The sequence below is a fragment of the Cytobacillus mangrovibacter genome (assembly GCF_042865275.1).
Classification (GTDB): domain Bacteria; phylum Bacillota; class Bacilli; order Bacillales; family Cytobacillaceae; genus Cytobacillus; species Cytobacillus mangrovibacter.
In genome coordinates, this window is the sequence record NZ_JBIACJ010000003.1 from 342,049 (window position 1) to 399,719 (window position 57,671).

Annotated in this window: 53 protein-coding genes and 1 pseudogene (2 of these 54 only partly in view); 38 read left to right on the forward strand and 16 right to left on the reverse strand. The window is 37.9% G+C overall.

The features are described 5' to 3' along the window. The 6 genes from ACFYKT_RS08090 to addA all read left to right on the forward strand — a co-directional run. Window positions 1-648 carry the 3' portion of a S9 family peptidase gene (locus tag ACFYKT_RS08090; RefSeq protein ID WP_389218015.1) on the forward strand. It extends 1,341 nt beyond the left edge of the window, so the window shows 648 of its 1,989 coding nt (coding positions 1,342-1,989); the start codon falls outside the window, past its left edge; its stop codon occupies window positions 646-648. A 281-nt stretch (window positions 649-929) separates the two neighbouring features. Beyond that, the gene (locus ACFYKT_RS08095; RefSeq protein WP_389218018.1) at window positions 930-1,865 is read left to right on the forward strand and encodes an LCP family protein; all 936 of its coding nucleotides are present in this window, start codon (window positions 930-932) and stop codon (window positions 1,863-1,865) included. A 119-nt stretch (window positions 1,866-1,984) separates the two neighbouring features. Next, complete coding sequence (locus ACFYKT_RS08100) at window positions 1,985-2,605, forward strand: TVP38/TMEM64 family protein (protein WP_389218021.1); 621 nt, start codon at window positions 1,985-1,987, stop codon at window positions 2,603-2,605. Between the two features lie 21 nt (window positions 2,606-2,626). After that, the gene (lepB, locus tag ACFYKT_RS08105; protein WP_389218024.1) at window positions 2,627-3,181 is read left to right on the forward strand and encodes a signal peptidase I; all 555 of its coding nucleotides are present in this window, start codon (window positions 2,627-2,629) and stop codon (window positions 3,179-3,181) included. 174 nt (window positions 3,182-3,355) lie between these two features. After that, window positions 3,356-6,847, forward strand: a complete 3,492-nt coding sequence (gene addB, locus ACFYKT_RS08110) for a helicase-exonuclease AddAB subunit AddB (protein ID WP_389218027.1) — start codon at window positions 3,356-3,358, stop codon at window positions 6,845-6,847. Beyond that, on the forward strand, window positions 6,844-10,596 hold the full coding sequence (gene addA, locus ACFYKT_RS08115; protein ID WP_389218030.1) for a helicase-exonuclease AddAB subunit AddA: 3,753 nt from the start codon (window positions 6,844-6,846) through the stop codon (window positions 10,594-10,596). Before addB ends, addA begins: the two co-directional genes overlap by 4 nt. A 57-nt stretch (window positions 10,597-10,653) precedes the next feature. On the opposite strand, the gene ACFYKT_RS08120 is transcribed toward addA, so the two are convergent. The 6 genes from ACFYKT_RS08120 to ACFYKT_RS08145 form a co-directional block, all read right to left on the reverse strand. Beyond that, entirely contained in the window at window positions 10,654-10,872 is a 219-nt protein-coding gene (locus ACFYKT_RS08120) for a spore germination protein (protein WP_389218033.1), read from the reverse strand. A 31-nt stretch (window positions 10,873-10,903) separates the two neighbouring features. Continuing rightward, complete coding sequence (locus tag ACFYKT_RS08125; RefSeq protein WP_389218036.1) at window positions 10,904-11,296, reverse strand: spore germination protein GerPE; 393 nt, start codon at window positions 11,294-11,296, stop codon at window positions 10,904-10,906. Between the two features lie 6 nt (window positions 11,297-11,302). Continuing rightward, entirely contained in the window at window positions 11,303-11,479 is a 177-nt protein-coding gene (locus ACFYKT_RS08130; protein WP_389218038.1) for a spore gernimation protein GerPD, read from the reverse strand. Beyond that, complete coding sequence (gene gerPC / locus ACFYKT_RS08135; RefSeq protein WP_389218041.1) at window positions 11,476-12,093, reverse strand: spore germination protein GerPC; 618 nt, start codon at window positions 12,091-12,093, stop codon at window positions 11,476-11,478. The genes ACFYKT_RS08130 and gerPC overlap by 4 nt, the downstream gene beginning before the upstream one ends. Window positions 12,094-12,208: 115 nt before the next feature. Continuing rightward, window positions 12,209-12,433 carry a spore germination protein GerPB gene (locus ACFYKT_RS08140; protein WP_389218044.1) on the reverse strand — a complete coding sequence of 75 codons (225 nt, stop codon included), beginning with the start codon at window positions 12,431-12,433 and terminating at the stop codon, window positions 12,209-12,211. A gap of 17 nt (window positions 12,434-12,450) precedes the next feature. Next, window positions 12,451-12,672 carry a spore germination protein gene (locus ACFYKT_RS08145; protein WP_389218046.1) on the reverse strand — a complete coding sequence of 74 codons (222 nt, stop codon included), beginning with the start codon at window positions 12,670-12,672 and terminating at the stop codon, window positions 12,451-12,453. Between the two features lie 234 nt (window positions 12,673-12,906). On the opposite strand from ACFYKT_RS08145, the gene ACFYKT_RS08150 reads away from it, so the two are divergent. From ACFYKT_RS08150 to ACFYKT_RS08160, 3 genes are all read left to right on the forward strand, one after another. After that, a complete protein-coding gene (locus ACFYKT_RS08150; protein WP_389218049.1) occupies window positions 12,907-13,824 on the forward strand; it encodes a fumarylacetoacetate hydrolase family protein in 918 nt (305 codons plus the stop codon). Between the two features lie 121 nt (window positions 13,825-13,945). Continuing rightward, window positions 13,946-14,293: a DUF1516 family protein gene (locus ACFYKT_RS08155; protein WP_389218052.1), complete on the forward strand. Its 348-nt coding sequence runs from the start codon at window positions 13,946-13,948 to the stop codon at window positions 14,291-14,293. A 152-nt stretch (window positions 14,294-14,445) separates the two neighbouring features. After that, window positions 14,446-17,367: a bifunctional diguanylate cyclase/phosphodiesterase gene (locus tag ACFYKT_RS08160; RefSeq protein ID WP_389218055.1), complete on the forward strand. Its 2,922-nt coding sequence runs from the start codon at window positions 14,446-14,448 to the stop codon at window positions 17,365-17,367. Window positions 17,368-17,644: 277 nt separating this feature from the next. Here the strand turns inward: ACFYKT_RS08160 and ACFYKT_RS08165 are convergent, their stop codons facing one another. Beyond that, window positions 17,645-18,208, reverse strand: a complete 564-nt coding sequence (locus tag ACFYKT_RS08165; protein WP_389218058.1) for a DUF2777 domain-containing protein — start codon at window positions 18,206-18,208, stop codon at window positions 17,645-17,647. 307 nt (window positions 18,209-18,515) lie between these two features. Here ACFYKT_RS08165 and ACFYKT_RS08170 point away from each other — a divergent pair, with 307 nt between their 5' ends. Further along, window positions 18,516-20,015, forward strand: a complete 1,500-nt coding sequence (locus tag ACFYKT_RS08170; RefSeq protein ID WP_389218061.1) for an alpha-amylase family glycosyl hydrolase — start codon at window positions 18,516-18,518, stop codon at window positions 20,013-20,015. A gap of 53 nt (window positions 20,016-20,068) precedes the next feature. Here ACFYKT_RS08170 and ACFYKT_RS08175 read toward each other — a convergent pair whose 3' ends face one another. Further along, complete coding sequence (locus tag ACFYKT_RS08175; RefSeq protein ID WP_389218064.1) at window positions 20,069-21,358, reverse strand: methyl-accepting chemotaxis protein; 1,290 nt, start codon at window positions 21,356-21,358, stop codon at window positions 20,069-20,071. A gap of 136 nt (window positions 21,359-21,494) precedes the next feature. Beyond that, window positions 21,495-21,986: a YajQ family cyclic di-GMP-binding protein gene (locus ACFYKT_RS08180; RefSeq protein WP_389218067.1), complete on the reverse strand. Its 492-nt coding sequence runs from the start codon at window positions 21,984-21,986 to the stop codon at window positions 21,495-21,497. A gap of 406 nt (window positions 21,987-22,392) precedes the next feature. On the opposite strand from ACFYKT_RS08180, the gene ACFYKT_RS08185 reads away from it, so the two are divergent. Continuing rightward, complete coding sequence (locus ACFYKT_RS08185; protein ID WP_389218069.1) at window positions 22,393-23,259, forward strand: CvfB family protein; 867 nt, start codon at window positions 22,393-22,395, stop codon at window positions 23,257-23,259. Between the two features lie 32 nt (window positions 23,260-23,291). On the opposite strand, the gene ACFYKT_RS08190 is transcribed toward ACFYKT_RS08185, so the two are convergent. Both ACFYKT_RS08190 and ACFYKT_RS08195 read right to left on the reverse strand, forming a co-directional pair. After that, window positions 23,292-23,423, reverse strand: coding sequence for a DUF3941 domain-containing protein (locus ACFYKT_RS08190; RefSeq protein WP_389218072.1), 132 nt, complete (start codon window positions 23,421-23,423; stop codon window positions 23,292-23,294). A 132-nt stretch (window positions 23,424-23,555) separates the two neighbouring features. Next, on the reverse strand, window positions 23,556-24,422 hold the full coding sequence (locus ACFYKT_RS08195; protein ID WP_389218074.1) for a DegV family protein: 867 nt from the start codon (window positions 24,420-24,422) through the stop codon (window positions 23,556-23,558). 516 nt (window positions 24,423-24,938) lie between these two features. On the opposite strand from ACFYKT_RS08195, the pseudogene ACFYKT_RS08200 reads away from it, so the two are divergent. Next, a pseudogene (locus ACFYKT_RS08200) lies at window positions 24,939-25,151 on the forward strand (Gmad2 immunoglobulin-like domain-containing protein); the annotation flags it as partial. A gap of 409 nt (window positions 25,152-25,560) precedes the next feature. Here the strand turns inward: ACFYKT_RS08200 and ACFYKT_RS08205 are convergent. Then, the gene (locus ACFYKT_RS08205) at window positions 25,561-26,379 is read right to left on the reverse strand and encodes a Cof-type HAD-IIB family hydrolase (protein WP_389218077.1); all 819 of its coding nucleotides are present in this window, start codon (window positions 26,377-26,379) and stop codon (window positions 25,561-25,563) included. Window positions 26,380-26,590: 211 nt separating this feature from the next. Between ACFYKT_RS08205 and yjfP the strand changes: the two genes are divergently transcribed. From yjfP to moaA, 5 genes are all read left to right on the forward strand, one after another. Further along, window positions 26,591-27,358: an esterase gene (gene yjfP / locus ACFYKT_RS08210; protein ID WP_389218080.1), complete on the forward strand. Its 768-nt coding sequence runs from the start codon at window positions 26,591-26,593 to the stop codon at window positions 27,356-27,358. A gap of 71 nt (window positions 27,359-27,429) precedes the next feature. After that, a complete protein-coding gene (locus ACFYKT_RS08215) occupies window positions 27,430-27,738 on the forward strand; it encodes a metal-sulfur cluster assembly factor (RefSeq protein WP_389218083.1) in 309 nt (102 codons plus the stop codon). A 16-nt stretch (window positions 27,739-27,754) separates the two neighbouring features. Further along, window positions 27,755-28,093: a DsrE family protein gene (locus ACFYKT_RS08220; protein ID WP_389218086.1), complete on the forward strand. Its 339-nt coding sequence runs from the start codon at window positions 27,755-27,757 to the stop codon at window positions 28,091-28,093. Between the two features lie 228 nt (window positions 28,094-28,321). Further along, complete coding sequence (locus tag ACFYKT_RS08225; protein WP_389218089.1) at window positions 28,322-29,452, forward strand: TIGR04053 family radical SAM/SPASM domain-containing protein; 1,131 nt, start codon at window positions 28,322-28,324, stop codon at window positions 29,450-29,452. Window positions 29,453-29,760: 308 nt separating this feature from the next. Continuing rightward, window positions 29,761-30,777 carry a GTP 3',8-cyclase MoaA gene (gene moaA, locus ACFYKT_RS08230; RefSeq protein ID WP_389218092.1) on the forward strand — a complete coding sequence of 339 codons (1,017 nt, stop codon included), beginning with the start codon at window positions 29,761-29,763 and terminating at the stop codon, window positions 30,775-30,777. 231 nt (window positions 30,778-31,008) lie between these two features. Here moaA and ric read toward each other — a convergent pair whose 3' ends face one another. Next, window positions 31,009-31,704 (reverse strand): iron-sulfur cluster repair di-iron protein, encoded by a 696-nt coding sequence (ric, locus tag ACFYKT_RS08235; protein ID WP_389218095.1) that lies wholly within the window; start codon window positions 31,702-31,704, stop codon window positions 31,009-31,011. 242 nt (window positions 31,705-31,946) lie between these two features. Between ric and ACFYKT_RS08240 the strand changes: the two genes are divergently transcribed. From ACFYKT_RS08240 to ACFYKT_RS08250, 3 genes are all read left to right on the forward strand, one after another. Then, entirely contained in the window at window positions 31,947-33,212 is a 1,266-nt protein-coding gene (locus ACFYKT_RS08240) for a molybdopterin molybdotransferase MoeA (RefSeq protein WP_389218098.1), read from the forward strand. Then, window positions 33,200-33,733 carry a molybdopterin-guanine dinucleotide biosynthesis protein B gene (gene mobB / locus ACFYKT_RS08245; RefSeq protein WP_389218101.1) on the forward strand — a complete coding sequence of 178 codons (534 nt, stop codon included), beginning with the start codon at window positions 33,200-33,202 and terminating at the stop codon, window positions 33,731-33,733. Before ACFYKT_RS08240 ends, mobB begins: the two co-directional genes overlap by 13 nt. Window positions 33,734-33,851: 118 nt before the next feature. Then, window positions 33,852-34,568 carry a YwiC-like family protein gene (locus tag ACFYKT_RS08250; RefSeq protein ID WP_389218103.1) on the forward strand — a complete coding sequence of 239 codons (717 nt, stop codon included), beginning with the start codon at window positions 33,852-33,854 and terminating at the stop codon, window positions 34,566-34,568. A gap of 68 nt (window positions 34,569-34,636) precedes the next feature. On the opposite strand, the gene ACFYKT_RS08255 is transcribed toward ACFYKT_RS08250, so the two are convergent. Beyond that, window positions 34,637-35,329, reverse strand: a complete 693-nt coding sequence (locus tag ACFYKT_RS08255) for a Crp/Fnr family transcriptional regulator (RefSeq protein ID WP_389218106.1) — start codon at window positions 35,327-35,329, stop codon at window positions 34,637-34,639. Window positions 35,330-35,574: 245 nt separating this feature from the next. Between ACFYKT_RS08255 and argC the strand changes: the two genes are divergently transcribed. From argC to clpB, 9 genes are all read left to right on the forward strand, one after another. Next, complete coding sequence (gene argC, locus ACFYKT_RS08260) at window positions 35,575-36,606, forward strand: N-acetyl-gamma-glutamyl-phosphate reductase (RefSeq protein ID WP_389218109.1); 1,032 nt, start codon at window positions 35,575-35,577, stop codon at window positions 36,604-36,606. A 13-nt stretch (window positions 36,607-36,619) separates the two neighbouring features. After that, window positions 36,620-37,852, forward strand: coding sequence for a bifunctional ornithine acetyltransferase/N-acetylglutamate synthase (gene argJ, locus ACFYKT_RS08265; RefSeq protein WP_389218112.1), 1,233 nt, complete (start codon window positions 36,620-36,622; stop codon window positions 37,850-37,852). Window positions 37,853-37,863: 11 nt separating this feature from the next. Beyond that, on the forward strand, window positions 37,864-38,616 hold the full coding sequence (argB, locus tag ACFYKT_RS08270) for an acetylglutamate kinase (protein WP_389218115.1): 753 nt from the start codon (window positions 37,864-37,866) through the stop codon (window positions 38,614-38,616). A gap of 18 nt (window positions 38,617-38,634) precedes the next feature. Then, window positions 38,635-39,792 (forward strand): acetylornithine transaminase, encoded by a 1,158-nt coding sequence (locus ACFYKT_RS08275; RefSeq protein WP_389218118.1) that lies wholly within the window; start codon window positions 38,635-38,637, stop codon window positions 39,790-39,792. Window positions 39,793-39,865: 73 nt separating this feature from the next. Further along, window positions 39,866-40,948 (forward strand): carbamoyl phosphate synthase small subunit, encoded by a 1,083-nt coding sequence (locus ACFYKT_RS08280; protein WP_389218122.1) that lies wholly within the window; start codon window positions 39,866-39,868, stop codon window positions 40,946-40,948. Continuing rightward, the gene (locus ACFYKT_RS08285) at window positions 40,941-44,072 is read left to right on the forward strand and encodes a carbamoyl phosphate synthase large subunit (RefSeq protein WP_389218125.1); all 3,132 of its coding nucleotides are present in this window, start codon (window positions 40,941-40,943) and stop codon (window positions 44,070-44,072) included. Before ACFYKT_RS08280 ends, ACFYKT_RS08285 begins: the two co-directional genes overlap by 8 nt. Beyond that, entirely contained in the window at window positions 44,069-45,025 is a 957-nt protein-coding gene (argF, locus tag ACFYKT_RS08290; RefSeq protein WP_389218128.1) for an ornithine carbamoyltransferase, read from the forward strand. The genes ACFYKT_RS08285 and argF overlap by 4 nt, the downstream gene beginning before the upstream one ends. Window positions 45,026-45,115: 90 nt before the next feature. Beyond that, window positions 45,116-45,295 (forward strand): YjzC family protein, encoded by a 180-nt coding sequence (locus tag ACFYKT_RS08295; RefSeq protein ID WP_389218131.1) that lies wholly within the window; start codon window positions 45,116-45,118, stop codon window positions 45,293-45,295. Window positions 45,296-45,403: 108 nt separating this feature from the next. After that, complete coding sequence (gene clpB / locus ACFYKT_RS08300; RefSeq protein WP_389218134.1) at window positions 45,404-48,007, forward strand: ATP-dependent chaperone ClpB; 2,604 nt, start codon at window positions 45,404-45,406, stop codon at window positions 48,005-48,007. Window positions 48,008-48,047: 40 nt separating this feature from the next. Here clpB and ACFYKT_RS08305 read toward each other — a convergent pair whose 3' ends face one another. After that, complete coding sequence (locus tag ACFYKT_RS08305) at window positions 48,048-48,239, reverse strand: YjzD family protein (protein WP_389218137.1); 192 nt, start codon at window positions 48,237-48,239, stop codon at window positions 48,048-48,050. Between the two features lie 179 nt (window positions 48,240-48,418). Here ACFYKT_RS08305 and ACFYKT_RS08310 point away from each other — a divergent pair, with 179 nt between their 5' ends. From ACFYKT_RS08310 to ACFYKT_RS08325, 4 genes are all read left to right on the forward strand, one after another. Further along, window positions 48,419-49,159, forward strand: coding sequence for a hydrolase (locus ACFYKT_RS08310; protein ID WP_389218140.1), 741 nt, complete (start codon window positions 48,419-48,421; stop codon window positions 49,157-49,159). Window positions 49,160-49,246: 87 nt separating this feature from the next. After that, window positions 49,247-50,071, forward strand: coding sequence for a hypothetical protein (locus ACFYKT_RS08315; protein WP_389218143.1), 825 nt, complete (start codon window positions 49,247-49,249; stop codon window positions 50,069-50,071). A 142-nt stretch (window positions 50,072-50,213) separates the two neighbouring features. Next, window positions 50,214-51,173 carry a BMP family ABC transporter substrate-binding protein gene (locus ACFYKT_RS08320; protein WP_389218146.1) on the forward strand — a complete coding sequence of 320 codons (960 nt, stop codon included), beginning with the start codon at window positions 50,214-50,216 and terminating at the stop codon, window positions 51,171-51,173. Window positions 51,174-51,195: 22 nt separating this feature from the next. Beyond that, window positions 51,196-51,390 carry a ComZ family protein gene (locus ACFYKT_RS08325; RefSeq protein ID WP_389218319.1) on the forward strand — a complete coding sequence of 65 codons (195 nt, stop codon included), beginning with the start codon at window positions 51,196-51,198 and terminating at the stop codon, window positions 51,388-51,390. 85 nt (window positions 51,391-51,475) lie between these two features. Here the strand turns inward: ACFYKT_RS08325 and ACFYKT_RS08330 are convergent, their stop codons facing one another. Then, window positions 51,476-51,853: a hypothetical protein gene (locus tag ACFYKT_RS08330; protein WP_389218148.1), complete on the reverse strand. Its 378-nt coding sequence runs from the start codon at window positions 51,851-51,853 to the stop codon at window positions 51,476-51,478. Window positions 51,854-52,095: 242 nt separating this feature from the next. Between ACFYKT_RS08330 and ACFYKT_RS08335 the strand changes: the two genes are divergently transcribed. The 5 genes from ACFYKT_RS08335 to ACFYKT_RS08355 form a co-directional block, all read left to right on the forward strand. Next, on the forward strand, window positions 52,096-53,028 hold the full coding sequence (locus ACFYKT_RS08335) for a beta-ketoacyl-ACP synthase III (RefSeq protein WP_389218151.1): 933 nt from the start codon (window positions 52,096-52,098) through the stop codon (window positions 53,026-53,028). 40 nt (window positions 53,029-53,068) lie between these two features. Next, a complete protein-coding gene (gene fabF / locus ACFYKT_RS08340; RefSeq protein ID WP_389218154.1) occupies window positions 53,069-54,307 on the forward strand; it encodes a beta-ketoacyl-ACP synthase II in 1,239 nt (412 codons plus the stop codon). A gap of 389 nt (window positions 54,308-54,696) precedes the next feature. Beyond that, window positions 54,697-55,476, forward strand: a complete 780-nt coding sequence (locus ACFYKT_RS08345) for a DUF2268 domain-containing protein (RefSeq protein WP_389218157.1) — start codon at window positions 54,697-54,699, stop codon at window positions 55,474-55,476. A gap of 325 nt (window positions 55,477-55,801) precedes the next feature. Then, entirely contained in the window at window positions 55,802-56,782 is a 981-nt protein-coding gene (locus ACFYKT_RS08350; protein WP_389218159.1) for an ABC transporter ATP-binding protein, read from the forward strand. After that, window positions 56,779-57,671, forward strand: partial view of an ABC transporter ATP-binding protein gene (locus tag ACFYKT_RS08355; protein ID WP_389218162.1) — the 5' portion only. It continues 130 nt past the right edge of the window; the window shows 893 of its 1,023 coding nt (coding positions 1-893); the start codon lies at window positions 56,779-56,781; its stop codon lies beyond the right edge, outside the window. The genes ACFYKT_RS08350 and ACFYKT_RS08355 overlap by 4 nt, the downstream gene beginning before the upstream one ends.

Consider the following 57,671-nt stretch of genomic DNA (forward strand, 5'->3'; position numbering starts at 1 on the left):
ATGTATGCAAATTCATATTTCCATGAATTTCAATGTTTAGCATCACAGGGCTATGCCGTGCTGTATATTAACCCAAGGGGAAGCCATGGATATGGCCAGCAGTTTGTCGATGCAGTACGCGGAGACTATGGCGGTAAGGATTATGAAGATATAATGGATGCAGTTGATTATGCATTAGCGAATTTTGATTTTATTGACGTAGATCGCTTAGGGGTAACAGGGGGAAGCTATGGCGGCTTTATGACGAACTGGATTATCGGTCACACGAATCGCTTTAAGGCTGCTGTGACACAGCGTTCGATTTCCAATTGGATCAGCTTTTATGGTGTGAGTGATATCGGCTATTATTTTACCGATTGGCAAATTAATAGTGGCTTAAATGATATTGAAACACTTTGGAGGCACTCACCACTTGCCTATGTGGATGAAATGGAAACACCACTCCTCATCCTACATAGTGAGAAGGATTTCCGCTGCCCAATTGAGCAGGCAGAACAATTATTTATTGCCTTAAAGGATCGTAAAAAAACAGCCAAATTTATTCGTTTTCCTGAAGCAAATCACGAACTCTCTAGAAGTGGAAAACCAAATTTACGAATCAGCCGCTTGAATTATATTACTGGCTGGTTTAATGATTATTTGAAATAAAAACCAAACCGTAAGCCTTTCATAGGTTTGCGGTTTTTTCATGTAATAGAATAAATCATAATTGCAAGCAAGGGATTTTTGGGGAATAATAGAATCATACAAGAAATACCAGTAAGCAAAAAGAAACTTTTTAATTAATTATGCAGTCATATATTGTTGAAGGTTATTTACCTAAAGGCTGTGTTAAAGCAAATAGTTGATTTTTGCACCCTGTTGATTGGAGCGGAAATCAACAGACCAGTTTAACAGAGCCTACCTAAAAAACAGGAAGGACTTTTGACATGAGAGCTGATAGACATCAACATCAAAAACCAAAAAAGAAGAAATGGAAAATAATTGTCCTCATTCTTCTTCTATTAATAGCAGGGACCATTGCGTATTCCTATGTTCAGTTTAAACAAGGGATTTCACAATCGAAAGAAAAAGCAGAAGTAGATACTTTAGAATATGAATTTAACGGAGATAAAGATGCATATGGGGGGACGAGCGTCCTTCTATTAGGAAGTGATGCCCGCGGAAATGAAAAATCAAGAGCAGACACAATTATGGTAGCCCAATACCATCCAGATTATGGCACATATAAATTAATCTCAATTATGCGGGATACGTATGTCGATATTCCAGGGCACGGAAAAGGAAAAATAAATGCAGCCTTTGCATTAGGTGGTCCAGAGTTATTAAGACAAACGATTAAAGAGAACTTTGACATCGATAGTCAATATTATTCCATTGTTGATTTTGAGGGATTTGTTCATTTGATTGATGAGGCATTTCCGAAAGGCGTAGAGATTGAGGTTGAAAAGGCAATGTCTGCCTATATCGGAGTGACATTAGAGCCAGGTTTACAAAGACTTGACGGTGAGCATCTTCTTGGCTATGTGCGCTTTCGTCATGATGCAGTAGGTGATTTTGGCAGAGTTGAACGCCAGCAAAAGACAATGAGAGTATTAGCTGATCAATTTATGAGTTTACAGTCGGTAGCAAAGCTGCCTAAATTAGTAGGAGTAATGACACCATTTGTTAATACGAATATGGCTGCAAAAGATATCCTTTATATAGGTAAAGACTTTATTTCTGCAAAGAATCGAGAAATTGAAACCCTTCGTATTCCGATAGATGGATCTTATCATGATGAGAGAATAAGCGGGGTTGGTTCAGTCCTGGCATTGGATTTCGAGAAAAATAAACAAGCAATTCATGATTTTTTAGCCCAATAGAATTCTTTTCATCTAAATAGGTGTACAATAAAAAGATAAGTGAGAAATATAAAACGGATATAGTTATTTGTGAATATAAGCTTCTTATCTTGTCTATGCTCTATTCAAGGAGATTTCACATGGATTACGAATTATTTAAAGACTTGTTTACACTTGAAAATATCATGGAATTAATTGATAAGTATCGCTCTTTTGGCCCGTTGCCTGGACTTATGCTACCAATGATAGAAGCCTTTTTGCCATTCCTGCCGCTCTTTTTATTTGTGATGGCAAATGCCAATGCGTTTGGACTGTGGTTTGGATTTCTATTATCATGGATAGGTGCAACGGTTGGTGCCTTACTTGTCTTTCTGCTCGTTCGGAAATACGGGCAAAAAAGAATGCTCCGCTTTCTTAAAAGAAGCCCTAAAGTTCAAAAGTTGATGGCTTGGGTAGAAAGGCATGGCTTTGGTCCTTTATTTATTCTTTTATGTTTTCCTTTTACACCATCAGCAGTTGTAAATATTGTTGCTGGGTTATCGAAAATTAGTATTGCACAGTATATGCTTGCTGTTTTAACAGGAAAAATGGTGATGATTTTTACAATTAGCTTTGTAGGATATGATATTCAATCACTGATTACCCAGCCCATTCGAACTGCTATTGTGGCTGTTATTATTTTTATCCTTTGGTATGTTGGAAAAAGAATTGAAATAAAGATGAATATAAGTGCGAAAAAGGAACGGAATTATGAGAAATAAGAAAGGTTGGTGAAGTTTAAATTGAAAGAGTCAGTGAAAAAGGAAAGTATTGAATGGGTGAAGGCATTTGGAGTTGGCATCATTATTCTTGTATTCATTCGTACATTTTTCATTTCCAATTATATTGTGGAAGGGAAATCAATGGAGCCTACACTGGAAACCGGAAATAAGTTAATAGTCAACAAAATCAGCTATCAAATTGGAGAATTGAATCACTTTGATGTTATTGTTTTTCATCATAATAAGGAAGAGGATTTTGTGAAAAGAATTATCGGTCTTCCAGGCGATAAGATTGAGTACCGTAATGATGAACTTTACATCAATGGGAAAAAGATGGATGAACCTTACCTTGAAAAGGAACGGGAAGAAGCATTCGGAAATAAGTTAACAGGTGATTTCACTTTGCCAGAGTTATGGAATGTGGAGACAGTACCTGAAGGAAAACTCTTTGTACTTGGTGATAATCGACTTGAAAGCTGGGACGGCCGCCATTTTGGCTTCATTTCAACAGATCAAGTAGTTGGGAAAGTCAACTTAAGGTATTGGCCGATTGGTGAAATGGATATTTCCTTCTAAGAAAAGGGACTCATTAATTTTGAGTCCTTTTTCTATTATGACGAAGAATTGCATCTTTCTAGAGAAACTATTTCCATTAAGTATACAAGAGTCAATATCCAAAAATAGAAGCCTACTATGATAAAATATTTAATAGAACAAAGTTCGTGTGAATGGGAAAGGATGGTGGTACATATGTCTGTTCGTTTTTTAATTGGTCGTGCAGGAGGCGGGAAAACAGAGTTTTGCCTGAATGAGATTCGAGAGGAATTAAGGAAGGCACCAGATGGTGATCCAATTATTTATTTAGTGCCTGAACAAATGACATTTCTATCGGAATATAAATTAATTACGACACCAGACCTAGGTGGAATGATTCGCAGCCAGGTCTATTCATTTACTCGTTTGGCCTGGAGAATTCTCCAAGAAACAGGTGGCATGAATCGTTATCATCTAAACAGTGTTGGAATTAGCATGCTTATTCGAAAAATTATTGATGAAAAAAAAGATGAGCTAACGCTTTTTCAGCGTGCTGCCGATAAAAACGGCTTTATTCAGCAAATCGAGCAAATGATGACAGAGTTTAAAAGATATTGTGTACGGCCTGAAGAATTAGCTGAGAAACAAGCACAATTATCTAATGGTCCAACAACAAATAAGGCTCTTCAGGATAAGCTTCATGATCTCGAGTTAATCTATAAAACGTTTGAAGAATCTCTTTTCGGTAAATACGTAGATTCAGAGGATTACTTTCGCCTATTAATTGAAAAAGCCGCTGAGTCAGATTATTTAAGAAAAGCAGAAGTGTATATAGATGGGTTTTATAGCTATACCCCACAGGAATACATGATTATTGAGCAATTAATGAAACATTGTAAAAAAGTAACTATTTCACTTACATTGGATCAGCCATTTAAGCAAACTTCCCCAGATGACTTGCATTTATTCCGAATGTCTGGAGAAAGCTTCCAGACGATCTATGGGATTGCCGCCCAAAATAGACTGCAAGTAGAAGAGATTTTCCTAAAAGAGCAGCTGAGATGGAAGGACCCTTCTTTAAAGCATCTTGAAGCAAATTTTGATTCACGGCCTGCAGCAAGCTTCAAAGGGGAGTCTGCTATTCATATTGGGCAGGCTGTGAATAGAAGAGCTGAAATGGAAGGGATTGCAAGGCGAATTATCCAGCTTGTTCGCACAAAAGGCCTGCGATATCGGGATATAGCCATCCTGGCAAGGAACGGTCAAGATTATCATGACATCATTGAAACAATCTTTACAGATTATGAAATCCCCTTTTTCATCGATCAAAAAAGGACGATGCTGAACCATCCGCTTATTGAGCTCGTTCGATCTAGTCTCGAGATTATAAATGGAAATTGGCGCTATGAACCGATTTTCAGAGCAGTTAAAACTGAGTTATTATTCCCAGTTAAATTAAATGCTGGTCAATTGCGAGAACAAATGGATAGACTAGAAAATTATGTACTTGCTTATGGGGTTCAAGGAGACAAATGGACAAAGAAAAATAGGTGGACTTATCGACGGATCAGAGGGCTCGAATCTGAAAGCCTTGCTCAGACAGATATGGAGAGGCAGATGGAGCAGGAGCTAAATAATTTACGAGAAATGATTACGGCTCCCATTTTAAGATTAGCACGACGTTTAAAGAAAGCAGAAACAGGACGGCAATATTGTGAAGCGATCTACTTATTTCTTGAAGAATTAAATGTGCCATCGAAGTTAGAGGAATGGAAGCTTGCTGAAGAGGAGAAAGGAAATCTCGTTAAATCTCGGGAGCATGATCAGGCATGGAATGCAATTATGGAATTGCTAGATCAATATGTAGAAATGCTTGGAGATGAAGTCATTCCATTAAAGAGATTTGCTCAAATCCTTGATGCAGGAATGGAATCCCTTCGTTTCACTCTAGTGCCGCCTGCAATCGACCAAATCATAACAGCCGATTTAGAGCGATCTCGTCTTTCTGATATCAAGGTTGCCTTTGTCATTGGATTGAATGAAGGCGTCCTTCCGGCAAAGTTTCCCGAGGAAGGTGTTCTAGCAACAGAAGACCGTGAAAGGCTTTTGGCAAGTGGGATGAAAATGGCACCGAGCAGCAGTACACGCCTTTTAGACGAAGAATTCCTTGCTTACAAAGCTTTTGTTACACCTTCTGATATGCTTTATATCAGCTATCCGCTCGCTAACGAAGAAGGCAAGGCATTAATGCCATCTCTCTATATTAAAAGAATAATGGATTTACTGCCGAAATCTAAGCAGCAATTTTATATGGCAGATCCCGCAGAGCTTACAGAAGAAGAGCAGCTGGATTATGCAGCCAGTATGAATACTGCCTTATCGTATTTAACTTCACAATTACAATTAAAAAAGAGAAATTACCCAATTTTTGATTTCTGGTGGGATATTTATAATTTTTATTTAAAAAATGAGAGCTGGAGAGGACAAGCCCAAAAAGTGCTTTCCAGTCTTAATTATGAGAATCACACAGAGCAATTAAATGAAGACACGAGTAAGGAACTATATGGTGATCATATTCAGGCAAGTGTTTCGAGAATGGAGCTTTTTTCTAGTTGTCCGTTCTCTCACTATGCCCAGCATGGGTTAAAGCTAAGGGAACGCCAAGTATTTCGTTTGGAGGCCCCAGATATCGGGGATCTATTCCATGCTGCATTGAAATATATTGCTGAAACGGTTATGAGTGAAAAGCTCTCATGGACTGATATGACAAGAGAACAATGTGAAATCCTTGCAAAAGAAGCAGTTGAAATACTCGCACCAAAATTACAGAATGAAATCTTATTAAGCTCGAACCGTTATTTTTATATAAAAAGAAAGCTGGAGCAGATCATTAGCAGGGCTTCCTATATACTAAGCGAGCATGCTAAATCCAGTGGATTTTCTCCGGTTGGATTAGAGCTTGGTTTTGGTGGACCAAAGGGAGAATTGCCAACGTTATCCTTTCCGCTTAGGAATGGTTCTAAAATGGAGCTTGTTGGAAGGATTGACCGTGTGGATAAAGCACAGGATGAGTCGGGAACCTTTTTAAGAGTGATAGACTATAAATCGAGTGCAAAGGATTTAAATGTAAATGAAGTCTATTATGGGCTTTCCTTGCAAATGCTGACCTACCTAGATATTATTATTGCTCATTCCCAAGAGCTAATCGGTACAGAAGCAGATCCAGCAGGCGTCTTGTATTTCCATGTTCACAATCCAATGATCAGCACATCGAAAATGCTGACAATGGAGGATATTGAACAAGAAATACTAAAAAAGTTTAAAATGAATGGACTTATGCTCGGTGATGAGAATGTAATCAGATTGATGGATCGGACGTTTGACAAGGGTGATTCTCCGATTATTTCAGCTGGATTTAATAAGGATGGGTCTATTTCAAAGCGGTCGAAAGTAGCGAGCAAACAAGAATTTGATTATTTGCGCCGCTTTGTCCGCGGCAAATATGAAGAAACAGGAAATCGGATTATCAATGGTCAAGTGGATATTTCTCCATATAAATTAAAGGATAAAACACCTTGTACCTTCTGTTCCTTTAAGTCGGTCTGTCAATTCGATGAATCGCTTGAGACAAATGAGTATAGACAGCTTGTTTCTTATCCGAAAGATGAGCTGCTTGAAATAATCAAAAAGGAGGTGGAGGAGCGATGATAAACATTCCACCAAAACCAGAAGAGGCCACATGGACGGATGATCAGTGGAAAGCAATCTATGCGAAGGGCCAGGATATTCTAGTTGCGGCGGCAGCAGGATCAGGAAAAACAGCAGTTCTTGTTGAAAGAATCATTCATAAAATCCTTTCAGAAGATGATCCAATCGATGTAGATGAGCTGCTAGTCGTAACCTTTACAAATGCTTCAGCTGCTGAAATGAGGCATCGAATTGGAGAAGCATTAGAAAAAGCGATAAATGCAGACCCTAAATCAGTCCATTTGCGAAAGCAATTGAGTTTATTGAATAAGGCATCCATCTCCACGCTACACTCTTTTTGCTTAGAGATTATCCGAAAGTATTATTATCTGATTGACATCGATCCAGGTTTTCGGATTGCTGATGATACTGAGGCACAGCTTTTAAGGGATGAAGTGTTAGAAGCTCTTTTTGAAGAGGAATATGGAAAAGAAGGAAATGATGCTTTCTTTGCATTAGTTGATACGTTTACAAATGATCGCAGTGATCTGGCTCTTCAGGACATCATTCGAGATCTATATGACTTCGCAAGATCGAATCCAACGCCAGACCAGTATTTGGATTCGATTGTTGGGATGTACGATGTGAATGAAACAACCAAAATGGAAGACCTGCCATTTGTTCGTACACTTCTGCAGGATATAGAATTGCAGCTATATGGGGCAAAGCAGTTGCTAGAACAAGGATTGGAGCTGACAAAGCTTCCAGGAGGGCCAGCACCAAGAGCGGAAAACTTTATCGATGACCTCCATATCATTCATACACTGATTGAAGCGAAAAATGACTCATGGGCAACCCTCTTTGAGGCAATGCAAACGGCAGCATTTGGACGGCTTAAAAATTGTAAAGGCGATGAATATGAACAAGAGCTTATCGATAAAGCGAAAAAGCTAAGAGATCAAGCAAAGAAGCTTATTCAGGATCTTAAGGATGAGCTGTTTTTGCGCAGACCAGAAAGCTTTATCCGTGATATGAGTGAAATGAAGCAATATGTAGAGGGGATTGTCTATTTAGTAAAGGCATTTTCTATCCGTTTTGAGCAGGTGAAATCAGAAAAAGGACTTGTCGATTTTGCGGATCTTGAACATTATTGCTTAGAGATACTTTCTAAAACTGAAGGAGGGGTACGAACGCCTTCAGATGCAGCGAAAGCATGCAAAGAACAATTCAAAGAAGTCTTTGTTGATGAGTATCAAGATGTGAATTTAGTACAGGAATCCATCCTACAGTTAGTTACTAATGATATAGAGAACGCGGGCAACTTTTTCATGGTTGGTGATGTTAAACAATCAATCTATCGGTTCCGACTGGCAGAGCCCAACTTATTCCTAGGAAAGTATACAAGGTTCAACACAGATGGAAAAGAAACAGGACTAAGAATTGATCTAGCAAGAAATTTTCGAAGCCGAAAAGAAGTGCTTTACGGGACGAACTATATTTTCAAACAAATTATGAGTACCGCGGTTGGAGAAATTGAGTACGATGAAGCGGCTGAACTTGTTAAAGGAGCTCCCTATACGGAAGATGAGTCACATCCAATCGAACTGGTAATTATTGATTTGGAAGGAAGAGAAGAGGAAGAACCGAAGGCAGCAGAGCAGGATAGCTTCGATACAGTAGATCTAGCAGAGGCGCAGCTAGAAGCGAGATATATGGCTTCAAAAATCAAAGAAATGATTCAGGAGCGGAAGGAAGTATACAACCCGAAAACGAAATCAGGACGTCCTGTCATGTACAAGGATATGGTTGTATTGCTACGCTCGATGACTTGGGCGCCACAAATCATGGAAGAATTTAAGCAGCAGGGAATCCCCGTCTATGCCAATCTTTCAAGCGGTTATTTTGAAGCAACTGAAGTAGCAATTATGATGTCTCTTTTGAAAATAATTGATAATCCCTACCAGGACATCCCGCTGGCTTCTGTTTTGAGATCGCCGATTGTCGGTTTGACAGAGAAGGAATTAGCACAAATAAGAATTCAAGATAAAAAGGGTTCATTCTATGAAGCATTGTCTTCCTTTTGCAAGAAAAAGCCTTCGGTGGAAACAGAGAAAACATATGAAAAGGCCCGCTCGTTCTTTGAACAATTAAAGGGCTGGCGTGTAATGGCAAGGCAGGGGTCTCTTTCTGAGCTTATCTGGCATTTATATAGGGAAACCCAACTATATAACTTTGTTGGTGGAATGTCAGGGGGAAAACAAAGACAGGCAAATCTGCGGGCTTTATACGATCGGGCGAGGCAATATGAAGCAACATCGTTTAGAGGTTTATTCCGTTTCTTACGGTTCATTGAGCGAATGCGTGATAGAGGGGATGACCTAGGTGCTGCACGTGCACTTGGTGAACAGGAGGATGTTGTGCGTCTTATGACAATCCATAGCAGTAAAGGGCTGGAGTTTCCTTTCGTTTTCATAGCAGGACTTGCCCGTCAATTCAATACAATGGATTTGAAAAAGGCCTATATGCTTGATAAGGAATTTGGCTTTGCTGCGAAGTATGTAAATGCGGAAAAAAGAATCTCTTTCCCTTCGCTTCCTCAGTTAGCCTTTAAAAGGAAAAAGAAAATGGAGATGCTTGCAGAGGAAATGCGTGTCCTTTATGTGGCATTAACAAGGGCTAAAGAGAAGCTCTTTCTTGTCTCATCCGTGAAAAGTGCGGAAAAGAAGATTAATCAATGGATACAGTCAGCAGAACATCAAGCTTGGCTTTTAAATGAATTTGACCGAGCATCAGCCAATAGTTATTTAGATTGGATTGGTCCAGCCCTAGTTAGGCATAAGGACTGTGATAATTTAAGGGCGAGCAGTCCTTCGAATAGCGGACTCATTCCGGTTGATATTGTAGAAGATCCATCCTGCTGGATGATTCAAATTCTTAAAAGTGAAGAGGCAGCAAAGATTCAAGAAGAGGATGAGGCTGGAAAAGAAGGATTACTCGAATATGTTTATTCAGGGAAACCAGTACCCGTACAATCTGATTTAACCCATTTAGTAGAGGCTCAATTATCATGGAAGTATCCACAGATGGATTCATCACATTATCGATCAAAACAATCTGTGTCAGAAGTAAAAAGGCAAAAGGAAATATTCTCAGCTGAAGATAGTGATACAAAGCTTCTGCAAAAGTTTAAGAAGCCACTCTTGAATCGGCCAAGATTTATGCAGGAAAAGTCACTATCGCCTGCTGAGCGCGGAACGGCCATGCATATGGTTATGCAGCATATCGATGTAGGCGGACCAGTCACAGAGGAAGGGCTTATTGTAAAGATGGATGAAATGGTTAACAAAGAACTTCTAACTGAAGAACAGCGTGAAAGTGTTGACCCTCGTTTAATTGTAAAGTTCTTTGAAACCCAGCTTGGAAGCAGAATGCTGCAAGCTCATGCCATCAATCGAGAAATTCCCTTTAGCTTATCTTTTCCAGCAAGTGAAATCTATAATGATTGGAAGGGCGAAGAAGAGCCAATACTGATCCAGGGGATTATTGACTGTGTCTTTGAAGATGAGCAGGGATTAGTACTGCTTGATTTCAAAACGGATGAAATCACTGATCGATTTAAAGGGGGATTTACTGAAGCTAAGCCAATCCTTGAAGAACGATATCGGATGCAAATTGATATGTATGCTAGAGCATTGGAACAGATTTTAAAACGAAAAGTGAATGAGAAATATTTATTTTTCTTCGATGGATCGCATACGATTAAACTGTAGTAACAAAAGAGCTGCACATTCTTGGATGTACAGCTCTTTTTGTCTATAATCATTAGATTAGTTATTCCCAGCAATAGGCTGATCAATCAAGTTCGAGTCGAGTACATTGTTTGCGCTTAATCCATTATTCGTAATAATGAATCCCCCGGTATTTCCTGCACCCGAGCCAGAAATTGATTTTGAACTGCTTTTGGGGGAAATATAGACAGTATCCCCAAATTGAACAATGCCTCCGCCGACATTTAAAATTTGAACGGGTCCGACAATAGCTGGCATAAGCAAAACATCCTTTTTATAGGCTTAAATCTTACAATTTTTCCTTATCCTCTGAGTGATCGGTTAATAGATGACGAATATGCTCTACCCTAGACTCCATTGAAATATGCTTGCTGCTGCCAATATGAAGAAGAGAAGAAGCAGATACCCCAATCACATCAATATTTCTTACTTTTATTACTGGATTTAGCTGTGTTGTGTGCATCGTGATATGTTCATTGAGAGGGGGCAAAGGAATGGATTCTGTGAAGATGGGATATGACTTAAAATCCCCCTCATTACCGAAGAAAATTTCAGCTTCCCTCTGTACAGCAATGGCACGGGAAACGCCTTGTATAAAGGAGGAATCCCCAATCTCCATAACGGAAGAGAACGATATCGTTTCTAATTTGACATGATTAACGACTGATGTTCGCTGAAGCATGATGGATCACTTCGGTGTCAACGGAACAAAAGGTCCGATGATAAGTGATTCTGCAGGTGTATCAAAGATAGAAGCGAGCTGAATCGTCTCTGTGTCGCCTACCATCAATAGCGATGAACTGGATACACCAATAATTCGAATATCTCCAACACACAAGTCTCTGTTATAAACTTGAAAGTTCATTCCTTTTTCATTCCTTTCATATTTTCAGGCAAATGGCTAATAAAGGCATGAACACCATTCTTTATTTCTGCTTTAAGCTGTTGGATTACTTCCTCATTAATATTCCGATTCTCTTCTTGAGCGGGGTCAGCTGATCTCAATTGTTTAAGATGAAAATCAATTCGATTAGGAAGCTGCTTTTTTATATCCTCCTTAATGAAAGATAAATAAGTCTCATTCTCAGCAACCTGTAAGTTTCTTTGTACTTCACTGACTATTGCGGGTAAATCACTTTCTAAATATCGGTATATTTCATTTTCAATTTCCATCGTTTTTTTCATGAATTTCTTTGGAGAGATGGGTGCCTCATTCTCCTGGTTATCTACGGCTAGATCATCAATGTTTTGCAGATCAGATGGATTCAGCCCGATATTCAGTGTCCCTTCTAATGTTTCCACTTTAAGCTGATCAAATTTATAATCAATTCTCCCTATACTTATTGGTGGCCGCTCTTTTAAGGTTTTTGTTTCCTCCTGCAGCTCTCGAACGCTCTTTTCAAGGCTGCGGATTCTTTTCTCTTGCTCTTGTATAAAGGTATGCAAACCTTGAAGATAAGAATAAAGTTCCTGACTCATTTGCATCACCTCAATTTTGTCATTAAATAATCATTTGAATATAACGGAAAAATCCACTGTCCATCTTACCAGTACAAATCAGCTTGAAATGTCCAAGAGCGGTGCCTGACCCTCATTAAGTGATGGATGGTGCTTGTAATGGTACGGAAGGAGTAGCTATCAATTCATTGGACATAGGGGCCTCTGCTGCTGGAGCAGGTTCTGTAAAGCCTCCTGTGTTATATAAATAGGATGAAGGCTTTATGATTCCAGAACTGCCAATTTGTAAGATTGAAGAATTGGAAATACCGCCAATTTTTATTAAGTTAATATGAATCGATTGTTGAATATAATAATTCATCGCCATCACCCATTTTCTTATGCATTTAAGATAATTCCTTGGTCAATGCTGTCAGAATCATATGTGTTTGTTGTGCTTTGATGATTATATACATTCATGCCGTCCCCTGTGTTAAAAGATCCGGCACCTGAAAAGGTTTTTGCATTAGATATCGGCATGATTTTATAAACATCTCCAATGTTAAAAACAGAACTGCTCCCTACGGATATGACCTGAGCGACCCCAACGATTGCCGGCATACACATCACCCTTTATGATTGAGATATGTGTCCAGCTCCTCAAGAAAGCTTAGGCAGCATAGACATTGCTTTTCTTTATCGTATGTGCCTAAAAAGAGATTGTGATAAAATAGCCCAAATAAATCTTCAGTGAAATGAGGTTTAAGACTAGACAGGCTTTATATCTTTCACCTATGATAAACAATATAAATGGAGATGTTTGGAAGATTCTGATCTGAAAATGGGGGTGTTCGGATGAATTTTGTAACAGCAGAACTGGCGGGGGAAATCTTTGTTGGGCTAATGGATGGGGAGAACAGAAGAATTCTTCCGCTTGGAAAAGCAGCAGAGATGAAAGAAGGTATAAATAACTTTCCTTCGACCATGCAAGAATGTATTGCTTTAGGAGACAATTTTATTCAAAAAGTTAATAGCTTACAAGAGTGGGCTGCAAATGGAGAGCATGAAGAGCTATACATACCGCTAGATTCGGCTAAATTACTTGCACCTATTCCCCGGCCAGCAAAGAATATCTTTTGTGTCGGCAAAAATTATGCAGATCATGCAATTGAAATGGGCAGTAAAGAGGATATTCCGGAGCATATTATAGTCTTTACTAAGGCTCCGACAACGGTCATTGGACATGATGAACTTGTTCATCATCATAAAGATATAACGGAACAGCTCGACTATGAGGGGGAGCTTGCCGTCATTATTGGCAAGAAAGGACGAGGAATAAAGAGAGAGGAAGCTCTTGAGTATGTCTTCGGTTATACGATTCTTAATGATATTACCGCAAGAGATCTACAATCCCGTCATAAGCAGTTCTTTATTGGAAAAAGCCTTGATACTACATGTCCGATGGGGCCATGGATCGTGCACATCTCAGCAATCGATAATCCAAATAAACTAGAGATCAAGACGAAAGTAAATGGTGAAATAAGACAAAGTTCAAACACAGAGAATTTTATCTTTCCAATAGAAGAAATAATCTCCGACCTTTCTAAAGGCATGACGTTAGAGCCAGGTGACATTATTGCGACAGGTACGCCAGCAGGAGTAGGCAAAGGATTCAAACCTCCACGTTTCCTGCAGCCAGGAGATGCCATGGACATCACTATTGAAAAAATTGGCACCTTATCAAATAAGATTGAGACGATTGATGGAATTTAGAGACTGTGGTGAAAAAGTTGCGATATTTGTCTGAAATATAAGCGAAATAGGAAGCTTTAGTTTAGGATTTTCGTTGCTGATATGGTATGATGTAAACGATTTTAGTTAAGGAGGACATTGGATGATACACGCTCACATTACAACATGGCTTTTAACACTTATCTTATTCTTCGTTGCGCTTGGACTACATAAAAGTGGAAAAGCTAGAGGCTTAAAAGTTGTTCAAATGATTTTAAGGCTCTTTTATTTACTAACTATTGGTACAGGTATTTGGATTTTAAGCAGTATTAATATTGATACAATGTATGTGATTAAATCATTAGTCGGTCTCTGGGTAATTGTCATGTTCGAAATGATCATTGTCGGTACGGTAAAGGGAAGAAAAACGGCTATTTCTTGGATTCTATTTATTATTTCATTGGCACTAGTTTTATATCTAGGATTTGTTAAATTACCGTTAACTTTTTAATCAAACTTACTTATAATTGTCATATCATTTGAAAAAGCTGTCGAAAAGACAGCTTTTTCGCTTTTTTGTCATGTCATGATTGCAATATTTATGTTATTTTTAACTTGAGGGAATTGTAAAGAAATTAAACTATATCTATGGTGGTTCTTCTAATGGCGAAAACAATAACATGTCAATATGAAAATAATGATCAACTGTATCAATTCATACATACAAATGATCTTTGTGAATATCCGAACTTGCTTGTTCAAGTCTTTTCTAGTAATGCAGACAGAAACTTTCTTGTTCAGCTGCAAACTACTATTAAGAAGGTCATTCCCTATGCGACGGTCATTGGCTGTACTAGTGCGGGTGAGATATATGAAGGCAGAATAGTTGAGAAAGGAATCGTACTTTCTTTTACTATTTTCGAAAAAACAGAATTAAAATCTGCTTTACTTCACCAAAGTTACTATGAAAATAGCTTTGAAATGGGGAAAGGTCTTGCTGCCCAGTTACTAGATTTTGATACGAAAGCCATACTAGTTTTTTCAGCAGGGTCAGAAGTAGATGCCCAGTCATTATTAGATGGAATCTACAAGAGCAACCCAGAATTAATAGTAGGCGGAGGAGTGGCATGTTCGGACGGAATACACCAAGAATCATATGCTTTTACAGAGGAAGAACTAACGAGTCAAGGAGTAGTAGCGGTTGCACTGCAAAACGAGCAGCTTCATGTACAAGCCTTTAGTAATAATAAATGGCAGGAAATAGGGAAGACATTTACGATTACAAAGTCTAAAGAAATGATTATCCACACAATTGATAATAAAAAACCGGAACAAATTCTAAAAAAATATTTAGGTGCAAACTTTTCCAAGGATTTGCCTGATTCAGGCTGGGAATTTCCTTTTATCGTTCATCGTAATGGAGAAAAAGTCCCCTTGTTTATTAATGCTGTATTGAAAACAGGAGCTATTTTAGTAAATAGAAGAATTAGCGAAGGGGAGAAAATTACTTTTGCTTATCCAGCTATTGATGAAATTATCGCAAGTTCTTTGTCTAATTTAAAACAATTAGCGAAAAAGCAGGTTGAAACAATATTTGTATACAATTGTTCAGTGAAAAAAAGATTTGCTCGTGATTTTACAGAAAAGGAATTAGCGATGCTGCAGAGCATTTCATCAGCAAATGGATTTTTTACACAAGGAGAATTAGTAGGAGGAGAGCCTGAAAAACCAAAGGCATTGGGGCATTCCTTAACCTATATTGCTTTATCAGAAAATATTCGTCAAAAACAGTCCGATCGTAAGTTAACCTTTAAATATTCTGCACCAGCCTATTTAAAAACATTATCTTCATTAACACATTTGATGGAAGCGTCACATAATGACTTTCATCTATTAAATGAGAGTTTAAAAGTGTCTGAGCAATATTATAAGTCTCTTTTTAACACAAATACGGATATTATTTTCTCAACTGATTTAAATGGACAATTTAAAAGCATAAATCCCGCATTTGAGGAAACAAGTGGGTATAGCAGTGAAGAACTTATTGGGAAATCTGCCCTGAAATTAGTAATGAGTGAAGATGTACCACGAGTGAGAATGCATTTCTCCAAGGCATTAAAGGGGAGAGAGCAGTACTTTGATGTAACGATTCAATCAAAGTCAGGAGAAATAAATCTTTTCCAAATAAAAAATATTCCAATCATAGTGAATGATGAATGTATCGGTATTTATGGAATTGGAAGAAATATTACCGAGCAAAAAAAGATTGAAGAAAAGATAACAGAGCTTGCTTATTTTGACCATGATACAGGACTTCCGAATCGGGTAAAGTTTACGGAGCAGCTTGAACATATGCTTGAAAGAGCAAAAAAGAAAAAGAGAACACTTGCAGTTCTTTCGATTGATATTGACCGATTTAAAATTATTAATGATAGCCTTGGGCATTTTGTAGGCGATATGGTTTTGAAGGAATTGGCTTATCGAATGGAAAAGGTTCTTCCAAGCGGTTCTTATATTGGAAGATTCGGTGGCGATAAATTTACAGTTGTTTTATCAAAGGATATTCATGTAGAGGAAGTAATGAAAACTTCTAAAGCAATTCTGAAGGAGATTTCAAATTCAGTTAATCATAAAGGACAGGATTTCTTTGTGACGGCTAGCATTGGTGTAAGCTTTTATCCAGAGGATGGATTGGATAAACATGAACTCTTAAAAAATGCAGACATTGCTACGAATCGTTCCAAGAACCAAGGGGGCAATCGGGTTACTTTCTTCTCAAACGAAATGAACGATCAGGCGATGAGCAGACTTGAACTAGAAAGCTATTTAAGAAAAGCCCTTCAGAAAAAAGAATTTTATATCATGTATCAGCCGCTAGTGGACTTAGAGACAGGTGAGATCTTTGGAAGTGAGGCATTAATTCGCTGGAATCATCCTAAATTAGGTCTTGTTTCACCAGTAGATTTTATCCCATTAGCTGAAGAAACCGGGTTAATTGAGGAAATTGGAAGCTGGGTGCTAAGATCAGCATGTAAGCAAAATAAAAAATGGCAGGCACTTGGATATGAGAACTTATCGGTATCAGTAAATGTATCTGCCTATCAATTTCAACAGCCTGGATTTTTAAAAGAAGTAAAACGAGCGTTGCATGAGTCTAAATTAGAGCCCAAATATTTAACTCTGGAATTAACGGAAAGTACGATGCTAAAGAATGTTGATTACAGCATCAACACAATGCATTTGCTTCAAAAGCTTGGGGTAAAAGTGTCAATTGATGATTTTGGTACAGGATATTCCTCATTAAGTTATTTGAAGGATTTACCGATTAATACATTAAAGATTGATCGATCATTTATTAATAATCTTCGTGTGAATACATCAGACATTGCAATCGTCAAAGCCATTATTACGATGGGGCATGGTCTAGAAGTGAAGGTGCTGGCAGAAGGAGTAGAGACGAAAGAACAGATTGACTTATTAAAAGAATTAAAATGTCATTATGCTCAAGGTTTCTATATTCATAGACCACTGATGATAACAGATTTTGAGCAGGGCTTAAAGAAACCAGCAACCTTACTTAAATAACTTAAAGAGAGTCCAGCAAAAATGCTGGGCTCTCTTCTAATAGATTGCTGTTTTTTGAATAAATTGTGTGAAATGAAATCTATTACAAATAAGGTTGGTTGATTGGAGCGGAAGGCGCGAGACTCCTGCGGGAGGAGTGGGACAGGTGAGACCCCACAGGCGCTCGAGCGCCGAGGAGGCTCACCGCCCACCCCGCGGAAAGCGAGCAGCCTGGAGCGGAAATCAACTTTTACCCTTTCATATTAAAAGCAACAATGTTTGCGAAAACAGCCTTAAATTATGAGGATATTTTCTCAATGATCATCCTTTTTCCACTGTTTAAGGTGAATTCAAAGCGGTCATTTGTCTTTTCAAAGTAACTAAAATGATGCTGGACATTGCAGATTTGCTCTTGATTATCAAAAACAATAAAGTTAACACCGTTTTTCCTTTCAGAAGTAGAGAGGAAATTTAATTGATTATAACAATAAATACAATCATACATTGAAAACTTCAGGGAATTTAATGTTGTGACGAATTGGAAAAACGCATCATCATTCATCTCATCTAACAGTTTTTCTAAAGAAAACACAAGAAGCTTGCGGATCCGGACCATGTCCTGATTTTTGAGAATTAGTACCTCATCGGCTAAAGAGACCTTTCCCTCCTCAAACAAAACCCCTTTTCTCCAGCGCTTCATTCGATAGACTTCAATTTCCTGATGGAGGAATTCATCGATCAATGCTGCCTCTTCCGTTTCTTTATCAAAGAACACCCACTGATTATTTATAAATTCAATTGTCCCTTCAGTAAATGCACGGGATTGATACTCTATTAGTTTTGAACGCTGCTGTCTATTCATAAAAAACCTCCATTTGCTTCCTTCACCATTCTTTCTTGACATTTTCCAAAACTTTTATAACTGTATATGGGTAAATACCTGTTTTTTCATAGAATATGCAATATGCCTCCTATAGCAGGATATTCTCCCAGTAGATATTCTGATACATAATGTGTATAGGCCTTTGATTCAACTTAAAGACTGATTGAATAGATGAGCATTTGTTTGACGATACGCAGAGAAAAGGCTACTCTTAAAGAGTTATTATAAAAAAACTAGGCTATTAAATAGTTTTGGCTTTGAATTTGAAGGAGTAGGAGGAGCGGTGATGAAAAAAAGAGCTTGGATTTTCATCTTAATCCCGTTTCTTCTTTTTTACGCCCTACCTGTAGGGGCAGCTGAAAAAGAAGATCGTAAATGGCAAGATGAATCAATTTATTTTCTTATGGTGGATCGCTTTAATAATGGGGATCTGGGTAACGATAATCAAGTAGATGTAAAAGACCCTAATGCTTATCATGGCGGTGATTTTCAAGGAATTATCGACAAATTGGATTATATTAAAGATATGGGCTTTACTTCTATATGGCTGAATTCGATTCTTGATAACGAAGATAAGGGGTATCATGGCAAATGGGTTCAAGATTTCTATAAGACGGAAGAACATTTTGGTACGATGGATGAATTTAAAAAGCTAGTGAAGGAAGCTCATAATCGGGATATGAAGGTTTTGTTTGATTTTGAAGTGATTCAAGTTGGTCCCAACCATTCCTTCCTTACAGAGCCAGAAAAGAAGGATTGGTTCCGTGAACAGAAGGGAGATGAACTTCCAAAGTTAAATCAGGAAAACCCTGAAGTGAAGAACTATTTAATTGATGCAGCAAAGTGGTGGATAGAAGAAACAAATATTGATGGGTATTATCTAGAAGACGTAGATAAAGCGCCTGACGATTTTACACGAGAGTTTGCTAAAGAAGTCAAATCGGCGAAGAATAATTTCTATCTCCTTGGAGATTTACAAGCACATGATTCAGAAAAGGTTGCACAATTTCAAGAGCTGGGAATGGATGGGCTTCTTGATGTCCCTCTTGCAGAAAAGATAAGACCTGTTTTTGATCAGGTAGACAACTCATTAAACGATCTTGTTGCGAATAAGGAATATCTTATGTCGATTTACAAGGATCCGTTTTTAATGGGCAGTGTGGTGGATAATCGCAATATGGCCCGATTTACTCATGCGGCAATAACGAAAAACCAGCATCCAGGACCAAGGTGGAAGCTGGCTCTGACTTATCTGTATACAACCCCAGGTATCCCTATTGTTTATTATGGCAGTGAAATTGCTTTAGAAGGGGGAGGCGGGGCCGATAATCATGGACAAATGGATTTTCGGACAGATAAGGAATTAATTGATTACATCACAAAGCTTGGTGAATTACGGGCGGCTTTTCCAAGTTTAACACGGGGATCACTGGAACTGTTAGCTGAGGAAAATGAGATGTCAGTTTATAAACGCACATATGAAGAGGAGACAACCGTTATTGCAATCAATAACTCATCTGGATCTCAAAATATAACGATAGATGCAAATGTTTTGGAAGATGACAGGGAGTTAAGAGGGCTAATAACGGATGATCTTGTCAAAAGCAGAAACGGCCAGTATACGCTGTTCTTAGACCGTGAAGAGGCAGAGGTGTATGTATTATCTAATAAATCTGGGATAAACATCCCTTTTGTTATTGCGACCATTGTTGTATACGGAGCCTTCCTTACGTTCATTTACCTTATTTGGAGTAGGTCGAGGAAAAGGAAAGCAAGCAAAAAGTAAGTTTGAATAAGAAAAAAAGCCAAAGGATTCTTTAAAAATCCTTTGGCTTTTTCTTATGAAGTTTTAAATTTATGTGTTAATTCTTGAAGATCTACAGCAATTTCTGATAACTCATTTATGGAAATAGCTACTTCATCGATTGAAGCAAGTTGTTCCTGTGATGCTGCTGAAACATTCATTGAATTTTGATTGTTTAAATTTGCAATTGAACTAACAGCAGAAACAGCAGATGTAACATCTTGAGCACTTCCTGAGATTGTTTGGCTGCCTTCAAGAATTTTATTCATTTGATTATCCATCTCGCCCATGGATTGCGAGATTTGATGAAAGATATCTTTAGTTTCATTCGTCATGATAATTCCTTCTTGCACATCATCAATTACATGTTTCATTGTCGCAACTGAATTTCCAGTTTGTTTTTGAATTTCATTAACAAGCTCAGCGATTTGTTGGGCAGATCCATTCGATTGTTCAGCAAGCTTTCTCACTTCTTCTGCAACAACAGCAAAACCTTTGCCTGCTTCTCCAGCACGTGCAGCTTCAATTGCCGCGTTGAGTGCTAATAAATTGGTCTGATTTGCAATATCTGTAATAACGGTTAGGAATTGCCCGATTTCCTTTGTTTGTTCCTGTAGCATTTGAATAGAATGGTCTGACTGACTTACAGAATTTTGAATGAGACCCATTTGTTTTACTGTTCTATCAACTGTTTTTTCGCCTTCTTCAGCCACTGATGTGTTGATTTTTGATTGGCTGCTAATCACTTGAGTATTTCGAGAAATTTCATCAATTTCATTATTTACTACGTCCATAGCAGCTTCAATTCTCTTCATGCCTTCTGTTTGTTCCTCTGATCCAGCAGCTACCCCTTGAATGGCAGCAGAAATTTGTTCAGAGACCGAGGCTGTACTTTTAGAATTGGTTGATAGCTGGTCAACTGATATAGCGATACGGTCGGATGTGTTATTTATCTTGCTGACGACTATTTGAAGATTTTCCGTCATTTGCTTAAATCCCTTTGCAAGCTGGCTTATCTCGTCATCCACACGTCTTGAAAAATCCACATCTACATGCAGATCCCCTTCTGCAACCTTTTTCGTTGCTTCTAGTAGGGTGCGGAGTGGGGTGATTATAATCCAACGGGTGAATATTGCGACAATTATAGTCGCAATGAAGAGGTTGATAGCTGTATTAATATAGATGCCAAAGCTTGAATCTACACTTCCAAACTCCATTACATAGGAATTTAATTTGGAAGAAAGCGGTGTACTGATAATGGATGCGATAACGATTACTACGATCATTTTTAAACGGATACTTCTAAATTTAATTTTATCTAGCATCTAAAAAATCCTCTCCTAGGAATACTATGGTGTCTCTTATTAGATAATTATACCTATTAAATAGCTTAAAAACCAATAATAAGTTAAATGAATTATAAAGAAAAGGCATCCACTTTATGGAGGCCCATACTGCTAATTATCTATAATTTACGAATTGTACATCAACAGTAAGATCTGCTTCTTTTACTGCTGCAATGATTTGTTGTAGATCATCACGGTTCTTGCCAGTTACTCGGACTTGGTCATCTTGAACTTGGCTTTTGATTTTTAGACCGCTATTTTTGATGAGAGTATTAATTTTTTTGGCATTTTCTTTATCGATGCCTTGAGCAATTTTTGCCCGCTGACGGACCGTTCCGCCTGTTGCTCCTTCGAGCTTGCCGTAGTCCAGGTTTCTGACGGGAATTCCTCTTTTAATCATTTTGCTGAACAAGACATCCTTAAGCTGCTCTAGTTTGTATTCATCATCAGAAATTAAGACAAGTTCCTCTTTATCGAGTGATATATTGCTTTTGCTGCCTTTAAAGTCATAGCGTGTTTGAATTTCCTTCATCGCAATATTAATTGCATTTGTTACTTCTGAAAAGTCTACTTTGGATACAATATCAAATGAACTTTCTTTCGACATAACGCTCTTGCCTCCTTATTTAAATGCCCATTCATAATTTACAATGGGGACTCTGTTGTGAAGTTGTACTATATCCATCAATTATAGTAAAATATAGCAGTTCGTACAACTCTAGGAGAAATTAGTGAAATTTAAATAAAATAGGCTGTTTATGCAAACATTGTTGCTCATCGCTTGAATGAGTAGAAGTTGATTTCCGCTCCAGGTTGCTCGCTTTCCGTGGGGCGGGCGGTGAGCCTCCTCGGCGCTTTGACGCCTGCGGGGTCTCACCTGTCCCGCTACTCCCACTGGAGTCTCGCACCTTCCGCTCCAATCAACATGCCTTATTTATCAATGGTTTTTATTCACAATATTTATTGAAAAAGAGTCTAAAAATAAATACGAATAAATGAAAAGGGGAATTTAAATGGCGATTAATGAATTTATTGGACGTTCTGTTCAATTGAAGGTTGAAAGGCAGGCTGCTTTTGGCTACTTTTTATCTGATGGTGATGAAGATGTGCTATTACATAAAAATGATACGGATTTAGAATTGGAGGAAGGGCAGGAAGTGGAGGTCTTTCTTTATACAGATTCAAGAGAGCGGATTGCTGCAACAACGACGATTCCGTCTATTACAACGGAAACATATGGCTGGGCTGAGGTTTGTGATGTAAAGCCAGGAATAGGTGTATTTATTAATATCGGAATTAATAAGGATATGCTTCTAGGAGAAGAGGATCTTCCTGTACATGAATCGGTCTGGCCAAATGTAGGTGATATGCTTTATATTACACTTCGTGTCAATCGAAATGACCGCATCTATGTAAAGTTAGCGACAGATCCAATCATTGAGAATATATCAATAAAGGCAACAAGAGAAGATTTTAATAAAAATATCCATGGTCATATCTACCGCACGGCAAAGGTGGGCAGTTGGATTTATACGGCAGAAGGATTTAAAGGATTTATTCATGAATCACAGCGAAAAGTAGAACCACGTCTTGGAGAAAAAGTGGAGGGCAGAATTATTGATGTAAAAGAAGATGGGACGATAAATGTTTCATTGGCCCCAAGAAAAGAAGAAGCACTTGATCAGGATTCAGAAATAATTATGGCGTATCTAGCTTCCAGAAGCGGAACGATGCCATATGGAGATAAGAGTGCGCCAGAGGATATACAAGATCGCTTTCAAATGAGCAAAGCCTCATTTAAACGTGCGCTTGGGCGTTTAATGAAGGAAGGCAAGATTTATCAAAAAGAAGGCTGGACATATGTGAAAGAGGAACAATAAAAGAGCAAGCGGTTTGAACCGCTTGCTCTTTTCTATAGATGATCGGTCTTTTTGGAATATTGATTCTTTCCAGCATTCTGGTTTTTGGTGATCATCATATTTTTCTCATGACGAAGGGCATTATTATCCTTGGCTTTCTTATCATTATCTGAAGTATGCGGCATCGTATGAATACTCCTTTCCTCTTTAACATAATGGCAACTTTCACTGTGATTTTCGCATGGCCGTGAAAGTTGGCTCCTATTATTGTCTGTAAAAAGGAATGAGAGTATACAGTGCAAGCATATTGTTTGATCCTATTCTTCTTCTTGTACTTTATTTAGAAAGAAAAAGGCGATTGTACCTGAGCCTGTATGGGAACCAATAACAGAGCCGATAGTAGAAATATAGAAGTTCTTCACATTTAATTCTTGCGCAATTAATTCCTTCATTTCTAATGCCGTTTCTTCATCGTCTGCATGACTGATTCCAATTATTTGGTTGTCTAATGATTGTCCTCTTTCCTTCATTAGTTCAATGATCCGGCGGAAAAGCTTCTTTCTTCCGCGGTGCTTTTCAATGGGTACGAGCTTTCCATTTTCAACATTTAATAAAGGCTTGATGTTCAACAGACCACCCAAAAAAGCAGATGCCTTCGAAACGCGGCCACCCTTTGCAAGATAATCAAGATCCTCAACAGTAAATAGATGTTCCATATGCTGACATAAGAAATTAACCTTCTTTAAGATCGTCTCTTTGGATACATTTTCTTTGGCTAATCTTGCGGCTTCTTTCACAATAAGGCCAACCCCAAGGGATGCACATTTTGTATCAATGATTGTTAACTGAAAGTCTGGATAGGTTTCTTTCACTTGATCAAGCATCATTGCTGCTGTTTGGTATGTACCTGATAATTCCGAAGAAAAGGCAATATATATCCCATCTTCTTTGTTTTCAGCCATTTTAGTAAAGGTCTCTTCAAAGACATGAGGAGACACCTGGGATGTTTTTGGAACCTGTCCTTCACGAATTGCGTCATATACAGTTTTCGAATCAATGGTTAATAGATCTTCATATTCTGTATCGTTTAAATGTACTTTTAATGGAAAAAGCATCACATTATTTTCTTCATAAAAACTTAATGGTAAGTCACACGCACTGTCGGCTATTATTTTTACTGACATACCTATTCCCCTACTCTCCATACAATATATATTCTCTAAGTGTATATAAATTAGAAAAAAAAGACAACGAATATTACTCGAAATTTATTGGTACTTGAAAGAATAATTAAAGATACAATTTCACAAGCTTTTATTAGTATGGCTGTTCTCGCAAACATTGTTGCTAATGAGAAACTAGTTGGTAGAGGTTGATTTGCGCTCCAGGACGCTCGCTTTCCGCGGGGTGGGCGGTGAGCCTCCTCGGAGCATAGCTCCTGTGGGGTCTCACCTGTCCCACTACTCCCGCAGGAGTCTCGCGCCTTCCGCTCCAATCAACAAGCTTATTTAGTAACAATTGTTTATTTAATCAACTTACTTGATATAAATAAACAATTGATTTTTTCCTATTTCTATAAGGTGTGAATTGGAGGGTTTGCCATGCGCGCATTAATTATTGCATTTTTTGTTGTAATTGGATTAGTACCTGCCCAATCTTTTCAAACAGCTGAAAAGGAGGACTATGTATTTAGGAATGTTATGGTGACAGGGGAGGATGGAAAATATGTAGTAACTGGTGAAGCTCGCACAAAAGGGGGAGAATTCTTCTATATTGTAGAGGATGGTCATAATGAATTGGTAAAAGAAAAAAGGAAACGGATAGGTTCAAAGTATCCGAAGTGGTCAAAATTCACGATTCACATAACCATTCCCAAAAAGGATATTCCACAGAATGGGACAGTTACTCTCTATTTGTTTGAAAAAACGGGGAATGGGGAAATGATTCATACCTATCCAGTTATTTTAGAACAATCGATAAATAATTTGAATAACCAAAAAAGCCGACACAATGTGTCAGCCTTTTTGGTATTAATTGCTTACATTATATTCCACCAAGAGAAGATTCTTTCACATTTTTCAGCTTTGCAGCCTCAGCTTCAGCATATGTCATGTGATACGGGATACGTTCAGCGTGCTTAGTAACAGAATCTACACCTTGTTGGACAAAGCGTTTCGATTTCGTACGTTTACCCATTCGAATCCCCTCCAAATGAAGAAATGTGAAACAGCTAACTGCTGCTTCATCTTTTAGTATGTGCCAATCTCTCAATTTAAAAAGGGGTATTATTTGACCGTATTGTAAAATAGCGGTAAATCCAGCTTAGAATAATTTTAAATTCAATAAATCGTTTAAATAGACAGCAACCCCGTCCTCCTCATTTGATAATGTGAGTTTGTTTGCGGTTGATTTTACTTGATCGATGGCATTTCCCATTGCCACGCCGTAGCCTGCATAATCAAGCATTTCAAGATCATTATCCTCATCGCCAAAGGCAATAATTCTTTCAGCAGGGATTTGGAAATAATCTGCTGCCTTTCTCAGTCCTACTGCTTTATTCAAGCCAACTTTAACAATTTCAATCACATGCCAAGGAGCAGCCCAGCTTCGATGATCAATGACTTCGGCATGTACAGCGGAGAGATGATCACGAATCGTTTGAACATGCTGTTCATCCGTATGAATTAACATGCTTGTTGGAGATGATTTTAGAAAGTTTCGAAGGTCGCCAGTTGTGATGCTTGGATCACCTAACCCGAAAATGTCCAGCAGTTTTTCATCATGATAATGAATGTACACATCATCAATGACTTCCGCAATAATATTATGGAATTGGAATGAACTGCATGCCTCCACAATATCTTTGGCAATATTTACTTCAAGAGGAGAATGGTACACGCCCCAGTTATGGTCTTTTGGATGATGGACGAAGGCTCCATTGAAATTGACAATCGGTGTATCGAGATTCATTTCTCTATAGTACATTTCACTAGAACGGAATGGACGTCCGGTGGCAATCATAACAATATGGCCTTGCTCACGAGCTTTTTCGATGACTTTTTTTGTTCTTAACGAAATTGTTTTATCGTCTTTTAATAATGTTCCATCTAAATCTAGAGCAATTAAATGTTTTTCCGCCATAATAACAACACCTGCTTTATACAAATTTTCTATTCTTAGTGTAAAGGTTTGGGAAAAAAAAAGACAACATGATACACTTAGAAAAAAGTGAATATATCTCTATATAAACACTATGTTAACAAATATATTTTAAATTTGTTACTAAATACACTTTGTTAACTTATTTTTACATAATATTTAGATTCGGTTTACTTTTCTAGGAGGCATAAAGGTGATTACAATTGAAAATGAAAGAATGAAGGAAATTCCTCTATTACATATTGTAGATCAGGAAAGACAGAGGGAAAAACTCCCATTCATTATTTTTGTACATGGATTTAGGAGTGTGAAGGAAAATAATCTTCATTATGCCTATTATCTTGCACAAAAGGGATTTCGGGTCATCCTTCCTGAAGCGCTTCATCACGGGGAAAGAAATGCTGGATTATCAGGGCATGATTTAAATATACATTTTTGGGATGTTGTGCTGCAGTCAATTGATGAGCTGGCTATTTTAAAAGATGCCTATGAAGAGCAGCAACTAATAGATCCATCACGTATTGGGGTTGCTGGTACATCAATGGGAGGCATTGTCACATTAGGGGCGCTTACAAGATACCCATGGATAAAAGCTGCTACAAGCTTAATGGGAATGCCCTATTACGAAAAATTTGCAAGCTGGCAAATTGATGAAATGAAAAAGCAAGGATTGGAAATTCCTATTGAAGAAGATGAACTGTCTCAATTAATGCTTCGGTTAAAGGAACTGGATTTAAGTTTGCAGCCGGAAAAATTACAAAATAGACCGCTTCTCTTCTGGCATGGAAAGAAAGACCCCATTGTGCCATTTCCAAGTACATACCACTTTTATGAAACAATTAAACCATTGTATCAAAATGATCGAGAAAAGCTACAGTTTATCATTGATGAGAAGGCTGGTCATAAAGTCAGTGTTGAAGGAGTAGCTCAAACAGTAAGATGGTTTGAGACATTTGTATAAGGGTCTTTCATTCATTAATGGCTATATATTTGTTATGATAAAGACAAGAATAAGAAAAGGAGATGTTTGGAATGGATCAGGATTTAAAGGACAGTATTATGAGTGCACTCGAGCTTGTTGTTGACCCAGAGCTTGGGGTTGATATTGTTAATCTTGGATTGGTATATGATGTGAAGATGGATGAAGAAGGGAAGACAACTGTTGATATGACTTTAACTTCAATGGGTTGTCCGCTTGCAGGCACTATCGTTGAGAATGTGAAGAGTGCATTAGCAGATATTCCAGAGGTGAAGGAAACAGAAGTGAACATCGTTTGGAATCCCCCTTGGTCCAAGGATAGAATGTCCAGATACGCAAAAATTGCCTTAGGTATTAGATAAGAGAAGGGGCAAAAAAATGAAAAATAAAATCATTTTGGTGAGTTCAGATCAGCTTGGTAAAGGGGATAAAGAGCTTGGTGAAGGAGTTCTCGAGACTTTTTTCACGCTGCTGAAACAAAGAGAGGAACTTCCAGCAGCCATATTTTGTATGAATCGCGGGGTATTTACATTAACTGCAGATTCCTTTGTTTCTGTTCACCTTAAGGAATTAGAAGAAAAAGGTGTAGACGTATTTGCATGCAAAACATGTGTAGATTATTATGAAGTTGAAGACAGATTAATGGCCGGAAAAATTAGCGGCATGCCTCACTTCATAGATTTATCGATGAAATACGAGGTTATGACACTATCTTAAGAACAGCAGAGTTTTCTCTGCTGTTTTGTTTTTTTCGCAAACATGTTCATGTATTTGTTCTACCTTCTCTCTTATTATTTTATTTTAATGTGAGATTGTTCACTTATTTAATATAAAAACTTCCCTATAATTTAACTATAGAGATGATATTTTTGTATATATAATGAAAATCCGATATTTTCTTATTGAATAGAGTGGAAATTGAGGGTATTGAAGGAGGATTTTTACATGGCTTTTAATCGTGATTTTAATTCAGACCCCTTTATTGTTATATGGGAATTAACAAGAGCTTGTCAGTTAAAATGCTTGCATTGTCGTGCAGAAGCACAATATAGAAGGGACCATCGTGAATTAACGTTTGAGGAAGGCAAAACGTTAATTGACCAGATTTACGAGATGAATAACCCTATGCTTGTCTTTACAGGTGGGGATCCGTTAATGCGGGAGGATGTTTTTGACATTGCTGAATACGCAGTCAAAAAAGGTGTCCGTGTTTCAATGACTCCAAGTGCCACACCAAATGTGACGAAGGAAGCAATTGAAAAAGCGAAAGCAGTAGGCTTATCTCGCTGGGCATTTAGTTTGGACGGCCCAAATGCTAAGATTCACGACCATTTCCGTGGAACAGATGGTTCATTTGATTTAACTATGGAACGAATTAAATATTTGCATGAGTTAGAAATACCTATCCAAATTAATACAGTTATTTCTCGATACAATATTGAGTATCTAGATGAAATGGCGAAGCTTGTTGAAGAATTAGACTGTGTTCTCTGGAGTGTGTTCTTCCTTGTTCCAACAGGAAGAGGACAAGAATCAGATATGATTTCTCCTGTTGAACATGAAAAAGTATTTATTTGGCTGTACGATTTAAGTAAAAGAGTTAAGTTTGATATTAAAACAACAGCCGCACAGCATTACCGCCGTGTTGTTATTCAGCAAAAAATGCGTGAAGCGAAAGATCAAATAGATGAAATTCAATATTTAGATGCATTGACCCAGCAAGGATTAACAGGTTCTATCGATGGTCTAGGAAGAGCACCAAAAGGGGTAAATGATGGAAATGGATTTGTCTTTATTTCTCATATTGGAGATGTTTACCCAAGTGGGCTGCTTCCTGTAAAGGCAGGGAATGTTAGAGAACAATCTATTGGAGAAATTTATCGAGATTCACCGATCTTTAAAGATTTAAGAAATCCAGATAAATATAAAGGGAAATGCGGTGTTTGTGAATTTAGATATGTTTGCGGAGGTTCACGTTCAAGAGCATACGCAATGACTGGTGATTATATGGAAAGTGAACCATTCTGTGTCTATATTCCAAAAGCATTAAGAAAGAAAGAAGCAGCAAATAAATAAACTTTATTGCTTTTGTTTCCAAAAAGTGCAGTCTTGTTCTAAGGCTGCACTTTCTTTAATATGAATAAATAAACCTATAAGGAAACTTTAATACAATGGAAATAGTGACAACATCATGAAAGTTTGATTTTGTCTATTAACATATGGGTACTTATATGGTGTAATGAGAAGTAAATAGTATTCATAATGTATAATATAGAGGTAAATCTAATTTCACATTATTGTGAGTTTGTATACAGTTCCTCTTAGTAACATATGATAAGATATTTAAATAAGAGATTAGATCACTCTTAATTGGAGTTGATAAAATGGAAAAAAGATTGATTAAGGATCAATTAAATAGACCGTTAAGAGATTTGCGTATTTCAGTTATTGATCGCTGTAATTTCCGCTGTACGTATTGTATGCCTGCAGAGAAATTTGGACCAGATTTTGCTTTTTTACCGAAAAGTGAATTATTAACTTACGAAGAAATTGAACGAGTTGCTAGAATATTTGTGAGTCTTGGCGTGGAAAAGATTAGACTTACTGGCGGTGAGCCGCTGCTTCGCAAGGATTTGCCGACTCTAGTTAAGAAGCTTTCAGCAATAGAAGGTTTAAAAGATATCGGGTTAACAACAAATGGGGTATTACTTCCGAAGTATGCAAAGGAATTAAAAGAAGCAGGCTTATTACGGGTAAACGTTAGTTTAGATACGTTAAATAGTGAGCTATTTGGTAAGATAAACGGCAGAGGCGTCGGAGTAGATGTCATTCTAACTGGAATTAAAGCGGCACAGGATGCTGGCCTTGGTGTGAAGATCAATATGGTCGTGAAAAAAGGGTTAAATGATTCAGAGATTGTTCCAATGGCGACGTTTTGTAAGGAACAGGGACTGCAGCTTCGTTTTATTGAATATATGGATGTTGGCAGCACAAATGGCTGGAAAATGGATGATGTTATAACAAAAAAGGAAATCTATGAGTTGCTTAAAGAACATTATTTATTAGAGCCTGTTGATCCAGATTATTTTGGTGAGGTTGCTAAGCGATATCGATATGATGGAACAAATGTGGATGTTGGATTTATTCCATCTGTGTCTGAATCATTCTGTTCAAGCTGTACTCGTTCACGATTATCTGCGAATGGTCAGATTTTCACCTGTTTGTTTAATGGGGAAGGCCATGATATTAAAGAGTTTATGCGTAAGAACGTAACAGATGAAGAAATAGCTGATCGCATTACAAATATTTGGGGCGCTAGAAAAGATCGCTATTCAGATGAGCGGACAGAAGAAAGTGCAAAAAATCGCAAAAAGATTGAAATGTCTTATATTGGTGGATGAAGAAGAAACCCCCTGTCAATACTGACAGGGGGTTTGTTATATCTAGGAAATTATAAATTTAGATGTTGTGGATAACTTTGCGACAAGTTTGTCTGCATCCAGCTCCAGCGCCTACCCCCTCGAGGTCACAAGCCAATCCTCCCAAAAAGGTAAAGGACACCTTTCTGTGAGGATCGTCTTGTGCTTGTCGGGGGTGATCAAGGCGCTTCCGCATTTGTAATGTTAAAGATCTTAAATAAATCTAGGGAATAGAATATTATTTTCATGGTGAACATGCATGAAAGTGAATCCTTCTAGTGCTTCAAGGCGTTTGTAAACTAGAGTATACGTTCCGCAAGCATCGAATGGAAGTTCATAATCAGATGTAACTTCTCTTATTTGTCTTAGGATTTCTCCTACATGGTCATGTTCTTTTTCAAGCTCTGTAATGTAGTCAATAATTTCTTGACGATTTTCTAGGGAAGGATCCTGCAATTTTAGAAGCATTGGGAAAACAACCTCTTCTTCTTTTGCAGTGTGCTCGATCATTTCCTTTTTGAACTCATAAAATAATTCGTAAACCTTTAATAGTTCTGGGTGGCTGTCACCGTGAACTTTTGATACTTTAGTCACATATGGGCTTAGTTGTGCAAGCTCATCTAATGTCCCAGCATGGAAGTGTTCGCTGATATATTTAATAATATCTTCAGAACTGCTGTCAGTCCAAACAGCCATATCTACTGTATTCTTTTCTTCCTTGATATAAACTTCATTTAAATCAGCCATTAATTTTTCCATATCAATTGATAAATCAGAGGCTGCTTTACTTAAAGGTATATTACCGCCACAGCAGAAATCTATACGATAACGTTTAAAAACATCGCTAGTTTTTGGTTGTTCATTCACCATATCCTTAACTAATGTTGATTCAGAAAAAGGCATATTCATTTTTCCATATCCTCCTTATGTGTTCGATCTTTATTTACAGATCAAGCATAACGGATATGAACAGATGACTGGGTGACACTCATCACACTTTTGAACTTTTTTGGAAATAATCCATTAGATAAAGTAGTTTGTGATGTTTTTCATGTTGAATCCCTAATAGCAGATCTATAATATAAGGATGGAGGCAGTATTTAATAGAACTGGCAATTCACTATGTTTTTTCTTAAGAGGAGCTGATCAGAATGATAGAGAGAAGAACACCGATCCCTGTTGGTGAGGCAGTTCAACGGGTTATGCAGTATCAATTGGATGGACAAACAGAATATGTCCCGATACAGGAAAGCTATGGAAGATATTTGTCGGAAGATCTAACGGCAACGAGTGATGTCCCTCATTTCGATCGTGCTCCATATGATGGCTTTGCTGTCCGGACAATAGATACGAAAGAAGCTTCACAAACCAATATAGTTGAATTTGAAGTAGTCGATCATATTGGTGCAGGAATGGTGACAACGAAAAAGGTAGGACCTTTCCAGGCAGTGAGAATCATGACAGGAGCACAAATGCCAGAAGAGTGCGATGCGGTTGTCATGCTTGAATTGGCAAAAGCATTTGAAAAAGATGGCAAAAATTATATGTCCATTAAACGTTCTTATAAGTCAGGTGACAATGTATCATTTAGGGGTGAAGATGCGAAAGAAGGAGATATTTTAATTAAAAAGGGAATAAAGATCAATCCTGGTATTCAAGCGATGCTTGCAACATTTGGCTATGCAAATATTCCAGTAGCTAAAAAGCCGATCGTTGGGCTATACGCGACTGGTACAGAACTGTTGGATGTACATGATGCATTAGTTCCAGGGAAGATCAGAAACAGTAACTCCTATATGATCGCAGCTCAAATTGAACGAGCAGGTGCTGAAGTACAATATTTCGGACAGCTTCCTGATGAATTTGAAACTTGCTATGAGGCAGTGAAAAATGCACTTGGACAAGTAGATATGTTAATTACAACGGGTGGAGTATCTGTAGGGGATTTCGATTATTTACCAGCTATCTATGAAAAAATGCAAGCGGAAGTATTGTTTAATAAAGTGGCCATGCGTCCTGGCAGCGTGACTACCGTTGCTCAATTTGAAGGGAAACTATTATTCGGTTTATCAGGAAATCCATCTGCTTGCTATGTTGGATTTGAATTATTTAGTAGACCGATTATTAGAAGAATGCTCTTTTCGGAGAAGCCGCATCTTCGAAAAGAAAAAGCCATTCTAGATGTGGACTTTTTGAAGGCTAATCCTTTTACTCGTTTCGTCAGAAGTGCTCTAACTGTTTCTGATGGTCAATTAGTCGCATCTCCAAGCGGTGTGGATAAGTCTAATATCGTTATGAGCCTAGCGGGTGCTAATTCACTAATGATTTTACCAGGAGGAACGAGAGGGTTCGAGGCAGGATCGGAAGTGGCTGTATTAATGCTCGAGGATTTTGATGGCAGTGAGTGGCCGTGGTAAATAAGCCCATCCTATTTCAAATAGTTGGTTATCAAAATAGCGGAAAAACAACTGTGATAAAGAAGATTATTGAAAATCTTTCTGTGAAAAAATTTAAAGTTGCCACCATTAAACATCATGGGCATGGTGGCAAGCCAGATTTAGTAGAACAGAAAGATTCCAGTCAGCATCTGTCTGCAGGTGCCTTTGTCTCATTAGTCGAAGGAGAAGGACGAATTCTTCTTCAAGCAGAGAAAGACAGCTGGTCACTTGAAGAGCAAATGAAAGTTCTCAAAACGCTGGAGCCAGATTATATTCTTATCGAAGGTCATAAAAGGGCAGTTTATCCAAAAGTAGTCATCGTGAGAAATGGGGAAGATCTAGCTCTTCTATCAAATTTAAATAATATTCAAGCTGTATTATACTGGGAGGAAGATGTGGGTGTTGTCAAGAGTAGCTCATATTCTTTCCCTTTTTTTAAGATAGGTAGCGACTCTAGTTATGAATGGATATGCAATTATTTGATAAATCAATTAAATTAGCTGCATTTTTTGTCGAAAAGCTGTCACAATTTGACAGCTTTTTCTGTGATGATATTCACTTTTATCACTATGCTTTAAGTGTATAGTGAAGTTAACTTGCTTTAAAGGGGGTATAGAAGTGAAGCTTTGTTTACCAAAACAGCATGGAGCCTGGGCTATGTTAATTATCCCGTTCTGGCTTGGCGTAGTTGCTTCTGAATTTATGTGGTCCCATATTGCCTTTTTCATAGGCTGGTTATTTTTATATTTATCTACATATCCAATGCTCTTGTTATTTAAAAAGAAAAAGCTGCAGTATTATACAAAGTGGACAATTATTTACTTTGTTCCTGCCATCTTGCTGCTTCTCATTCCACTTATTGTTCAACCAACCATAATTATTTTTGGACTAGTTATGATTCCGTTTTTTATTATAAATGCCTATTTTTCATCGAAGAATCGCGAAAGGGCGTTTCTAAATGATATTAGTGCTATTTGTGTATTTTCAATAGCTGGATTAGCGAGCAGCTATTTGCCTAATGGAGAAATTGATTCCATAGCGATTACCGTTTGTATTACATCCCTGTTATTTTTTGCGGGCTGTACTTTTTTTGTGAAAACAATGATTCGAGAGAAAAAGAACCAAACATTTAAATGGATTTCATGGATATTCCATTTAGCTGTTCCAGTTATTTATGTAATAGCAGGGGAGTGGCTGATCGCAATTGCTTTCATTCCAAGTCTTATAAGAGCTTTCGTTTTCTATGGTAAAGGAATGACAATGAAAAAATTAGGTATTCTTGAAATTGTAAATTCGGCTTTCTTTTTTATCATTATGGTAATTGTAGTTGTCTAAGTAATTAAAAATGCTTTGTATCCGTTAATTGGATACAAAGCATTTTTTTGATTGAACAATCACTTATCCTATTCAATATTGCAAATATCTATCGGACAGTTTTCGCAATCAATCGATCGCTGTAAATACGATAGATTATGGATCGTAATCATCCCTTTATCAATCGAAAGGACATCATTTTTACGAAGTTCGCTTAGCATTCTATTGACAACCTCCCGAGAGGTTCCACAAAAATTAGCAAGATCTTGGTTTGTTAAGGGCGTATTAATTAATATGCCATTATCCATCGTTATCCCATAGCTGTTTGAAAAGCGAATTAAAGTGGAATAAAGTGCTCCTTTTTTTCCATGGAGGACGAGATCTCTAAATTTTGTCTGTGTTTTTCGATATTGAAGGCTAATCCATTTCATTAACTCAAGTGCAAGGAGGTGATCTTGGTTAAGCTTTTCTTCAAGCTCCCTTTTAGGAATAATTGCTACAGTTCCACTCTCAATAACCTTGGCATTGAGCATATATTTGGGTGATGGGCAAAAAAGAGATAGCTCCCCAATTAAATCCCCTTCTCCACACATTCTTAATGTAAGTTCACGGCCGTCAGGCACAATTTTACTTATTTGTATGAACCCACTTTGAACAATAAAGAGTTCATTTGCTTCCATTCCTTCTTGGTACAAAAAAGTACCCTTTTCTATCTTCCTGTAATGGTTATCATTAAGGATTAATTCTCTAAGTTTCTCAGAAATATCAATCTTTGAATGCATATGTGACCACCTCTTTCGGTAGTGTGCCTGTTTGGGGAAACTAGGAAGTGTAATAAAAGTACGATCAATTTATATCATTTGTCGGTGAATTAGAAAAAGTTAATACTACTATTATATTGTAAAGATTAAAAACATCAAGAAAAAACAGTTGATTTTCTTTTCCTAACTTTCTATAATAAGAGAAATATTAAATTTATAAATATTAAAAAAAATGAGTAAATATACAAAAAAGGAAGGAAGAAACGATGAAGGTTTCAATTATTGGAACGACTGGATATGGGGGAGTAGAATTACTTCGCATTTTAAAGCAGCATCCTAAATTTAAGATTCAATCCATTCATTCAACAAAAGGGGAAACGCCCATAACGGAAGAGTATCCGCATTTTTATCATTTAATGGATATAAATTTGCAAAAAATAGATCCAGAATATATTGCCGATCAGTCGGATATTGTTTTTCTCGCTACACCATCTGGAGTTTCTGGAAAATTAGTCAGTGAATTTATAAATAAGAATATAAAAGTAATCGACCTTTCAGGTGATTTAAGATTACCCGCCAGAAAGTATAAGGAATGGTATAAACACGAGTCTGTTCATGAAAGTATAAGTGAAAAAGCTGTTTACGGTTTATCCGAATGGAATAAAGAAGAAATAAAGGATTCAATGCTAATAGCTAATCCAGGCTGTTATCCAACAGCTTCCTTGCTAAGCTTGGCGCCAGTCACAAAGGCGGGATTGATTGATCCTTTCAGTATTGTGATCGATGCGAAATCAGGTGTTTCTGGTGCAGGTAAATCTCTATCAAGAAATACAAGTTTCGCAGAAGCAAATGAGAATCTCAGAGTTTATAAAGTGAATGAACATCAGCATATCCCGGAAATTGAGCAGCAGCTGCTTCAATGGAATAAGGATATTGGACCAGTTACCTTCACAACACATCTGCTGCCAATAACAAGAGGGATGATGACAACTAGCTATGTACAGTTAAAGGAAGATCACAGTACAGGTCAATTGATCGAGCTGTACAAAGAAGTCTATAACCAACATCCATTTATACGGATTCGGCCGGAAAATACCTTCCCTTCAGTTAAAGAAGTGGCAGGTTCTAATTATTGTGATATAGGTTTGCATGCTGACTGTAGAACGGGCAGACTGACGATTATTGCTGTGATTGATAATTTAATGAAGGGTGCAGCTGGCCAGGCAGTACAAAATGCAAATATAATGTGTAATTTTGAAGAAACGATGGGTCTAGATTTCGTTCCGATTTATCCATAAGGAGGATGTATTCATGCAGGCTTTGTCTCAAGCTCAGGCAATAAAAGAAGTAGTTGGAGGAAGTATTGTTACACCTAAAGGGTATCAAGCTGCTGGTGTACACGCAGGGTTAAGACATTCGAAAAAGGATATTGGTGTCATTATAAGTTCAGCTCCAGCAAATTGCGCAGCTGTGTATACGATGAGCCATTTTCAAGCTGCCCCGTTAAAGGTGACACAGGAAAGTATTGCAAGAGAGGAAATCTTACATGCGGTAGTTGTGAATAGTGCTTGTGCCAATGCCTGTACAGGTGAACAGGGTCTTCTTGATGCTTATCAGATGAGAAACTGGGCGGCAGAAAAATTTAACTTACAAGCGTATCATGTAGCGGTTGCTTCTACAGGTGTAATTGGCGAATTTTTGCCAATGGATAAGATTTATCACGGTATTCAATTACTGGAACCGGAGAAAGAGTTGAGTAGTGCAGAAGATTTTCAATCAGCGATTTTAACAACCGATTTAGTCATGAAGAGCTGTTGCTTTTCAGCAGTAATTGATGGGAAAACGGTGTTTATGGGGGGAGCTGCGAAAGGTTCAGGGATGATTCATCCGAATATGGCAACCATGCTCGGTTTTATTACGACAGATGTGAAAATGGAAAGTAAGCATCTTCAAAAGGCACTTCGAGAGGTGACAGATACAACCTTTAATCAAATAACTGTTGATGGGGATACGTCAACAAATGACATGGTACTAGTGATGGCAAATGGAGAAAGCGGTACAGCGTTGCTTACGCCAGAACATCCAGATTGGGAAGTTTTCCTCCAGTTACTAGCAAAAAGCTGTGAGAGCCTTGCCAAGCAAATTGCCAAAGATGGAGAAGGAGCAACGAAGTTAATTGAGGTAGAAGTTAGTGGTGCAGAAAGTAATGAAGAGGCTAGAATGGTTGCTAAACAAATCGTTGGCTCCAATCTTGTCAAGACAGCTATTTATGGGGAGGATGCCAACTGGGGGAGAATTATCGGTGCGATCGGACAAAGTAATGCAAGGATCAATCCTGAAACAGTAGATATTTCAATTGGTCCAATAAGAATGCTTAGTAAGAGTGAACCACAGCCGTTTTCCGAGGAAGAAGCATCTGTTTATTTACAAAATAAAATAATCGTAATTAAAGTTGAATTGTATCAAGGCAATGGGTTTGGAAAAGCTTGGGGATGTGATCTTTCCTATGATTATGTGAAAATTAATGCAAGCTATCGGACTTAGGAGGAACTGACTTGAAATTAGTATTAATAAAATGCGGTGGAAGTGTGTTAGATGAGTTATCCTCTTCTTTTTTTGAAAGTTTAAAGGAATTGAAGAATGACGGGTATCAGCTCATATTTGTTCATGGGGGCGGGCCGGATATCAATCAACAGTTAGAAATGCATCAAATCCCTCGTAATTTTGAAAATGGTCTTCGGAAGACTTCAGCTGAGGCTTTGGAAATAGTTGAAATGGTGTTAGCAGGGAAATCAAACCGAAAGCTTACAAGAAAACTAGATTCATATGGATTCAGAGCATTTGGAGTGAATGGAAGTGATGGGGCATTTTTGCATGGAGATTTTATAGATAAAGAACACTTGGGATATGTCGGTCACATTACAGAGGTAAATACTGACGTTCTAGCAATGTTGCTGCGTGAGAATTATACACCTGTTATTACTCCTATTGCGATTACAAATGATGGAGTAAAGCTGAATGTGAATGCAGATTTTGCAGCTGCAGCCATCGCTCATGCTCTTTCTGTTGAGCATTTCCTTTTTGTGACAGATGTAAAAGGGATAGTAATTGACGAAGAATTAATTGTTCAATTAGACAAAGAAGAAATAGAAGGCTATATAAGTGCTGAGAAGATAACTGGCGGAATGGTGCCAAAGGTCAAATCATGTATTGCAGCGATTGAGAAGGGACTTCAAAGTGTAAGGATCGTTTCCGGGAAGGAGCCATTCTTTGTAAGCGGAGAATGGATTGGAACAGAAATAAACTAATAAAGTGAGGATTTTATGATGAGTCATTTATTTCCGACTTATTCCCGATGGGAAGTTGAGCCAGACATTGCTGAAGGCTGTTTCATAATTGGAAAAGATGGGAAAAGATATTTAGATTTTACATCTGGAATTGGTGTGTGTAATCTTGGGCATCGCCCGAAGGCTGTTCAGGAAGCAGTTAATAGCCAGTTAAATCGTTTTTGGCATGTGTCTAACCTTTTTGTACAGGGTGAACAGGAGGCTGCCGCCAAACGATTAGCTGATGGTGCGAACATGGACTTGGTCTTTTTTGCTAATAGTGGGGCAGAAGCAAACGAAGCCGCGATCAAGCTAGCCCGTAAAGCTACAGGAAGAAAGAAAATCATTACATTTGAAAACTCCTTTCATGGACGGACTTTTGCCACAATGTCAGCAACCGGGCAGGAAAAAATAAAAGCAGGGTTTGGTCCAATGCTGGAAACCTTTACCTATTTGCCGTTAAATGATATTGAAGCAGTAAAACAAGCGATAGATAGTGAGACAGCTGCCGTTATGCTGGAAGTGGTTCAAGGCGAGGGTGGAATTCATATTGGTGAACAGGAATTTCTGAATGAAGTCGGCCAGTTATGTAAGAAAAATGGAGCCTTGTATATTATTGATGAAATCCAAACAGGGGTCGGGAGGACAGGGAAACCCTTTGCTTTTCAACATTTTCAATTAACACCTGATATTGTAACGACTGCAAAAGGATTAGGAAGTGGTCTGCCAATCGGGGCAGTCATTGGGAGAAAAGAGCAAGCACATTTCTTTGGACCTGGAAGTCATGGGTCAACATTTGGCGGAAATCCTCTTGCTATTGCTGCTGCAAATGCAACGATGGAGATCATTTTTGAAAAGGAGTTTCTAAAAGTAGTGGAGAAAAATAGTGAATATCTTTATGAACAAATGTCTAAGAAGCTAGGTTCGCTTCCTGCAATTACGGAAATTAGACAGCTGGGAATGATGATTGGATTAGAAACAAGTGCAGATGTGCCTTTATTAGTAAAAGAATTAAGAATGGATGGCTTGTTGACACTTTCAGCTGGTCATAATGTTCTGAGGCTGTTACCGCCATTAACCGTAAAGGAGACAGAAATAGATGAAGCGGTAGAGATTCTTCAATCCGTATTGATTAGCTATTCCAATGCAGCCGTTTAGGCTGATCATTTTTTATAATTAATGTATAAAAATCCAAAATAAATAATAAAAATACAAGTATTGAGGTGGAGATATGGAAGGATATTTACAATTAGATCGTAAATATTGCTTTAAAGGTCAGTGGCTTACAGAATCGCCTAAGCAAAATATTAGCGGTGAGATTGTCTTTTTTACAGGTATGACAGGCTATCAAGAAGTACTGACAGATCCTTCTTATAAAGACCAGATCCTTGTTTTTACTTACCCTCTAATCGGGAATTATGGAATGAATGAGCAGGATTATGAAAGTAAGAAACCACATGTGGCCGGTGTTATTGTTTATGAAGCAAATAATGTCCCTTCACATTATGAATCCACCTATTCACTTAAAGAATATTTACAAAAGTGGAATATCCCGTTATTGGGGCATGTAGATACGAGAGCGGTTGTAAAGAAAATACGGACAGAGGGATCAATGCCAGCAGTTTTGTCCACTGAAGAATCCATTCAGATGACCAAGGAATTAGTGATAAAGGATGAAAAGGTGTATAAAGTTTCAACAAAAACAAATGTCTATTTTGGACATGGGGAAACCCATATTGTCCTCGTTGACTATGGATCTAAGAAATCAATTATAGATTCTTTATTGAAAAGAAATTGCAGAGTGACTACTGTGCCATTTAATATGCCCTTTCAGGAAATAAAGAAACTCCATCCGGATGGCATTGTTCTTTCTAATGGTCCTGGAGACCCAGTAGAATTATCGAGCGAATTGCCAAATGTTAAAAAACTGATAGAACATTATCCAACTTTAGGCATTTGTCTTGGACATCAGTTGGCTGTCTTGGCCCTAGGAGGTCAAACAAAAAAGCTTTCCTTTGGTCATCGTGGGGCAAATCATCCGGTGATTGATTTAAAAAAAGGCAAGGTATTTATGTCTTCACAAAACCACAGTTTTGTTGTAGCTGAAGAAAGTTTGGAAGGTACTGGGTTTAACAAGCGCTTTATGAATCTCCATGATCAGTCGGTAGAAGGGCTGATACATCAAATTTTACCAGTACAGACTGTTCAATTTCATCCAGAAGCACATCCTGGACCTGGGGAAGGTGAATATGTATTTGATGAATTCATGATAATGATTAAGGAAGAGAAGAGGAGCGTTTTTTCTTATGCCTAAAGATACTAGTATTCAGTCAATCCTTGTGATTGGCTCCGGCCCAATTGTGATAGGGCAGGCGGCAGAATTTGATTATGCAGGTACTCAAGGATGTGCAGCACTGAAAGAAGAAGGCTATAGGGTCATACTTGTAAATAATAATCCAGCTACGATTATGTCAGATCATGCCTTTGCAGACAATATCTATTTTGAACCATTAACCGTAGATAGTTTAGAAAAAATTATTGAAAAAGAACGTCCAGATGGTCTGATTGCCACAATGGGTGGTCAAACAGGGCTTAATCTTGCCTTTCAATTAAGTGAAACTGGTGTTTTGGAGCGATATAAAGTGAGGCTTCTTGGAAGCAGCATAGAGTCAATTAAGAAAGGTGAAGATAGAGAAGCTTTCAGAAAGCTCATGAAGGAACTGAATGAACCAGTTCCAGAAAGCAAAATTGTTCATGATGTGGAAACGGCAATTCAATTTGGCGACGAGACTGGCTTTCCGATCATCGTACGCCCTGCCTTTACACTAGGTGGTACAGGCGGAGGGATTGCAGCTAACCCTGTGGAATTAGCTGCCCTTGTAAGAGGCGGATTGAACGAAAGTGCCATTCATCAATGTTTGGTTGAAAAAAGTATTGCAGGTTTTAAAGAGATTGAGTATGAAGTCATGCGTGATTCAATGAATACGTGCATCACGATTTGTAATATGGAAAACATTGACCCGGTTGGTATTCATACAGGTGATTCCATTGTTGTTGCTCCTTCTCAAACCTTAACAGATGACGAATACCAAATGCTTCGGTCGGCATCCATTAAGATTATTTCAGAACTTGGCATCATTGGCGGATGTAATATTCAATTTGCCTTAGATCCAAATAGCAAGAATTATTATTTAATTGAAGTAAACCCTAGGGTGAGCCGATCATCTGCCTTAGCTTCTAAAGCGACTGGCTATCCGATTGCTAGAATGGCAGCTAAGCTTGCAGTAGGCTATACGTTATCTGAACTGATTAATCCAGTAACTGGCGATACATTTGCTAGCTTTGAGCCAGCTCTTGACTACGTGATTGTGAAGTTTCCTAAATGGGCTTTTGACAAATTTCCAACCACTGATAGAAGACTTGGCACACAAATGAAGGCAACAGGGGAGGTCATGGGAATCGATCGAAACCTTGAACGTGCCTTATTAAAAGCAGTACATTCTTTGGAATTAAAAGGGCTTGGTTTGAAAATGTCTGCACTTATAGAAGAAAATACGGCAAGATTAGAAGAAATGTTAGCAGAGCAAACAGATGAAAGATTCTTTATCATCATGGAACTAATCCGTCGTGGGACCACCTTGGAACGACTCCATGAAAAGTCGAAAATCGATTATTTCTTCCTACATTCCTTTTTTAAACTTGTCACACTTGAAAAACAGATCCAGTCTCTTTCAATGGCAACGGTAACAAAAAAACAAATGCAGCTGTTTAAAGAGAAGGGCTTTAGTGATGAATATTTGGCTAAGGAGTGGCAAGTGACTGAAATGGAAATACGTGAGAAACGGAAATTTCTTGGTATACTTCCTGTCTATAAAATGGTTGATACATGTGCAGCAGAATTTGAAGCCCAATCAAATTATTATTACTCAAGCTATTATGGCGAGAATGAACAGGTGACAAGTGAGAAAAGAAAAATCCTGATTATTGGAAGTGGACCAATCCGAATTGGGCAAGGGATTGAATTTGATTACTGTACTGTTCAAGGTGTATTTGCTTTGAAAAATGAAGCGATCGAAACGATCATGATCAATAATAACCCAGAAACAGTGAGTACAGATTATACAACAGCAGATCGACTTTATTTCGAACCACTCATTCTTGAGGATATCTTAAATGTGGTTGACTCTGAGGAAGTGAAGGAAGTCATTGTTCAATTAGGAGGACAGACTGCACTTAATCTTGCAAAGGAACTGGAAGACTACGGATTAACATTGCTTGGCACAGATTCATTGACAATTGAAATACTTGAGGATCGGAAGCTATTTTACGAGTTAATGGATGAATTAGAAATTCCCCATATTGAAGGGAAGGTTGTTCATTCCGCACATGAACTTCATTCAGCCATACAAAGGATAGGCTTTCCGGTATTGATCCGACCTTCGTATGTCATCGGTGGAATGGGGATGGAAAGAATCAACTGTCAGACTGAATATGAAGATTACCTTCAGAAAAATGATATTCCCTACCCGATCCTTGTTGATAAGTTTATAGAGGCAAAGGAAGCAGAATATGATCTAGTTGCTGATGGACAATGTATTTGTGTGCCTGCCATTATGGAACATATTGAGAAAACAGGTATTCATTCAGGAGACAGCATGTCCGTTCTTCCTCCAAGAAGTCTATCTCCAAAGGTGCAGGAGAAAATGATTTCATACGGAAAAGCCATAGTTCAAAAGCTTCAATATAAAGGACTTATGAATATTCAATTCATTATTGATGGTGAGGATGTCTATGTACTAGAGGTAAATCCGCGCGCAAGCAGAACAGTCCCAATCATAAGTAAAGTGACTGATATTCAACTTGTACAAATTGCGACAAAAGTATTGCTTGGGAAATATCGATTGTCGAAAGATGTCGTGCCGAACCATCAGTGCCTGCCATTTATATGTGTAAAATATCCTGTTTTTTCAAATTACGCTTTGAATGGCCTAGATTCAAAAGTGGGACCGGAAATGAAATCAACGGGAGAGGGAATCGCGATTGCCTCGAACTATGAAGAAGCCCTAAAGAAGGCATTTCATACAAATGATAAAAGGATGAATAAAAGGGAAATTGTCATTGCTGATGATTCGATCGATTACAAGCTGACAACTTTAGCAGCTAAAGTTGGTGTTAAGCTGGTTCAAATTAAAAAATGGACTTCATCATGGGCAGGAAAAGAGACAATTGCTTTATACAATCCAAATATGTCAGCAGAAGATCAAATGATGCGTCAAGAGGCAATCAAAAACAGGATCTTGCCTTTTACTGAAAAGGAAACGCTTGAAGCTTTTTTAATGAGCTTTACAGCTGGAGAATGGAATACATGTTCAATTGAGGAATGGTTAGAGGGAAAGATAGAAAATATTCATTTAGAAAAGGGAGTGTATGTGGGGTGACTTCGATACAAGTAGCTGAGAAACAATTAAATATTAAAGGAAAAGACTTTTTAACATTAGCTGATTTCTCAAAAGACGTTATTAATGGTCTATTAGTGAAAGCACAAAAAATGAAAAATGCAACTTATATTGGGGAAGACCCCACGCCTTTAAAGGGAAAGATACTCGGGATGATTTTTGAGAAATCATCAACTCGTACGAGAGTGTCCTTTGAAGCAGGGATGCTGCAGCTTGGCGGGCATGCACTATATTTAAACAGCCAGGATCTTCAGATTGGAAGAGGCGAGTCAATTGCAGATACAGCAAAGGTGCTCTCTCATTATGTGGATGCCATTATGATCCGAACCTTTAGTCATCAGAAGATTGAAGAGCTTGCCTTTCATGCGACAATCCCTGTGATTAATGGATTGACTGATCTTTATCATCCTTGTCAGGCTCTTGCTGATCTGTTAACGATCCAAGAGAATAAGGGAACTTTGATTGGGCAGAAATTAAGTTATATTGGTGATGGAAATAATGTTGCCCACTCCTTAATGATTGCCTCAGCAAAGGTCGGAATGGATATAACGATTGCTTGTCCATCTGGTTATGAACCCAATTCAACAATCATTAAATTAGCAAAATCAATCGCAGAATCAAATGGTTCAAGTATTTCAATTACTAATGATCCGATAGAAGCGGTTAAAGATGCAGATGCTATTTATACGGATGTTTGGACGAGTATGGGACAGGAAGAAGAAAATGAGCAGCGATTAAAGGTATTTTCAGACTTTCAAGTCAATGATTATCTTGTCCAAAAAGCTAAAAAAGATTTCGTATTTTTACACTGTTTGCCTGCCCATAGGGGGGAAGAAGTTTCAGCAGAAATAATTGATGGGCCAAATTCAGCTGTTTTTCAACAGGCTGGGAATAGACTTCATGTGCAAAAGGCATTATTAACAGAATTAATATAAAAAGATCAGTTGGAAAAAAATTCTTTCATGATGATTTCTTCAGTGGAAATACTACTAATGATCGAAGAAATGGAAAGGAGGAATTTTACTTTGGGACAAAATCGTCAATTTAAAGCAGGACAAAAGGCACCAAATAATGGGGTATATATTGAGATCGGGGAAACTGGAAGCACGGTGAATAACCCTCAGTTGCTAAAGCTTAGAGCTGGGGATCGTTTTCCTGAGAACTCCAACCATAATCGAGTTTGGACATATCAGAGAAAACCGTAAACGTTCACAAGAATATAGAAATTATCGAGAGCCATCCCTTGTGGATGGCTTTACATATGCTATATAATAAATCCAAAGGTCAAAAAAGGTCAAGAAGGAGGTATGACAATGGATTTAAACCAGATGACAGAGCGGATGCAAGAAGGGTTTATGAATGCCAGAGTATTATCTGTTCGTGAGCAGCATCAAGAAGTAGATGAAGTACATTTATTTTTGGCTCTGCTTGAACAAGAGGATAATTTAATTGCATCAGTATTGAGAAAGCTTAATATCTCTCCAGAAAATATCATGCGTAATCTTTATCTCCTCTTAAAGAAAAAACCACAAGTATCAGGAAGTGGAGTAGAAGAAGGGAAGCTATATATTACCAATAATCTTCAGCGTCTGATGGCAGAAGCAGATTTGGTAAAGAAAAAATTTGATGATGAGTTTCTTTCTATAGAACATCTGCTTTTAGCAGCTGCATCGTTACACCAATCTGAGGTAGGAAAAGTATTCATAAAGGAGGGTGCTGATAGAAAGAAACTAGAACTTGCTATAAAAGAAATAAGGGGGAATCAAAGAGTGACATCCCAAAATCCAGAAGCAACCTATGATGCATTAAAGAAATATGGAAGAGATTTAGTGGCGGAGGTGAAGGAAGGAAAGCTTGATCCTGTCATTGGCAGAGATAGTGAAATAAGAAATGTGATCCGTATTCTTTCAAGAAAAACAAAAAATAACCCAGTTCTGATTGGAGAACCAGGAGTAGGAAAAACTGCCATTGTTGAGGGACTTGCACAAAGAATTGTTCGAAAAGATGTACCAGAGGGATTAAAAGGGAAAACGATTTTTTCGCTTGATATGAGTGCCTTAATTGCCGGGGCGAAATTCAGAGGAGAGTTTGAGGAGCGGTTAAAAGCAGTCCTGGGTGAGATCAAAAAGAGTGAAGGCAGCATCCTACTCTTCATTGATGAGATTCATACGATTGTAGGGGCTGGAAAAACGGAAGGAGCAATGGATGCAGGCAATATGTTAAAGCCAATGCTTGCAAGGGGTGAATTGCATTGCATCGGGGCGACCACTCTTGAAGAGCACCGTAAATACATTGAAAAGGACCCTGCTCTTGAACGACGTTTCCAGCAGGTGCTTGTTCAGGAACCAGATGTGGAAGATTCAATCTCAATACTGAGAGGCTTGAAAGAGCGTTATGAAATCCACCATGGAGTCAATATCCATGACCGGGCATTGGTTGCTGCAGTTACCTTATCAGACCGATACATTTCTGATCGCTTTCTGCCGGATAAAGCGATTGATTTAGTTGATGAGGCCTGTGCAATGATCCGAACGGAAATTGATTCAATGCCTTCTGAATTAGACGAGGTGACAAGGCGGGTGATGCAGCTAGAAATTGAAGAAGCCGCTTTAAGAAAAGAAAGTGATGAGGCAAGTAAAGGAAGACTCGTTGTATTACAAAAGGAATTAGCAGAAATGAAGGATCAAGCCCATTCGATGAAAGCGAAATGGGAGGTTGAAAAGGAAGAGAATCAAAAGGTTCAGCATCAAAGAGAGCTCCTTGAAAAAATGCGCCGTGAATTGGATGAGGCTGAAAATAATTACGATCTAAATAAGGCAGCAGAGCTGCGCCATGGAAAGATCCCTGCACTCGAAAAGGAATTGAAACAGCTTGAAAATGAGGTTCAGACAAATGAAGGGGAAAGACTATTAAGAGAAGAGGTAACCGAAGAAGAAATTGCTGGGATTGTGGCGAGATGGACAGGTATCCCAGTAGCTAAGCTTGTAGAAGGTGAACGTGAAAAGCTACTGCGTCTGGAAAGTATTTTACAAGAACGAGTAGTTGGTCAGGATGAAGCCGTTCAGCTCGTATCTGATGCAGTTCTACGTGCGAGAGCTGGAATTAAAGATCCTAATCGTCCAATCGGCTCTTTTATTTTTCTTGGTCCAACGGGAGTAGGGAAAACAGAACTTGCTAAATCACTCGCACAAACTTTATTCGACAGTGAAGAACAAATGATTCGGATTGATATGTCTGAGTACATGGAGAAGCATGCTGTTTCACGATTAATTGGTGCGCCTCCTGGTTATGTTGGTTATGAGGAAGGCGGGCAGCTGACAGAAGCGGTTAGAAGGAAGCCATATTCCGTTATTCTGCTAGATGAAATTGAAAAAGCTCATCCAGAGGTATTCAATATTCTTCTGCAAATGCTTGATGATGGCAGGATTACCGATTCACAAGGGCGTACGGTAGACTTTAAAAATACAGTCATTATTATGACATCTAATATTGGCTCACAATTTTTACTGGAACGCGTTGAAGGAAAAGTGAATCATATTAATGAAGAAACACGGAATAAAGTCATGAAAACTCTCCAAGGACATTTCCGTCCTGAGTTTTTAAATCGGGTGGATGAGATTATATTATTTAAGCCACTAGCCTTAACTGAGATACAAGCAATCGTTTCCAAATTAATCAAAGAGCTGCAAGAAAGATTAGCCGATCAGCATATTCAGCTTAGTATAAATGATGAAGCAAAAGAATATATTGCAGAAAACGGCTTTGACCCAGTATACGGTGCCAGACCATTAAAACGTTTTATTCAAAGAAATGTTGAAACATTATTAGCACGCGAAATCATTTCTGGAAAAATAAAAGACCATAGCACAGTCGTCATCTCAATTGACGAAAACGGAGTCAACTTGCAAATAGAATGATAAAAAAAGTCATCCCGATTACTATCAGGATGACTAATTTTTAATGAAGAGCCTCTTTTTCACTAGTACCCTCTGGAATAATTAAAGTAATAATGAAAATTAAGATTGTTGCAGCTACTGAAAGAATGGAACCCGTTTTAAAATCAAATGGGATACCGATCATTGAACTAACAACATAAGTGATCATTTGGACAAGAAGAAATGTCCAGAAAAAAGTCCAAAAGTATCTCAAAGTATTCACCTCTAACATTATAAAATCCCTTTTTATCTTAACATAAGGCCGCTAATTAATAAACGCAATTAACAAAATCTAATTAATTATTAATTGTTTCTAAAATATAGGCTAAGCCCCTATCATTTTATAGGGAGCTTCATACATTATTAGGAGCCCTGAGCAAAGGAGTTGTTTCTATGGAAAGCCGAAACTTTCAATTGGATACCGAATGGAATATGATCCACTATCCCGAGAAGCCAAGTGGTTTCGGTATCCTGATTATTGGTGATGAACGGAATTTTGTGACAGACCAAACGAGTTTCTGGACACAAAATGAAGGGAAGTCAGCCTTATTAAACAAATTTAAAGAAGAAGGTTATACCGTTTTTTATTCGAATCTTTACGGTAAAAACTGGGGGAACGACAAGGCGGTAGACCTTGCTAGAAGATTGTATGAACATATTATCCGTACTGAGATTATTAATGGGAAAATTCATCTCGTTGCCGAAGGGATGGGGGCATTAATAGCGTTAAGGTTAATGAATGAAATGGGTTCCTCACAGATTCGAACCTGTATATTAATCAATCCCATCCTCTCGCTTCACCATCATTTAGAGCTAGAAAAAGAGCATAAATTTTTTTATAAAAAATTATTAAAAGAGCTTTCTCAGTCCTTTGATGAAGAATTAAAGCAGGTTGAGACAAAGATAAAAACAGTTAATGAAAATGTAATAACCGAAGAGCCAATTCCTATTAAAATTATTCAAATTTTGTCAGATAGACGTGCATATAAACAGGCGAATCTTTTAAAGAGTCTTACGATTAATTGGAGTGAAGGGGAGAGGCCATTTTCCATTTGTTATATACTGCCAGAAAAAAGACTTGGAATGGGAGGACAAATGGTTGAATTTCTAAGAAGGAATGAAAGAATTTTATAATGCTAGTTTAAATTCTATATAAAAAAGAAATAAATAATAGCTTCAAAGCATAGGATACACTGAGAATACTTGAGGGAGGCTCTAAAAATGGACAGGGCAGTAATAATAGGAACGTTCAACTTTTTGGGTTTCCATTTTTGCACCTCTATTTTAGAGGCGGGTTATGAAGTAATAGGTGTTCATTATGACATGGAAAAGGAGGAGCTTCTTGAGGAAAAACGTATGGAAATAGGGAGAAATGCCAACTTTCATGAGGAATCTTATAGCAAGTGGCTGCCACTAGCCGAAATTAGCAAACAAACATTAGTTATCATTGATCTTTACAACTTTCACCAGCGAGAATGCAATGAAACATTGGAAAAAAGTGATCTTCTAGAGAAGTTCCTTAGCAAAAATAAAAAAAGATTACAAGAGACGGATTCAAAGGTCATTTTTCTCCTCCCAATCCAATGGCTGTCAGGTTCAAGTGAAATGTTTACTCGTACCCTTCCTCAAGAAGCAAATTGGCATTATATTTACCTGCCTGCCATTTACGGCCCTTGGCAGCCATCCTCCTATATTATTCAACAAGCATTGTTAAAAAGCTTCGACGAGAAAAGAAAAATAAAGCTCCATGAGGATGAATGGATCGACGATATTCTTTATATAGACGATGTAGTTGAAGAGATATTATTGATGGCTGACAAGGAATCCGCTTCTTCATTCGTTTTGAAAAATGAGATACCTGATCAATGGATAAAGTGTGCAGAATATCTTGCTATTCCTATCCCATCCTATGATAATCATCATAAATTAAGTACTTTGGATATGAGCAAAATTAAGATAAGAATGTTGAAGAGTCAAATGCAGTATTCAGAGGGGATTGAAAAGCAAAGAAGGCATTTAAAACTCTTATTGAACGGCAGGTTCTAACATTAGAGGAAAAAAAACTTTTCAATCCCTATTGGTTAAGGGTAGAATGAGAATAGTCGGGTAAATTTTCCAAGGTTTTCACTTTAAATGCAAAAGAGGGAAATATTGATATGGCTATTACAGAGAGGCGGAGCAAAGGGAGATGCATAGAATTGTCATGCGTTTAGGGATTATCCTTTTATGCCTTCTTTTATTGGCCTCCTGTGGACAAGCAATGTCTACAGGAAATCTTAAGAAAGCTGGTTTATTAGTTCCTGATACAGTGAATGATCAAGTATGGGGAACAAAAGGCTATAAAGGAATGTTAAAGATACAATCCCACCATAATGTAGAGGTTTACTATAAAGAGGGAATGAGTTCGCAACTGGTAGTGGAACGTGCTGTTAAAGAGTTCCACCAAAAAGGAGTCAATATTATTTTCGGGCACGGAAACGAGTATTCGGAATACTTTAATAATATTTCTGATCAATATCCTGATATCCATTTTGTTAGTTTCAATGGAGATGCGAAAAACTCAAACACAACAAGCTTGAATTTTGAAGCATATGCAATGGGCTTTTTCGGAGGAATGATTGCAGGACATATGACAAAAACGGATATTGTTGGAATAATTGCTGCTTATGAGTGGCAGCCTGAAATTGAAGGTTTCTATGAAGGAGCAAATTACGAAAATGAAAATGTGAGAGTTCTAATTGAATATGTTGGCAATTGGGACGATGACAAAAAGGCGATAGGGAGCCTGAATAGTGTATTAGAGAAAAATGCAGATGTTATTTATCCTGCAGGTGATGGCTATAATGTTCCTGTCATTGAAAAAGTAAAAGAAAAAGGGCATTACGCGATTGGATACATATCAGACCAATCAGATCTTGGTGAATCTGTGGTATTGACAAGCACAGTTCAGCATGTTGATGCACTTTATGAGTTAGTTGCTGAAAAATTCAACGATGGCAAATTGAAATCAGGGAATTTATCATTCGACTTTCAAGATGACGTCATCACTCTAGGGAAATTCAGCCCCAATGTAGATAAGGAATATATAGATTTAATTAATGCTGCAATTGAAAAATACAAGAAAACAGGAAAACTACCGAATGAATAATCATCTATTGGAGGAAACAAACATGCAGACGACAGATAGAACATTAGAATTTATGCAAATGGCGATGAAATACATACCAGAGGCAAAACAACAATTTGATGAAGCTGGAATTGAGCTCTCACTAGAAATGATCCAGCCATTTATGACGTTGTTTACGAAAGTGATGAATGAAGCTTACGAAATGGGAAAAGCAGATGCTCTAAAGGAAATAGAATAAGCAGCATATATGTAAGAAAACCGGCATCGATATATTTATCTGAGCCGGTTTTTTTATGTGAAAAAAGATTTTTATTCCGCAAAGATTACTTTTTTAGAAATTGATTAATAATCGGGGTTACTTTTTTATACAAAGGCTTTAATTGATCTGTTGAATGGATGAGAATATCAATATTCTCCATAAGTTCTCCTATGTTGATGTTGTCTAGTAGCTTATGGTTGAATAGAGTAGCTGACTCCGGCTCCTCTTCTTTGTGCATTCTCTCTCTATCAAGAGTTCGAGCTCCGAACAGCCAATCGTTCTGATGATTTCTCTGGATAGCTGATTGGATCTGTTCCTCTTCAATCTCTTGTGAATCTGTTATTTTGTTTATATCACTTCTGTTTGAATGGCCTGAATTAAACATCAAGCGCGAGAATAAATCTGTCTCAGTGTTTGAATGCTCCCTGCCATCATTACTCATGCTTTCATGCCTCCTTTAATCTGTCTATATTAACGTATGAATTTTCAAGTACGTCCGTATAGGCAGGTATGTATAGAAATAATTTCATGAATGAAATTAAATGTTGCTTAGTTATACAAACATTTGATAAAATTAGTACCAAGTCATAATAATTGATAATAATATAAGTATGAGTTAAATTTAGATGATGAGCCCGTGTTAATTAATTATTAGCTATACTCTGAACTAAAGGAGTGGAGTCCATGAATGCAGGAATTATTGGAATCGGAAGATGTTTACCAGAAAGAATTCTCACAAATGCAGATCTTGAGAAAATGGTCGATACATCTGATGAATGGATAAGAACAAGAACTGGAATTGAGGAAAGAAGAATTGCCGATGATGAAACAAATACATCGGATCTTGCCTATGAGGCAGCAAAGAATGCGATTGCAAATGCAAAGATTTCTCCAGAAGAAATCGGTATGATTATTGTTGCGACAGTTACACCTGATCGGCCATTTCCATCTGTGGCTACGATCCTTCAGGAAAGACTTGGTGCTGTTAAAGCAGCAGCAATGGATATTAGTGCCGCATGTGCAGGATTTATGTATGGTATGATAACAGCAAAACAGTTCATTGAATGTGGATCCTATAAACATATTTTGGTTGTTGGTGTGGAGAAGCTTTCAAAAATTACGGACTGGGAAGATAGGAACACAGCTGTTTTATTTGGAGACGGTGCAGGTGCTGTTATCCTTGGTCCTGTTTCAGAAGGAAGAGGAATTCTTTCCTTTGACCTTGGTGCAGATGGGACAGGTGGAAAACATTTATACCAAGAAGAAAACATTATTATGAATGGTCGTGAAGTATTTAAATTTGCTGTACGACAAATGGGTGAAAGCAGTGTTAAGGTTCTAGAGAAGGCCGGCTTGTCTAAAGAGGATGTCGATTTCCTTATTCCGCATCAAGCGAATATCCGAATCATGGAGGCTTCCAGACAGAGACTGGAATTGCCAGTGGAGAAGATGTCAAAGACTGTACACAAGTATGGAAATACATCATCCGCCTCCATTCCCATTTCCTTAGTAGAGGAACTAGAGGCAGGGAAAATTAAAGATGATGATTTAATTGTAATGGTTGGTTTTGGTGGAGGCTTAACTTGGGGTGCAATTGCCCTGCGTTGGGGACGTTAATAACATGAATAAATTTCTCGCGTAAAGGAGATTTAATAAAATGAATAAGAGAAGAGTCGTCGTTACGGGGATTGGTGCTGTGACACCACTTGGAAATGATGCAGAAACGACATGGTCAAATATTATTGCAGGAGTATCAGGAGTAGGCCCGCTAACTAGGGTTAATGCAGATGAATATCCTGCTAAAGTAGCTGCAGAAGTAAAGGACTTTAATATTGAGGACTTTATTGATAAGAAGGATGCACGAAAAATGGATCGCTTCACACATTATGCGGTTGCTGCTTCAATGATGGCAGTGAAAGATGCCAACTTGACGATAAATGATGATAATTCCCATCGAGTAGGGGTATGGGTTGGATCAGGTATTGGCGGCATGGAGACGTTTGAAAATCAATTCGAGACATTTCTAAATCGAGGGTATCGAAGAGTTAGTCCGTTTTTTGTTCCGATGATAATTCCAGATATGGCAACAGGGCAAATATCGATTTCTTTAGGAGCTAAAGGATTCAATTCGTGCACAGTAACTGCTTGTGCAACAGGGACAAATTCCATTGGTGATGCATTTAAAGTGATTCAGCGCGGCGATGCGGATGCGATGATCTCAGGTGGAGCAGAGGCACCAATTACAAGAATGTCTGTAGCAGGCTTCTGTGCGAATACTGCCCTTTCAACTAACCCTGATATAAAGACAGCAAGCCGTCCATTTGATAAAAACCGCGATGGTTTTGTTATTGGAGAGGGTGCTGGCATTGTTGTACTAGAAGAATTAGAGCATGCACTAGCACGTGGAGCACATATCTATGCAGAAATCGTAGGCTATGGCGCCACAGGAGATGCCTATCATATTACTGCACCAGCACCAGCTGGTGAAGGCGGAGCAAGAGCAATGAAAATGGCCATTGATGATGCAGGTCTTAAGCCAGAGGAATTTGATTATATCAATGCTCATGGAACGAGTACCGACTATAATGATAAATTTGAGACATTGGCAATTAAAGAGGTATTCGGTGAACACGCATATAAAATAGCCATTAGTTCAACGAAATCAATGACAGGACATTTACTTGGTGCTGCTGGCGGGATAGAAGCTATTTTCTCTGTCCTTGCGATCAAGGATGGGGTTCTTCCTCCAACAATCAACTACGAAACACCAGATCCTGAGTGTGATTTAGATTATGTTCCGAATGTAGCAAGAAAGAAAGAAATTAATGCGGTCATCAGTAATTCCTTAGGGTTTGGCGGCCATAATGCAACAATCGCCTTTAAAAAATACGAATAGTCTTATATACACTGAGCCAAATCAATTTGATTTGGCTCTTTATTATTACTATTTTTATTTTTATAGGCTCTTTTTAAAAGAATGTTGTTTTTGAATAAGCTTTCTATTTACAAAAAGACTAGTTGATTGGAGCGGAAGGTGCGAGACTCCAGCGGGAGTAGTGGGACAGCTGAGATCCCGCAGGAGCGTGAGCAACGAGGAGGCTCAGCGCCCACCCCGCGGAAAGCGAGCATCCTGGAGCGGAAATCAACCTCTACGAATTCGTGTTAAAAGCAACAATGTTTGCGAAAACAGCCTATTTAAATTAGGAAAAACAAGAACAAATGAAAGAACCCTACCATATTCTGAATATAGAGCAATTGGCTGAACATGAAGCAGGTGGTGGTAGCATGGGGGTAGTTCGAACGGACAAATGGCTTGATGAAGAATTCGAGAAGCCTATGAGGATTTGTCAGAAGTTTATGGAATCCTTTCTAGAAGATAACCCAGATAAAATATACAATTATTTAAGAACATTTGGCATGTACAAACCTAATCGAAAGACATTTGCTAATTATCAGCAAATGAAAGAGTTAAATATTTGGGATTGTGCTGAAAAGATATTTGACAAGTATAAAAAGCAATGGAGAGGACCAGATATCCCCGTGTATATATTCCCAATAGCTTCAAGTAACGGTCTATTTACAAAGCAAGAGAATCGAAAATCAGGAGTAGCTTTTAAGGATAAACTCTTTCTCTTCATATCCCCATTCGAAGATGAACAAGAATTAGAAGCACTTTTTGTTCATGAATACCATCATATATGTAGATTAAAAAAACAAAACAAGCGTTTAGAAGAAGCGACCTTATTAGACTCGATCATTTTGGAAGGTTTAGCAGAGTATGCAGTAGAAACCTGCTGTGGTAAAAAGTACCGTGCAGATTGGTGTAATTATTATACTAGAAAAGAAATAAAAAACTATTGGGAGAAATATATACAAAAGGATATAGATGTTAATAAAAATCAGAGACTGCATGATGAAATTCTTTTCGGATATAAAGGATACCCAAAAATGATCGGATATGCTGCGGGTTATGAGATTGTATCTATGTTTAATAATAAGCGTGAAATAACAATAAGAGATTCATTTTCTCTGGATTCTAAACGATTTCTATTGGAAATGGAGTGAGAATATATTATGCATCAGGCAATGAAAAATGACTTTCTTGCCTGATTTTTTTTATATAAAAAACATAAAGAGTATATGAATTAAATACAATTCAAATTACATAGATTGTTATTAAAAATAGGAATATTTAAAAAACTTCTTGAATTCGTAATGTTTCTGTAATAATATACTATTAAATAATAAAGAAATTCCAATAAGGAGAATTTATTGAAATACTTTACAAATATTTCTCTATATCAAAATATGGAATTTTTTTGGGCAATATTCTTCAAATGATAGCAAAAAATGACAAAGGCTATTATTTTTTAGATGGACGGAGGGTATTATGACTGCATTATTAGAACTGAAAAACTTAAAAACATATTTTAAGAAAGAGAAAGTAATGATTCCGGCCGTTGATGGTGTTGATCTAAAAATACATAAGGGTGAAACAGTTGCATTAGTGGGAGAATCAGGTTCTGGGAAAAGTATCACATCACTATCGATCATGCGCTTAATTCCAAGCCCACCTGGGAAAATTGTTGATGGTGAAATTTTGTTTAACGGTCAAGACTTAGTAAAACTATCAGATAATGATATGTGTGGAATACGAGGCAACGACATCTCAATGATTTTCCAGGAGCCAATGACATCCTTGAATCCAGTTTTGACAATTGGTGAGCAAATCACTGAAGTTCTTATGTATCATCAAAAGCTAACAAAGACTGCTGCAAGACAAAAAGCAATTGAGATGCTTGAATTAGTAGGATTCTCAAGAGCAAAGGCACTGATTGATGATTATCCGCATCGCTTATCAGGCGGGATGAGGCAGAGAGTAATGATCGCGATTGCAATGAGCTGTAATCCGAAGCTGCTTATTGCGGATGAGCCTACAACAGCACTTGATGTGACGATTCAAGCACAGATACTTGATTTAATGAAGGAGCTAAGTAAAAAGTATAATACATCCATCCTCCTCATTACGCATGATTTGGGCGTTGTTTCTGAAATAGCTGATCGTGTAGTTGTTATGTATTGCGGCCAAGTAGTGGAAGAGGCATCTGTCGATGATTTATTTGACGAGCCTATGCACCCTTACACCATTGGATTAATGGGTTCCATTCCATCACTTGAAGGAGATTTGGAACGACTTTATTCCATAGAGGGTACCGTTCCTCCACCCGAACATTTTCCGGCAGGATGCAGATTTGCACCACGTTGTCCTCATGCGTTTGATCGATGCAGAAATGAAGCTCCAACACTAAGAAGAAATGGATCCCGATCAGTTCGCTGCTTTTTGCATGATGGAAAGGAGGCAACAGTATGAATGGAACAAAAGCTGAAATTATTGGTTCAAAGAAGAATACAAATGACTCGGAATACATTTTAGAAGTCAATGAACTAAAGAAGCACTTCCCAGTAAAAGCCGGATTTCTACAAAGAACGGTGGGATCAATTAAGGCAGTTGATGGTCTTTCTTTTAAAGTAAAAAGAGGAGAAACCATTGGTCTAGTAGGTGAATCTGGCTGCGGGAAATCAACTGCAGGAAGAACGCTTATCCGTTTGTATGAACCGACAAGCGGGGAGATTATTTTTAAAGGACGCAATATTTCGAATATAGGTGAGGGTGAGCTTCGCCGTAGTGTTCGAAAAGATATTCAAATGGTGTTTCAAGATCCGTATGCGTCATTGAACCCAAGGAAAACGTTGAAATCCATACTAAGTGAGCCAATGATTACCCATAATTTATACAGTTATAAAGAGAGAAATGAAAAGCTGCAAGATCTCCTTGATAAGGTTGGATTCAATCCATTATTTATTAATCGCTATCCACATGAATTTTCGGGTGGTCAAAGACAGAGGATTGGTATAGCTCGTGCACTTGCTTTAAATCCCGATATGATTATAGCAGATGAGCCTGTATCCGCTCTAGATGTATCCATTCAAGCACAAATTATTAATTTAATGGAAGACTTGCAAGAAGAGCTGAATTTAACATATGTGTTTATCTCTCATGACCTAAGTGTTGTCCGACATATAAGTGATAGAGTTGGAGTGATGTATTTAGGTAAAATCATGGAGTTTGCTAATAAAAGAGATTTGTATGATGAACCTCTTCATCCGTACACACAGGCACTTATGTCAGCCGTTCCTGTTCCTAAGAAAAAAGGGGTAAAGGCGAGGGAAAGAATTATCTTAAAAGGTGATTTACCAAG

Bases quoted from the DNA above. Each gene is read 5' to 3' on its own strand.
- ACFYKT_RS08095 (WP_389218018.1), top strand. From the start codon at position 930: ATGAGAGCTGATAGACATCAACATCAAAAACCAAAAAAGAAGAAATGG.
- ACFYKT_RS08100 (WP_389218021.1), top strand. From the start codon at position 1,985: ATGGATTACGAATTATTTAAAGACTTGTTTACACTTGAAAATATCATG.
- addB (WP_389218027.1), top strand. From the start codon at position 3,356: ATGTCTGTTCGTTTTTTAATTGGTCGTGCAGGAGGCGGGAAAACAGAG.
- addA (WP_389218030.1), top strand. From the start codon at position 6,844: ATGATAAACATTCCACCAAAACCAGAAGAGGCCACATGGACGGATGAT.
- ACFYKT_RS08120 (WP_389218033.1), bottom strand. From the start codon at position 10,872: ATGCCAGCTATTGTCGGACCCGTTCAAATTTTAAATGTCGGCGGAGGC.
- ACFYKT_RS08125 (WP_389218036.1), bottom strand. From the start codon at position 11,296: ATGCTTCAGCGAACATCAGTCGTTAATCATGTCAAATTAGAAACGATA.
- ACFYKT_RS08130 (WP_389218038.1), bottom strand. From the start codon at position 11,479: ATGAACTTTCAAGTTTATAACAGAGACTTGTGTGTTGGAGATATTCGA.
- gerPC (WP_389218041.1), bottom strand. From the start codon at position 12,093: ATGAGTCAGGAACTTTATTCTTATCTTCAAGGTTTGCATACCTTTATA.
- ACFYKT_RS08140 (WP_389218044.1), bottom strand. From the start codon at position 12,433: ATGAATTATTATATTCAACAATCGATTCATATTAACTTAATAAAAATT.
- ACFYKT_RS08145 (WP_389218046.1), bottom strand. From the start codon at position 12,672: ATGCCGGCAATCGTTGGGGTCGCTCAGGTCATATCCGTAGGGAGCAGT.
- ACFYKT_RS08150 (WP_389218049.1), top strand. From the start codon at position 12,907: ATGAATTTTGTAACAGCAGAACTGGCGGGGGAAATCTTTGTTGGGCTA.
- ACFYKT_RS08155 (WP_389218052.1), top strand. From the start codon at position 13,946: ATGATACACGCTCACATTACAACATGGCTTTTAACACTTATCTTATTC.
- ACFYKT_RS08160 (WP_389218055.1), top strand. From the start codon at position 14,446: ATGGCGAAAACAATAACATGTCAATATGAAAATAATGATCAACTGTAT.
- ACFYKT_RS08165 (WP_389218058.1), bottom strand. From the start codon at position 18,208: ATGAATAGACAGCAGCGTTCAAAACTAATAGAGTATCAATCCCGTGCA.
- ACFYKT_RS08170 (WP_389218061.1), top strand. From the start codon at position 18,516: ATGAAAAAAAGAGCTTGGATTTTCATCTTAATCCCGTTTCTTCTTTTT.
- ACFYKT_RS08175 (WP_389218064.1), bottom strand. From the start codon at position 21,358: ATGCTAGATAAAATTAAATTTAGAAGTATCCGTTTAAAAATGATCGTA.
- ACFYKT_RS08180 (WP_389218067.1), bottom strand. From the start codon at position 21,986: ATGTCGAAAGAAAGTTCATTTGATATTGTATCCAAAGTAGACTTTTCA.
- ACFYKT_RS08185 (WP_389218069.1), top strand. From the start codon at position 22,393: ATGGCGATTAATGAATTTATTGGACGTTCTGTTCAATTGAAGGTTGAA.
- ACFYKT_RS08190 (WP_389218072.1), bottom strand. From the start codon at position 23,423: ATGCCGCATACTTCAGATAATGATAAGAAAGCCAAGGATAATAATGCC.
- ACFYKT_RS08195 (WP_389218074.1), bottom strand. From the start codon at position 24,422: ATGTCAGTAAAAATAATAGCCGACAGTGCGTGTGACTTACCATTAAGT.
- ACFYKT_RS08205 (WP_389218077.1), bottom strand. From the start codon at position 26,379: ATGGCGGAAAAACATTTAATTGCTCTAGATTTAGATGGAACATTATTA.
- ACFYKT_RS08215 (WP_389218083.1), top strand. From the start codon at position 27,430: ATGGATCAGGATTTAAAGGACAGTATTATGAGTGCACTCGAGCTTGTT.
- ACFYKT_RS08220 (WP_389218086.1), top strand. From the start codon at position 27,755: ATGAAAAATAAAATCATTTTGGTGAGTTCAGATCAGCTTGGTAAAGGG.
- ACFYKT_RS08225 (WP_389218089.1), top strand. From the start codon at position 28,322: ATGGCTTTTAATCGTGATTTTAATTCAGACCCCTTTATTGTTATATGG.
- moaA (WP_389218092.1), top strand. From the start codon at position 29,761: ATGGAAAAAAGATTGATTAAGGATCAATTAAATAGACCGTTAAGAGAT.
- ric (WP_389218095.1), bottom strand. From the start codon at position 31,704: ATGAATATGCCTTTTTCTGAATCAACATTAGTTAAGGATATGGTGAAT.
- ACFYKT_RS08240 (WP_389218098.1), top strand. From the start codon at position 31,947: ATGATAGAGAGAAGAACACCGATCCCTGTTGGTGAGGCAGTTCAACGG.
- ACFYKT_RS08255 (WP_389218106.1), bottom strand. From the start codon at position 35,329: ATGCATTCAAAGATTGATATTTCTGAGAAACTTAGAGAATTAATCCTT.
- argC (WP_389218109.1), top strand. From the start codon at position 35,575: ATGAAGGTTTCAATTATTGGAACGACTGGATATGGGGGAGTAGAATTA.
- argJ (WP_389218112.1), top strand. From the start codon at position 36,620: ATGCAGGCTTTGTCTCAAGCTCAGGCAATAAAAGAAGTAGTTGGAGGA.
- ACFYKT_RS08275 (WP_389218118.1), top strand. From the start codon at position 38,635: ATGAGTCATTTATTTCCGACTTATTCCCGATGGGAAGTTGAGCCAGAC.
- ACFYKT_RS08280 (WP_389218122.1), top strand. From the start codon at position 39,866: ATGGAAGGATATTTACAATTAGATCGTAAATATTGCTTTAAAGGTCAG.
- ACFYKT_RS08285 (WP_389218125.1), top strand. From the start codon at position 40,941: ATGCCTAAAGATACTAGTATTCAGTCAATCCTTGTGATTGGCTCCGGC.
- clpB (WP_389218134.1), top strand. From the start codon at position 45,404: ATGGATTTAAACCAGATGACAGAGCGGATGCAAGAAGGGTTTATGAAT.
- ACFYKT_RS08310 (WP_389218140.1), top strand. From the start codon at position 48,419: ATGGAAAGCCGAAACTTTCAATTGGATACCGAATGGAATATGATCCAC.
- ACFYKT_RS08315 (WP_389218143.1), top strand. From the start codon at position 49,247: ATGGACAGGGCAGTAATAATAGGAACGTTCAACTTTTTGGGTTTCCAT.
- ACFYKT_RS08320 (WP_389218146.1), top strand. From the start codon at position 50,214: ATGCATAGAATTGTCATGCGTTTAGGGATTATCCTTTTATGCCTTCTT.
- ACFYKT_RS08325 (WP_389218319.1), top strand. From the start codon at position 51,196: ATGCAGACGACAGATAGAACATTAGAATTTATGCAAATGGCGATGAAA.
- ACFYKT_RS08330 (WP_389218148.1), bottom strand. From the start codon at position 51,853: ATGAGTAATGATGGCAGGGAGCATTCAAACACTGAGACAGATTTATTC.
- ACFYKT_RS08335 (WP_389218151.1), top strand. From the start codon at position 52,096: ATGAATGCAGGAATTATTGGAATCGGAAGATGTTTACCAGAAAGAATT.
- fabF (WP_389218154.1), top strand. From the start codon at position 53,069: ATGAATAAGAGAAGAGTCGTCGTTACGGGGATTGGTGCTGTGACACCA.
- ACFYKT_RS08345 (WP_389218157.1), top strand. From the start codon at position 54,697: ATGGGGGTAGTTCGAACGGACAAATGGCTTGATGAAGAATTCGAGAAG.
- ACFYKT_RS08350 (WP_389218159.1), top strand. From the start codon at position 55,802: ATGACTGCATTATTAGAACTGAAAAACTTAAAAACATATTTTAAGAAA.